This window comes from Maridesulfovibrio sp. (genome assembly GCF_963677005.1).
Taxonomy (GTDB): Bacteria; Desulfobacterota; Desulfovibrionia; order Desulfovibrionales; family Desulfovibrionaceae; genus Maridesulfovibrio.
The window spans coordinates 3,460,755-3,518,425 of sequence record NZ_OY781616.1 but is presented as its reverse complement, the minus strand read 5'-3'; the positions used below and the strand labels follow the sequence as shown (position 1 = coordinate 3,518,425).

Sequence of the window (57,671 nt, the reverse complement as noted above, 5' to 3'; positions counted from 1 at the left end):
TACCCGGAGTCGGGTATTGATCCGCAACATCGCAAAGCGGATCAGCATGCTGCAGGCCGGCTTTCCCCACAACAAACGATATAAAGCCAAAACCACGCTCAGCCCGACTTCAGGTTACTTCCCCAGCATCCCGAAGAACTGATTCCTTTGTGCAGAAGCAGCACATTAAAAATTCCGTCCCTGCAACTGAGACAAATTCCGAACCCCAAAACCTGCGCAACCGGTCTGCTTTTAATGCAACTCTGCAACAGATTACGCAGGTAAGACCGGTCTTGGAAAGACCGCATAAAAAACGGACACGTTGGAAACGGAGTCGGACCAAGCCTAGGCGACTGCCGTTTCCGCACTGCCTGCTAACCGAAACGTCCGGTTATGTAATCTTCAGTCTGCTTGTTTTTGGGTTTGGTGAACATTGTTTCCGTGCTGCCCACCTCTATCAGTCTGCCCATATAGAAAAAAGCAGTCTGATCGGATACTCGCGCTGCCTGCTGCATACTGTGAGTAACTATGATGATGGTAAATTTAACTTTCAGCTCGTGAATGAGATCCTCGATCTTCTGGGTTGCGATCGGGTCCAGAGCCGAAGCAGGTTCATCCATGAGCAGCACTTCCGGTTCAACAGCCAGAGCGCGGGCAATGCACAGACGCTGCTGCTGCCCGCCGGACAGCCCGAGGGCCGATGAATGGAGGCGATCCTTGACTTCGTCCCAAAGAGCGCCGCCCTTGAGGCTTTCCTCAACCTTACGGGCAATGAACTCCTTGTCACTGATGCCGTTTACGCGCAAACCGTATGCGACATTTTCAAAAATGGACTTCGGGAAAGGGTTCGGCTTCTGAAAAACCATCCCCACGCGCCGACGGAGTGTGACAACATCAAGTCCCTGTGCGTAAATATCTTCATCGTCAAGGGTAAGTGCGCCGTCCACCCTGGTTCCGGGGATAAGATCGTTCATTCTGTTAAGACAGCGCAGAAAGGTACTTTTTCCGCACCCGGAAGGCCCGATCAACGCTGTGACCCTGTTTTCTTCAAAAGCCATGTCTATGCCTTCAAGCGCCTTGAAGTCCCCATAGTAAAAATCGAGGTTTTTGGAAGCGATTTTAACAGCTTGCCCCATTGCAAAACTCTCCATAAAATTGTTTCATTCAATATAGATTAAAAGGCCGGAGCCTTCCGGCCCAGGATTCTGCTGACATATGCTAACGCCGCCCGGCAACTGCGGGATGTTCATGTGATATCCGGCACGGGTTACAAGGCAATGACCCAAATGTTACATTTATGTTACGCAGAATAGGAAGAATAAAAACAAAGGTGAGCCCGGCTGGAAGCGTAGACGGAAGCGAAGAAAAGCACACGTAAAATCCAGTTTAAAACCACGTTGCCACACCGTAATACCCTACATTCCCTCATCCCGTGTAATACGGTTCAAAGCAAAATGTCGGGTGAAGAGTAGAAAGCTGTTCCGTCCTGAATCAGAACTTAAGTCCCAGACTAAGCCTGCCCGAACTCTTTTTGACCGAGGGTGCAATCCTGGCAGGAATCTCTGTTCCTTTAAGATAAAAAACAAGACGAAGCTTATCGGGATGTTCCCCGACTACAATTTTTTCCACCATGCAGCTTTTTAGTCTGTAGACCGAGTGGTCTTTGAAATCCCATTTTCCAAGGATATCCACTACCAACCTGCGTGGTTTGTTCAGGTTGAACCACTTCACTCTTCCGCTTTTCGTTGTCAGCGCAATATCTGCAGACATGCTGCCTGCTGAACATGAAACCTTCAGCGGACCGGCTTTTCCTCTATCTGACGCAGCTGCCTGCGGAAGCTTGCCGGATTCCTTCTTCTCCTCTGCAGGAGCCGACTTTTCGGCGGTGCTATTTTCCGCCACGGCTGTCGGCTGGATTTCGGGTGTTGTTTCGGTACGGTTTTCAGTTGTCCCGGCAGACGGTTCATCTGCAGGTTTATCGGAATTTCCCGCGTGAAGATCGGATTCGCGCAGTTCCGCGGCGGAACTATCCGTCTCATTCTGCTGCGATGATTTCAAAGGCAGAACCAGCCTGCTGACTTCCTTGCGCACCACCGGTCCTTCTCCGGCAGGCTGTTCCTTGCGGTCCTGCATTCCGGACAGGATGGAATCGTACACGCCGAAATGATAAAGCCCGGCAGCACCCCCGGCAAGAACCAGAGCGATCAGCAAGAAGATAGTAAGTGGACGTATTTTCATTATGTTTTCCGTGGCTTGAAAAATTCTGATGAGGGCAGCATAGATAATTTCAGCCCGAATGCAAAGGGTGGTGTGGCACATTCGCCTCGGCGCGGCACAATCTTTCGGATAAATGGAACGTTACATGCTTAAAAAAATACGGCTGTTTACTTAGCCTGGCAGAACATTTGGTCAAAGCAGCTGCTTTCAGTGCATTTACCATAAACCAGTAAGGGGTCCAAAGGAGATTCTCATCTTTGGCCGCCGGCGGCTAAAATAAATAACCAAAAGCACGAAGCATATCAAATTCAGACTGTTAAAGGTGCAGCAAATAAGACGGGACGGAGGAAAACATTCTATCCTGTTTCCCCCGCCCCGGAAAGGACGATGACAATAATCCGGAATCAGCTATGCATGGGCCGCACTCCCCAGATGCTTCCAGCATAGTCCATTATGGCCCGGTCGCTGGAAAAACGCCCTGAACCGGCGGTGTTCAGGATGGAACTTTTAAGCCAGTTCTCGCGATCGAGCCAGAGTGCTTCAACCTTGTCCTGCGCTTCAACATAGGACCGGTAATCGGCCAGCACCATGTAGGGATCACCCCCGTCAAAAAGAGAATCGAGAACAGGACGAAATAGCTCCCGGTCTCCATCCGAAAAGGTGCCGTCACCGATATAATGCAGAGCCTCGGACAGTTCGGCATCTTCCGCGGCAACCCGGCGGGGATCATATCCATTGCGTCTGCGGGCCTCGACCTCTTCTGCGTCCATGCCGAAAATGAACATGTTCTCGCTTCCGACTTCTTCCATTATTTCGATATTGGCCCCATCCAGTGTTCCTATGGTCAAGGCTCCGTTAAGAGCGAATTTCATGTTCCCGGTGCCGGAAGCCTCTGTCCCCGCCAGCGAAATCTGTTCGGACAGATCCGTTGCCGGAATGATCCGCTCGGCCTGGGAAACCCTGTAGTTCGGCATAAAGGCAATGCGCAGCCTATGGTTGACTGTCGGATCGGAGTTGACCACAGCACCTACGGAGTTGATCAGTCTGATGATCCGTTTGGCCAGAAAATATCCGGGAGCGGCCTTGCCAGCGAAAATCTTCAACCTCGGCACGGCTACGCTGTTCGGGTCTTTTTTCAGCCTGCAATAAAGAGTGACTGCGTGGATGATGTTCAGCACCTGCCGCTTGTACTCATGAATGCGTTTGACGTGCACATCATAAAGCCAATCTGTTGGCAGATACAGCCCGTAATCATCACGGGCATACTTTACGAGACGCTCTTTCTGTCTCAGGCGGCACTCGTACCAGCGGTTCTGGAATTCGTGATCATCGGCCAGCGGCTTGAGTTCCTGCAACCGGTCGAGATCAGTAATCCAGCTGTCGCCGATCTTCTCCGTAATCAGGTCCGAGAGAGAACCGTTACACTGCTTAAGCCACCTGCGCGGGGTTATCCCGTTGGTCACCGAAGTGAATCGTCCGGGATAGATCTCCGCAAAATCCTGAAAAATGGTCTTGCGTATAAGCTCGCTGTGCAGGGCGGAAACTCCGTTGACGGTAAAACTCCCCACCACGGCCAGCCAGGCCATGCGCACCTGCGGAGCTTCACCTTCTTCAATTATGGACATACGCTTCAACCTTGCTTCATCACCGGGAAAACGGTCTTTGACATCCTCCATGAACCGGCGGTTTATCTCGAAAATTATGGAAACGTGTCTGGGTAGAACACGGCGCATCATTTCCAGAGGCCATTTTTCCAGAGCCTCGGGCATTACCGTATGGTTGGTGTAGGCAAACGTCCTGCGGCAGATTCTCCACGCCTGATCCCAGTTCAGCATATATTCATCAATAAGCAGACGCATGAGTTCCGGGATGGCGATGGCCGGATGGGTTTCATTCAGGTGAACAACCGCGCGGTTGGGCAGCTCGGAGAAATCAAGTTTCAGCTTTTTGAAACGCCTCATCATGTCCTGAATTGTGGCGGAAACAAAAAAATACTGCTGTACAAGGCGCAGTTCACGTCCCTTGCTTAAGCTGTCGTTGGGGTACAGCACCTTGGATATGGTTTCCGTTCGGACAGCATCCTCCATGGAACGGATATAGTCTCCGCTGTTGAATAATCCCAGATTGAAACGGCTGGAAGTCTGAGCTTCCCACAGCCGCATATTGATAACATTGCCGTTCCGGTATCCCGGAATAAGCATATCCACAGGCAGAGCCATGACCTTGGCTGTATCCGCCCAGCGGTGACGCACGGAACCGTCATCGTGCGTGTACTGCTCCTCGCGACCGTAAAGACGAACGGTAAACATGAATCCGCGTCTACGGAATTCCCATGGATTTCCGGAGTGAAGCCAGTCATCGGGCTGTTCAACCTGCTCTCCGTTCTCAATGGCCTGTTTGAAAATCCCGTATTCATATCTTATGCCGTATCCGTATCCGGGAATCCCCAGAGACGCCATTGAATCCAGAAAACAAGAGGCCAGCCTGCCCAGCCCGCCGTTTCCGAGTCCGGCATCGGCTTCCGCGCTTTCCACTTCCTCAAGACTGCATCCGAATTTTTCAAGCGCCTCGGAGCATTCCTTCGCTATCCCCAGACTGAGAGCGTTGCTGGTAAGCGACTTGCCCTGCAGGAATTCAAGGGAAAGATAATATACGCTCTTGGCCCTCTGGTTGTAGTAGGACCGCTGAGTCTTGATCCAGTTACCCACAAGTCTGTCTCGCAACGAATAAGCCAGAGACTGGTAGAGCGAAAACCTGTCGGACCGGCCGTAATCACGCCCAAGGTTGGAAAGGTGATGGCGGCAGATGCTTTCGGCAATGGACTCGACGTCCATGCCTCCCATCTCTTCAAGCAGAGTGCTGGAATCCATTTTGTTCATGATTCATCCTCGCAAGATTTCACATTGTTTTCTGTTCGGCAGCAGTTGTTCCCGAGCATTGACCGTAAACATTGCCATTGCATCCGGGACCGCATTAGTTCCCGTATACCGCACTACAGAAAAAAATGTAATAGAGAGTTTTGATAATATTTCTCTTCCTGATTCCAAAACAGGCACAGGTTATCCTAAAAAAGATGTGACTTCCGATATACAGACAAAAAATCATACCTCAGACATATAATCTCCAATACATCCGGGCACAAAAATAAATAAAAATAATTCAGCAGAGCCAGAAGTTCATGCATAATTTCAACTTGTTTCTATTCAAGAACAAGCATGGCATAATATTTTCATTATACTTATAAACACGACTTCATACAGTAACTACAAACTTTTTTAAACATTCCTCTTCACCTTTATCCCAGGATAATGTTAATGGTAATCTACCATGCCGTGGAGATTTTATTCAAAGAACAACAAACAACAGCAAAACAGAGACAGCACACAGTAATCGTCCCTCTTTAATGTGCATTCGATTCGACACAGCATATACACATACTTAAGAAACGACTTAAGCACAGAAGGAACAATTACAGACAAGAAAAGGGAGTTAAAAATGGACGATCATTTGAAAGAAGCTCTTGAAATCGTAAAAGCGCAGGCCAGCGTACGCACCATGACGGAAGAAGAAATCATCTCAATGGTCCAGACGCTTGCCGATGGAATTCTGAAAATAAATGAAGGAAGTCAGGAACCGAGCTCAAGCGACCCCATACCTGCAGTGGACCCCAAAAAAGCTATTAGGGAAAAATCGATCATCTGCCTGGAATCAGGTAAATCATTCAAGGTTCTGACCAAACGGCACCTCGCCAAATTCGGTCTCACCCCGGACGAATACCGCGAAAAATGGGGATACGCCAAAAAGACCCCTCTGGTATGCAAATCCCTCCAAAGGGAGCGGCGTAAAAAAATGAAAGATATGAAACTCTGGGAAAAACGCAAAAAAAATGCCTGATCGCAATAAAGGATAAGGCCTCAACACGGAGCACATCACCACAGCCTGTTTCTTCGGAAATTAAAACGGGAGTTTTGATGTGCTTCTTTTTTTACCACTTTCCCGAGTCTGAAGGCGGCTGATAATAGAATTCCACCCGGCGGTTGATGGCCCTGTTCCGGTCAGAAGAATTGGGGACAAGAGGCTTTGTGCCCGCGTATCCCACGGCTTTCAGCCTGTTGGGGGAAATACCTGTTTTCTTGAGTATGTAACGCAGGCAGGAGGCTGCCCTTGCAGCGGACAACTCCCAGTTGGAGCTGTAGATGTTGTTTCTGGTAGCCCGGTCATCGGTATGCCCGCGGACAACCAGATTGAAATCCCTATTTTTCATCACGGAGGCCACCTTGTCCAGCACCTTGAGCGCATGGGGATTCACCTCCGCAGTCCCGGGCTTGAAGATGGCCCTGGTGGGTACGCGCACCAGCACGCCGTGCTGATCCGTATTCACAGCCATCAAGCCCTGCATTTTCCCGGCAGCTATAAAATCCCGGATCTCCACTTCAAGGGCCGCCATCTTTTTCTTGGCCGCAGCACTTGTGGACGAGGCTTCATACGGACTTTCGGAAAAAGCCATGTGCTTAGCCCTTTTGTCCTGAAACTGAACCCCGAACGCATCCCGCATGGAGCCCTTCATGGCTTCAAAGTTGGCGATGTCCTGGTTGGAAAACGAAAGAAGAAGAACGAAGAAGCAGAGCAGCAGTGTAACCATGTCGGCAAAGGTTGCCATCCACGGCGGCAACCCCTCCTCCGGTGGAGGCTCGGTCGAGGCTTTCCCGACAACATATATTATTTCTTCATTTTTCTTGGCCACGTAAAATCTCCGGCGGACTCACCCAGTTACGAACAGTCAACTGTTTAACCGCCAACAGATAAAATGACAAGCTCCGTTGGCGGGTATACACATATCAGTCCGAATGCCGCTTTAACCGATAACATCATCCGGCGATACGGTTTTTATACCGAAAGCCTCCCCTACAGCAGCACAGGTCAGTTGTCCCTTTCTCGTATTCAGGCCGAGCATTAGAGAACGGTTCGCCGCAAGTGCGTCCATCCCCTTGTCAGCCAATTGCATGGCGTAAGGCAGTGTCTGGTTTACGAGCGCGAAAGTTGATGTTCTGGGCACGGCTGCGGGCATGTTGGCGACCCCGTAATGCACAACCCCGTCCACCACATATGTGGGATCGGAATGGGTTGTTGGCCGGATGGTTTCAACACACCCGCCCTGGTCAACTGCAACGTCCACTATGACCGCCCCCTCTTTCATTGTGGAAAGCATGCCCTTTGTGATCAGATTCGGTGCCTTGGCTCCGGGGATAAGAACGGCTCCGACCACAAGGTCGGCCTGGGTGACCGCGGCCCGGATATTCGGCTCGGTTGCAGTAATGGTTGAAATTCGTGCCCCGAACATATCGTCAAGATACTGCAGCCGGGCATGATTCACATCGAAAATAGTCACTCTCGCCCCCATGCCGGCGGCAATCTTGGCGGCATTTGTGCCGACTACCCCGCCACCGAGAACCATGACATTGGCCGGAGCCACACCGGGCACCCCGCCCAGCAGGACACCCCGTCCTCCCTTGGTCTTTTCCAGATGCAGGGCCCCTTCCTGCGCTGCCATGCGCCCGGCAACCTCGCTCATGGGGGTAAGCAGAGGCAGTGAGCCGTCCGCAAGCTGGACTGTTTCGTAAGCAATGCCGGTTGTGCCGGAATCCAGCAATGCCCCGGTCAAAGGTTCATCCGCGGCAAGATGCAGGTAGGTAAAAAGAATCAGATCCTTACGCAGGAATCGGTATTCGGAAGCAACCGGCTCCTTGACCTTGACCACCATCTCAGCAGCCCAGGCATCCTCGGCGGAAACCATTCTGGCCCCGGCAGAAACATATTCCTCATCAGCCAGCCCGGAACCGACTCCCGCCCCCTGCTCCACAACAACCGCGTGGCCTCTGCGGACAAGCGTTTCAACGGCTCCAGGAGTCATGGAGACCCTGTTTTCCATGGTTTTGACCTCTTTGGGAATACCGATAAGCATGTTTCTACTCCTGCGGATAAAATTTCGTTGATTTCAGGATGAGCCAGAATAATGAACCTGTTTCCTGCAAACTCCGGCATGAATTCCAGACAGCCGCCAACCGGCACGTAAAAGACCGCGACAGAAAACAAAACATAATTTATGCTGATGAATAGCTCCAAAGAGTCATGATCCGCGCAAAAAAACAAGTGCAACTTACGGAACCGGATCACACTCAAAAATTCCTGCTTTGTTCCCGTCAGCTTGTAATATGTTTACCTTGGTCGGCAGTTTGTTGGCAATCCGTAATAACGAATATTGTACAATTTCGGAAAGATTTTATAATACTTTTCTCCGAAGCACTTATAATTCCGAAGCCGGAACACCCTCACCAGCAAGATTAAAAGGGATACCATCCATGCCTGTTAAACCTGATTTCGTCCCCAGAATTCTCATTATTGATGATGAACCCTTCAACCTGGAACTGCTGGAAGTAATCCTGAGCCAGTACGGATACCGGATAATTTCCGCTATCAACGGCCGCGCCGGACGCAGTCTCGCAGAATCGGAAAAACCGGACCTCATACTGCTGGACATCATGATGGACGGAGAAAACGGATTTGAATGCGCAGCGGCCCTGCGCCTTTCCCCTGCTACCTGCGACATACCCATAATTTTTCTTACCGCCCTGGACGATCCCAAGAACACCGCCAAAGGGTTTGATGCCGGTGCAGTGGATTTCATAGTCAAACCTTTTGAATACAGAGATGTTCTGCAACGCATCAAAATACACCTTCTTCTGTCCATGGGGGAAAAGGAAATGCTCTCTCCCGGAGAAGAAAAAACACCGCAGACCTGCACCGCTGTGCCAAGGCCGGGAACAAGTTCGATATCCACGCCTTCCGGGGCAGAAGGAACATCCTTTATCCACGAGAGTGTGATCCTGCGTGACAGCTCGGAAGCACACCTGCTGATAAATCTTCCCGACCCGGTATCCTCCCCGGAGCTGCAGAAAAAAGTCGGCGACCTCCTGTCCGCAAACACCGGACCGATATATTCGCCATCAGCCACAATGCGAAACATAGGGATAAGGCTGAAACAGACCGTTGGCTGCTGGTCGGGCCTGTCCGGAACTTATGCGGAAATAGACCGGGAAAACAGATCCCTGACAGTAGTCAACTCCGGTGCGCTTCCGGTTATTTTTCTGCACAGAGACAGTGAACCGCTCCTCATAGAACGTCAAAGCGGTGAACTTGGAAGCCTCGGACTTGGATTGCCGCCTTGCTCAACTTATCCGATGTCGATCGGAGACCGCATATTCATGTTCAGCTACGGAATGCTCGCGGCGTTCGATTCTCCGGGGGAAGCCATCAATGAACTGAAGGCAGCTTGCGCTCTCTCCACCGGGGTAGATATAGAAACGGCATGTCAGGCTGTAGGGGAAATGCTTCAAAGGGGTGAAAAAAAACTCCAGGGCGTTCTTCTGGCGGTCGAAGCATAAAAAAATAATTATTGCTTTAGCTCCATAAACCTTAAGCTTGGAGCTACGGTTTTCAAAGCACACCATTAAACTAACAGGGATTCCAAAGGGGATTATCCCCTTTGGCTGCCAGAGGCGAATTAAATTATCATAAGCGCGAAGCGCATCAAACTCAGCCTCTTAAATGGCTTTTGGCGGAGTAAAAAAAAGGCCGAGGCAGCAGCCCCGGCCATAAAAAGACGAATTCGGGTAAAAATCTATTTTACAGATTCCACCTGATTTTTGGCTCCCTTCCAGGCAAAAATTCCGCCGGGGTAGCGCTTTACGTTGGTATAGCCGAGCTTTTTGGCCCATGCGGCACCGTTGTGGCTGCGGGTACATTTTACAAAACCGCAGTAGATAACGATCAGCTTGTCCTTGTCGGGTCCGAGCATTTCAATGAACTGTTCCTTGGTCTTTCCGTCTGTTCCCTTTACATCCCACTCAACCATATCGGGGATGGGGAAAAGAAACTGTTTCGCACCGGGAACATGTTCTTTCTTGTAGCTGGCTTCGTACGGCATGGTGTCGATAATGACCATGTCTTCGTGCTTGTCGAGCAGTCCCTTGAGTTCAGCGGTTGTGATAATATCATATCCACCGCGCTGTACTTCGCGCACCAGTTTTACAGCTCCGGTTTCCTTTTCCACTTCCTGAGCGAATTTATCGGAACCGAGGCATCCTGCCAGGGCGAACATGAGCACACAAACGGCAAGAACCGCACTTACAACTTTCACCATTTTCATCACAACAACCTCCGGAAAAATGTTTGTTTATCGGCCCACAAAAGAAAGCAGAGGCCGGGAACGGAACCCTCTGGTCCTGCGCAGCAGAAAGAGATAGCCGCATCCGCAAAGCAGAAAAGCATCCCGCACCAGAGCTTCGCGCAGGGAATGATATGCTTCCCCCTCAGGGTCTCCCGGCGCAAAACATCCGCAATCCACATCAAGCCCCATGCTTATTCCCCGAACCAGAACCCCCATGAACACAAGCAGCAGTAAGGAATAGGCGGACAAAGCCCCCCGGACATCCCAGATAAGACCGGCGGCAATGATAATTTCCGACACCGGAAGCAGATATGCAGCAACCAGATTAAGCTGATCAGGCAGCACTCCGTACCCACCGATAACCCGTGCAAATCCATGTGCATCAAGCAGCTTCGCCGCTCCTGCATATAGAAAAACAAAGGCCAGGGCGCACCTTATAAGGAAATAGACCCGGCCGGACATTAACTTATCGATCATTATTAAACACCTGCCACTTGTTAATGCTATTCCGGTTACACCGCATCATGAATTAAAATCAAATAGTTATAGGCAATGCATCACCCAGAACAGCATAGATATTATGGATAAATATTATTTGACGCCAAAATATCCTTTGCAAGACACGGTTGTTATGGCGTACAGTTATCTGCTGAATTACAAGAACCAATAGGAAAAAATATGACCATAGAAGACCAATCGACCGAGAAGGCCCAAAGCAGTGTCCACGATGAACCGGACCAGATTGTTGAACCCGAAGAAGCCCTTCCGGAAATCGCCAAAGAAGACCTACCTCCCTCAATTTTAAGTGCCCTGAACAACGCAGGATGGGACCGACTTACCCCGGTCCAGGCAAAATCACTTCCATATCAGCTCCGCAACCGGGACCTCATGGTCCAGGCAAAGACAGGCAGCGGAAAAACAGGCGCTTTCGTTCTGCCAATGCTGGAAAAAATCGATCCCGCAATCAACTACACTCAGGCCCTTGTTCTGGTTCCCACCAGAGAACTGGCCAGACAGGTTGAACGTGAAGCCATGACTATTTTCAAGGACTCCGGGGTCAGAGTTCTTTCCGTATACGGCGGAGTCGGATACGGACGTCAGCGTGAAGAACTGCAAAAGGGAGCGCATATGGTCGTGGGCACACCGGGCAGGATACTGGATCACCTGCTGCACCGCACCTTCGACCTTGAGGATCTTCAAACCCTGATTTTCGATGAAGCCGACCGCATGCTCTCTATCGGGTTCTACCCGGACATGCGTGAAGTAAGACGCTACCTTCCGCGCCGCCCCATATCCACATACATGTTCTCCGCCACCTTCCCGGAACATGTACTCAGGCTTGCAGGGGAGTTCATGTATGAACCCCAGATGCTGAGCCTTAGCAGCAGCCAGGTCCATGTAACAGAAATAGAACACGTCTATTACGAAGTTCCGGCCATGGGAAGAGAGCGGCAGCTCATGCGCATACTGGAAATGGAGAATCCCGCTTCAGCCATAATTTTCTGCAACACAAAGGCCAATGTCGAATTCGTAAGTGCTGTGCTGGGCAACTTCGGGTTCAACGCCGCCCAGCTGACTTCCGATCTTTCCCAATCCAAAAGAGAGAACGTGCTGTCTCAGCTAAGGTCCGGAGAAATACGTTTTCTGGTGGCAACAGACATCGCCGCACGCGGAATAGACGTTCCCGACCTTTCCCACGTAATCATGTACGAACCTCCTGAAGACAAGGAATCTTACATTCACCGTGCAGGTCGCACAGGACGTGCCGGGGCATCCGGCATCGCCATATCCCTTGTGGATGTCATCCAGAAGCTGGAACTGCAACGCATCGGAAACGCCTACAATATAAATTTCGAATCCCGCACCCTGCCGAACGATGAGCAGGTGCTGGAAACCATAAACGAACGGCTGACCACCATTCTGGAAAGCAAATTCCGCACAAAAACAATCCTCGAAAGGGAGCGCATCGGCCGCTACAAAGATCTGGTCCGCCATCTGGCCGAAGACGAAGAACAGTGCATCCTTGTAGGAATGCTTCTGGACGAACTGTACCAGAAATCCCTGCACGCAGGCCCTGAACAGCCTCCGGCTCCCCTCCCTGCGCCTACACAGAGAAGAAGGAAACCCGCCCCGCGCAACAGCGGCGGAGGACAGAAAAATTCCAAGCAGCGGCGGAGCAGCTTCAAAAGAAAACGCAGATAATAAAAAGCCCCATTGTCAGTCCCTTCCATCTGAAGCCATGCTCACAGAAATCAACCGCTGGCTTCCGAAGGCGACTGAAGGCGCGAAATGAAAATACTGGAGAAAAGAAATGAAGCTTCTGTCAGATCAAATTGAAGGATACCTTGAAGGGTCGTCCTGGATTCGTAAAATGTTCGAAACAGGCATGGTGCTTAAAAAGAAATACGGAGAGGACGCAGTGTGCGACTTTTCGCTCGGTAATCCGGACGTGCCGGCTCCCGCAGTGGTGGGACAGGGACTCCGCGAACTGGCCGACAGCGCCGACAAGCCTTTCGCATTCGGCTACATGCCCAACTTCGGATATCCCACCCTCAGGGAAAAGCTCGCTGAAAGTGTTTCCGCCGAGCAGGGTGTAAAAGTATCCGGAAGCGACCTGATCATTACCTGTGGAGCTGCCGGAGCCATCAACGCTCTTTACAGGGCCATTCTGCAACCGGGCGATCAGGTTCTGTGCCCCGCTCCCTATTTTGTGGAATACGGTTTCTATGCCAAGAACTCCGGTGGAGAACTGGTTACCGTACCGTCCAAACCGCTTACCTTTGAACTCGATCTCGATGCCATTGAAAAGGCCATCAATGAAAAAACCCGTGTGGTGCTCATCAACTCCCCCAACAACCCGACCGGAGTCATCTACACCACCGAGGAATTGAAAAAGCTTGCCGCGATTCTCGACAAGGCCAATGAAGGCCGGGAACGCCCGATTTTTCTGGTTGCCGATGAACCGTACAGGTTTCTCGCTTTCGACGGAGCGGAAGTTCCTTCCATCCTGCCACTCTATCAATACAGTATTGTGGTCAGCTCCTTTTCCAAGAACCTTTCACTGGCCGGGGAACGCATAGGCTACACCCTGCTCAACCCGGGAATGGAAGGCAGGGAACATCTCATGGCCGGGCTGGTGCTCACCAACCGCATTCTCGGCTTTGTAAACGCTCCCGCAGTAGGCCAGAAGCTGCTGGAAAAAGCTCTGGGTGCGCAGGTGGACAAAGGCATATACCTTGAAAGACGCAACGCCATGGCCTCTGTTCTGGATGAAGGCGGCTACGCCTACACCATGCCCAGAGGAGCATTCTACTTTTTCCCCGAAGCACCCGGCGGAGATGACGTAAAATTCTGCGCAGCCCTGCAGGAAGAGAAAATTCTTGCTGTGCCGGGAACAGGATTCGGATTCCCCGGATATTTCAGACTCGCCTTCTGTGTAGGTGTGGACGTGATAGAACGTTCCCGCGAAGGATTCAAAAACGCCATGAAACCATTCAAATAATTAATGTCCCCGGCCCTTACGGGCCGGGGACATTAATTCAGGAAGATACGGTTATGCAAAGACTGAACAAGCTGATCGCTCACATCACTTCAAGGGTCAACGCAAACCTGCGTCCTATGGGGCTGGACGTCAGCCAGGTTGTAGAAACAACCCTTGAAAACATTAACCTGATCCGATACTACGCCTATTACGCTCTTTCCATCGATCATCCCATTTACTTTAACTTCCAGGAAAGCAACCTCGGAGGCTCATACTTTCTGGGCAAATGCGTGGTGGACCGCTCCATAATCCACCAGAGCGATGTCCGGGGAGATGAACTGAAAGGCAAGGGAACCAAAATCATGATCGGTGATGTGGAAACGGAACTTTACCGGGACGAGATCATACGCATCGTCAACTGTTTCATGATCAAAACCCTGGTTCACAACCATTCCAGAAACCCGGAAACACCGGAACAATTCCGTATTCTCAATGCCGTGGCCATGCATTATTCGAACATCCACGGGACCACTCTTGAAGGCGCCTATATCGGGCCGTTCGCCACCGCGGACCTTTCGGTAATGCATAACTGCATCCTTGGGAATTTCTGTTACGTACAGGCTGGCGACCTTTCGCGGGTATACATTGATCCGGGCCGCATCTGGATCAGAAAAGAACACACATACGAATTCAATTACCGCTATCCGCAGGCAATCCTCGAAAAATATGTTTCGTGGGACCAGAATGGAGAGTTGAGCGGACTGTTTGTGGATTTCCTGAAAGGGCGCAGAAGTGAATTCCTGCCGGTATACGACTCTCTGGCATTCGACTCGCCTGTTCCGGTTCCGGAAAACGCATTTCTCAGCCGATATTCACTGGTCAAGGGAGAATGCTCGCTCGGGGACAATACGCTGGTCGCACAGAGGGCCTGCATCGAAAATTCAGTACTCGGCAAGGGGTGCAATGCACAGGAAAACAGCTACATCGTAGACAGCATGCTTTCCGATCTGGTTATTGTGGCCCACGGCGGCAAGGTGGGACATACCAACATCGGGGAAAAGGTTTTCATCGGTTTCAACTCGTTCCTGCAAGGTACGGAAGAAAACAAAATCACTATCGGAACCGGCTCGATCATAATGCCCCACACCATCATACATGCCAAAGAGCCGATCACAATTCCGGATGAAACAATAGTATGGGGCTATGTAGCCACTGAAGACGATCTGAAAAGACATTCCATGGCTCTGCAGGATTTTGCAATGCAGAAAAACATGAACATGGACAGGATGACCTTCATTGGCGACGGAGCGGCTTTCGTAAAGGATTTTCAAAAAAGAATCGAACACATTCTGGTCGACAACGGAGCCCGATTCAACGGAGAGAAGGAAACACGCGGGCATGCCCAGAGAACCCGCAGCGTGTCCTACAACCTTGTTCAGCCTTACCTTGGCGGGGAGAAGGAAGGCATGTTCCCCACCATCATAGTAGACGACAGCTAATACGTATTCAGTAAAACAAGGCCTCCGGCAATAATGCCGGGGGCCGATCTTTCAACTAATCCATTTCCACGTATTCCACTTCCAGATTTTCCAGAAAAGTCCGCACACTCGCAGCAGATTCAGGGACATCCTCCATCTCTTTCTCCACGGCCCTTTCTTCAATCAACGCACCCAGCCGGGATAATTCGTCCAGCCCGTAAGCGGAACCGGTCCCTTTAAGCTTATGACCGAGCATTCGTATCTGATCAAAATCGCGGTCTCCAACGGCCCCTTCCAGTTCCAGCAGTTCTTTCCACCTTATTTCAAGGTACCGGGGCATAATCGCTTCAAGGTCTGCGTCCACCTGAATAACCATCTTCTTACTCATATCCAATCCTCCGGAGCAAAAGGCGCTTTATCCACAATGCATAACAATATTAACTGCTCCCCGGATTCTTTTCCACTTTTTTCAATTCATTTTTCTTATCTTTCTGCAGATCTGCACCAAGAAAATCCGATGTTTCGGGGAGTTGGAGTAAAAAATTGGTGTACGCTCCGACCTTGGCAGGCAGATTGGCAAAGGAACAATCCAGAACATGACCGCCGGATTTACGATCCTCGGTTATGAAATGCCAATGGAATCCATCTACGCCGATTCCGGCAACATATGCCGGACACCTGACACCGATCAGAGAACCTTTTATCTTGCTGAATTTGAAAACACCCTGCTCCTTAACAACATCCACCAAAGGAGGATAAGGTTTTTTCTGCGGAGGAACACTCCGCGCCCGCACGCTCCCGAATTCACCATCAATGCGCACGACATAAAAAATATTTTCCGATCCCAGAGCGCTGTCTATCTTTCGGTTGAGATCTTCAAGAGATGTAACATTGTCAATTTTAAGGATGGAATCGGTCTTGAACCGGGCAGCCACGGCAAACGGAGTGCGTGAAGCAGATGTCACGGTCTCTGCCTCTCCACGTTTATTTATCCGGTATACAATGCCGTCTACCAGCACCATTTCCCCGTCAAGACCGTTGAAAGTGCCAAGTCCGACATCGCCATGCTCCAAAAGCCCGGCAACAGTAAGTTCGCCGTCGTAGTTACCAAGAAGCAGTGAATCTATTGTGGAATACTGGTAAAGAGTGCCGTCCGCAAAGCACATACTGCAGGACAGCAACAGGAACAGCGCTACGAAAAAAACATTCCGCAGCCGCATCATCGATCTGTTCATTATATAAACCTACCGGGAAAATTGAAATTGCCGGTTTGAGCCTGTAAAGCTATCCCGAGAACCTTTTTCTGGTCCCGGAGCTCTTGGGATGCACATTTTTTTCCAGCCTTTTCAGCCAGATATCTCCACTATGGGTGGCAAAAAGAATCTTTCTCCCGACATTCCCGCCAACATCCATACGGCATGGAGAAAGCCCTCTTGCCTCAAGGCACTCAAGTGCAGCAGCCACATTGCGGTTTCCGATGCCGAGGGCTGACGGTGGCCGGACCTGCGCAGTGGTAAGCCCGGTGGCGCCTCCGAACAACTTTACTTCAAGCTCGTTTTGTCTGACCCCTAGACGCAGCATACACTTTAGCAAATGGTCAACCGCTGTGTCCACATATCTGCAAATCTGAATCATGGACTCGTTCCCGGTTTTAATTTCAGCGCGATAGGGCAGAAACGCGTGGCAGATAACGCCCTGCTTCGTTCGACGGGAATACATGGAGATAGCGACACAGGACCCCAACACGGTGGAAACAATGGTAGGCTTTACCCCTATGTATGCATCTCCGGTATGCAAGAAAACATGAGGTATATCAGAATCATTGAGAGGCATTATGTCTCGCTTTCGCTTTGGGGGCTTTTGTATGAAAAAAGGTGTGAGGAATTAACGTGCTGTAACACTTGTAACACGTAATTTCAGGATACGTAAATGGCGGAATGGGATATTATAATACACAATCAAGGCAGAGAATGCCCATAAAAAAGAATCTCGGAAAAGCCCTACTTACCGGACCGGATCATATCAATAACTTCCTCGAACTCTTCCAGCGGAGCGGCTCCGGTAACAGTTACTCCGTTCACCAGAAATACAGGAGAAGCAGTAAAACCGAGCTTTCTTGCCTCCCTGATATCTCCGTCCACTGTCTCGGCGACCTTTTTGCCTGCCAACTCCTTACGCAACCGGGCCATGTCCACACCGCAGGAAGCGGCCAGCCGGTCCAGTTCCGAGGTTCCGTTTTTCTTGATTTTCAATCTCTCGGTCAGAGCCATGTGGTTGAAACGCTTGGCCTTATCATGATTCTGCAATGCAATGGCCTCATAATAAAGGGCCACCTGTCTGGACATCTTGTGCAGTCCGAGGGGATTATGCCGAAACCGGTAGCTGATCTCCGGATGGGCACCAAGCAGCTTGATTACGGTTCCGTCCGCCCGGCTGCAGGTTGCGCTCTGGAAATCGGAAAAAACAATTATGGAGATGTCTCCGTCAGGATTACCCCACACAGGTCTTTCAGGATGGAGGGCGGCCACTTTGGGATTCTTGAGTTGCCGCAGTCTTCCGGCCCGGATTTTCGCCTTGTTTTTTTTCTCAAGCCCGACCTGAAGCAGATCGTAAAGTCTTTCCTCGTGCCCCTGCAGGGCTTCGAAAAGAAGGTCGGGATTGTCTTTCAGCACCTGACGGATCACTGCTTTCAATTCCGCGCTGTCCTCAGGATTCATATCTGCATGAGCAGGTATTACCCAAAGCACCGCAAGCAGTATAACCGACAGGACAGCCTTGACCATGCTCAGCCCCTGGTTGAAACAGCTTCGGCCGCCGCAAGGGCGGAATCGTATAATTCAAACATGGTCCCGAACCCGGATATTTCAAAAACTTCGCTGATCATTCCGGTTATACAGGAAAATGCAACAGCCCCGTCAATTTCCTTTATGCGCTTGGCCGCGAAAAGTATGGCCCTAAGCCCCGCGCTGGATATATATTCCAGAGAACTGAAGTCAAAGACAATCCTTGTCTCACCACCGTCTATGAACTTACAGACCTTTTCTTCAAAATCAGGTGAAGTTATGGCGTCCAGACGCCCGCTGACGCCAAGGACCAATGCCTTGTCGACTTTTTTTGAATTTATTTCCATCAGATATCTCCGCTAAAGACCTTCGTTCCATGAACTCAGTTTATGAGCATTCTAATTTTGTCCATTTACCGATGTTTGTAAAGGACATAAGCCGCCAGATTTATCCTCGAAAGGATGCCTGCCGCCCATCTACACGCTAAGCCCTGCTTTTCAACCGGAGTTCGCGGTCAATAAACTGGCTGAAAAGAAACGATACAGCGGAAAGGATTGCCGCTCCGATAAAAACGATCCTGTAATCCTGCATCCAGGCCAGCCCCCCGAGAGCGGGAACAAAGACTGCGGCAATGTGGTTGATGGTGAAGCTGACCGCCATGCTCGGGGCGATATCCTTGGGGTCCGCAATCTTCTGGAAAAAGGTTTTGATGGCCATGGTAAAGTTGTAGAAAATATTGTCCAGAACATAGAGAATACCGCCTACAACCGGGCTGTCGGTATATGCATACGCAGTAAAAATGAACACCAGTGCGGCGTACTCCAGACTAAGGACCTTGCGCTCACCGAAGCGGTTCACTGATTTTGCGATGATCGGATTGATGAAATAGTTAATGACGTTATTGAGCACAAACAAGCCCGCCACAGCCTGGATGGAATAATCAAACTTCTTGACCAACAGGAAAACGGCAAAAGCCACGAAAATCTGGCGTCTTGCCCCGGCCATGAAACTGAGGGCATAAAAGAGCCAGTAACGGGCCCGGAAGATCATCTTCTTATGCTGGACAGGAATATCGGTTGAAGACGGATCCTGAAAAAAGCAGTAGATACCGGCAATCACGGTTATAAGCCCGGCTCCGAAAAAGAGCTGGCTGTAGCTGAAATGGTCGGAGATGGACAGGATCACAATGCCCACGCCGATATTCGTAGCCGCTGCCAGACTGCGCAACCGGCCCATGACCAGCGGAGCCTCGGAATAGCCGAAATACTGCAGAGTCAGGGACTGGTTAAGGGTTTCATAGTAGTGGAACCCGAAAGACATGAGCAGAGTTGTGAACGCGATCCCGGCAAAGGACGGCATAAAACCGGTAATTGAAATCCCGAGTCCCATAACGATTACAGCTAAGGCGGCCAGCCGGTGCTCCTTGATAAAAACAAGCACGTAGATAACAAGCAGGGACAGAAAACCGGGAATCTCCCTGATCGAACCGACAAACCCGAACTCACCGCCATCGAGTTTAGCGACCTCGACCGCAAAGTTGTTCAGCAGTGTGCGCCAGCCCTGAAAACCGATAGCAGTGGCTATGGTCAGGACAAGCAGAAAAATATACATTTTACGGGAACTGATGTTCTTGATGGTCACGATTATATCCTTGGAATGGTGATATTGCTAATGGAAGCGGTGCAAAGCAGGAGGAAAAAGCTAAACCCGTGTCCGGTATAAGACAAGTAAAAAAACAGTATGAATCAAACGTCCCCTGATAGCTGGACACAGCCGCCAGGCGGGGACTATGCATGAACCGGAAAGCATACCGGAACTACTCTTTCCATCCCTCTGATACTGCGTTCATGAATAATTCCGGCAACGCCGATACCTGCAAAGGATAATTCCAATGCCCGATTTTCCTCCACCATACTGTGTAAGAATCAGCCCCCGCGCCAAAAACGTAATCATCAAACTCATCCCGGATAAAGGGATAGAAGTGGTGCTGCCCAGAGGAGTAAATCCAAAAGAAGTTCCCGGTTTTCTGGAAAAAAGGCGCGAGTGGATCGAAACAAACATACGCAGGCTCGAAAACAAAGGACTTTTTCTCGAAAAACCGCAACTGGTCCTGCCTGACAGAATCACTCTTACTGCTGCCGAAAAAATTTTCGAAGTAAGCAGAGTCAGAAACAACAAACAGGGCCTGACCCTGCGGGTCAACGTCAACAGGCTTCAACTGAGCGGCAGCGAATGGACCGATGAGGAAGAGCTTTACCTGCTAAAAAAATTTGTCCGCGACAGGGCCAGACTGTTTCTCGGACCTGAATTGCGCAACCTTTCCGCAGAACTGAACCTTCCTTTCGGCAGGATGACCATCCGCTCGCAGCGGAAACGCTGGGGCAGTTGCTCGGCCAGGGGCAACATCAATCTCAACATGAAACTCATGTTCCTGCCCTACAGACTGGTGCGCTACGTGCTCATCCATGAACTCTGCCACACAGTCCATCTGAATCATTCACCCAAATACTGGCGACTGGTCAGAATGATAGAACCGGACGTTGACGCTCTTGAGAAGGAACTGGGCGAGGCAGGTCCGCTGGTCCCCTCCTGGATGAATCATGAACAATAACAACACCGACTTTTCAACATGGTGTACAAAACACAGATAACTGCCTGTATTATCGCCATGTTTTAAACACACATGCTGTTCAAAACACGTTCAGCCGCCCTGCCGGCAGGCCGGAATTAAAATCAGACAATAAATCTGCCGGTCACGGAATCTGGGTTGGCAATGATCTCTTCCGGAGTGCCTTCGGCCACTATCCGGCCGCCGGACTCTCCGCCTCCCGGCCCCAGATCGAAAACATAATCCGAGGCCCGGATGACATCGGTATTGTGCTCGATGACAATGACCGTTGCTCCCTTGTCCACCAACTGTTGCAGAACCTTGATCAGTTTCCCGACCTCGTGCATATGCAGTCCGGTAGTCGGCTCGTCCAGTATATAGAGAGTACCGGGCAGGCTGCGTTTACCAAGCTCGCGGGAAATTTTGATCCTCTGGGCCTCACCGCCGGACAGGGTCGTGGCCGGCTGGCCCAGCTGCAGATATTCCAGCCCGACCTGTTCCAGCACTTCCAGCCTTCGCTTGAGCGTGGGGTGATTTTCAAAAAAAGCCTTGGCCTGCCGCACGGTCATATCCAGAACTTCGGCAATATTACGCCCCTTGTAGTCCACTTCAAGGGTCTGGCTGTTGTAGCGCCTTCCTTTGCAGACATCACAGGTGACATACACATCCGGCAGAAAATGCATTTCAACACGTATCTGGCCGTCACCCTTACAGGCCTCGCACCGACCTCCGCGCACGTTGAAACTGAATCTTCCGGGCTTGTAGCCGCGTTTGCGGGCCTCTTTGGAGGCAGTAAAAACCTTGCGGATTTCATCAAATATCTTGGTGTAGGTGGCCGGGTTTGAACGCGGAGTCCTGCCTATGGGAGACTGGTCTATGGAAATAACCTTCTCGATCTTCTCGATTCCACCGATGCCGTCAATAAGCCCCGGCTGATCCACCTTGACCCCGCGGGCAAGTGCCAGATGCTTGTACAGGGAATCCACCACCAGCGAACTCTTGCCGGAACCGGAAACCCCGGTAAAACAGCAGAGCACGCCAAGCGGAATGTCCACATCCAGATTCTTGAGGTTGTTGGTCCTCACCCCTTTGAGGCTGATCCAATCCTTGGGTTCGCGCCTCTTCTCAGGCTTATCCAGCGACAATTCCCCGCGCAGATATTTGGCCGTCAGGGACTGCGACTTTCCGAGCAGATCATCCACACTGCCCTGAAAAACAATCTCCCCGCCCAGCATTCCCGATCCGGGGCCGAGTTCAATGACGTGGTCGGCATGGCGAATAGTGGATTCATCATGCTCCACCACCAGAACGGTATTCCCGCGGGACTGCAGTGAACGCAGGGTTTCAAGCAGCCGTTCATTGTCACGGGGGTGCAAGCCGATGGAAGGCTCGTCCAGAACATACGTAACCCCGACCAGACCGGAACCGAGCTGACCTGCAAGCCGGATGCGCTGAGCCTCCCCGCCGGAAAGAGTCGCCATGTTACGTCCGAGATTCAGGTAATCAAGCCCCACGTTGACCATGAAGCCGAGCCTATGGGTCAGTTCCTTGAGCAGCGGTTCGGCAATGAGGTTCTCATGCCCGGCAAACTCCAGACCGTTCAGCCACTCAAGGGCCTTCTGGATGGACATGGAACAGAAATCGAAAATGGAAACTCCAGCGACCTTGACTGCCAGAGATTCGGGCCGCAATCTTGCCCCGCCGCAGGCCGGACAGGGCCGCGACTGCCGGAACCTTGCCAGCTCATCCCGCCAGATACTGCCAAGATTGTGACCGATCTCCAGCAGATCAACCACGCCTTCCCATCCCAGCGCTTTGTCACCGTAAAAAAGGGCCTTGCGTGCTTTTTCCGAAAATTCACTCAGCGGCGTATCAACTTTGAATCCGTGCTTTTTCCCCAGTGCCCGGAAATCCTCCTCGTAACGTTCGAACATGCGTGGGGATTTCCACGGAATCACAGCTCCGCCCTTGAGGGACAGTCCCTTGTTAGGCGCCAGCAGTTCCGGCTCGTAGTATTCCACGCTGCCGATACCGGAGCAGAGAGTACAGGCCCCCTGAGGACTGTTGAAGGAAAACAGCTGCGGCGAAAGCTTGGGCATGCTGATCTTGCATGAAGGACATGTCGACATAGTCGAGAGATAGATGTCCTCGCCGCCCACCAGCGAAACGACAATGGACTCATCCCCGTAACGCAGGGCAAGCTCCAGAGAATCGCCAAGACGTTTTTTCACGTCCCCTTTGATGACGAGCCTGTCCACCACAAGGTCCACGGAATGTTTCTTGTTCTTTTCAAGCTCGGGGACTTCATCAATGGAATAAATCTGCCCGTTCACCCGGACACGAACAAACCCTTCCTTTTTGAGCTTTTTGAACAGATCCTTATGTGTGCCCTTCTGGTGATCCACCAGCGGGGCGAGCAGCATGAACCTGGTCCCCTCTCCAAGGGCCATGATTCTTTCCAGTATCTGGTCCGAGGTCTGCGCCTCGATAGGCGTGCCGCATTCGGGACAGTGAAATTTTCCCAGTCTGGCGAAAAACACGCGCAGAAAATCGTATATCTCGGTCACGGTTCCGACTGTGGACCGGGGGTTGCGCGAAGTGGTCTGCTGCTCCAGAGAGATGGCCGGGGACAGCCCTTCGATCTTGTCAACCTGCGGCTTGTCCAGCTGCGGCAGGAACTGCCGGGCATAAGCGGACAGGGATTCCACATACCTGCGCTGCCCTTCTGCATAAACGATGTCGAACGAAAGGGTCGATTTTCCCGACCCGGAAGGTCCGCAGACCACAACCAGCTGATCTCTGGGAATATCCAGATCAAGGTCTTTGAGGTTGTGCTGTCTTGCCCCTTCAATATGTATGGATTTATTACTCATTATGATTGCCTTTGCCGCTGTGTTCGCAAATGCGGCGGCAGTGGAGGTGGAAAAGCTGCTCATGAAAATTATGAGGCTGAAGAAAAGACCATATCCCGAAATTACACTCTATTTTTTGCCACGCCTCAAGCATATGTCTATCTACAATTAACATAAAGTCAATCAAAATAAAACGAACGTTTTTCAGTGCGCAGTCAGATATAAAACCGGCAGCTGTAAAATTAACTCTTCGAGACCGGAAAGCTGAAGCCGATACGTTTTCCAGACCGGAAACCTTTCAGCCCACAAAATTTCTTCATGAAAAATTAAGACGAATGCAGATTATAAACACTGTTCGGTGGCAGGCAAGGCTATCAGGAACAATTATTGATAATTTATTTGTCGCTTTCATCCGGCCCACTGCCGTGGACAGCACAGGTGGTGAAGTTGTTTTCAACATCTTCAAGCCCGTTTTCCCTGATCTCTGAAATGAAAACTTCCACGAAATCAGGATCAAGCGAGGGGCCTGCAAGCCTGCGCAGAATGGCGAAGGCTTTATCAAGGTCCATTGCTTCCTGATAGGAACGAGTTGATGTTACGGCATCAAAGACATCGGCAATGCTGAGAATGCGCGCTCCGGGCAGAATATCATCCCCGCTGAGGCCGTTCGGGTAGCCGGTGCCGTCAAGCCGTTCATGATGGGAGCGCACGTAATCCAGCGCGGAGCCGAGAAAATCAAGCCCGCGCAGCATGTAAAATCCCCATTCCGGGTGCTGGCGGATTTCGGAAAGCATCTCGTCATCGACTTTTGTATCGATATTCTGAATCAGCCGGTCACTGAAGCCGATCTTGCCCATATCGTGCAATGTTCCGGCCACATGTACGGTCCAGACATCGTCCCTGCCCCAGCCAAGTCTCCGGGCCAGACGTTTACAATATATTCCGACCCGCTCACCATGTCCGCGGGTGTAGGGATCGCGCAGGCTGAGCCCCCTCGCAACGGCCCGAATTGTGGCCAGAATATTATTTTGCAGGTCCCGGTTGGCCTGTTCAAGTTCGAATTCACGAGCCTCGATGCGCACCATCATCAGCCCCACTGATTCCGCCAGTTCCTGAATCAGAGGATCATATGCATCCGTGGTCAACTGCATGATGTCGTTTGAATAATTGCCGCCGGAAATCTCCTGTATACAGGTCAATAATTCGGTTATGCCTTTCATCGGTTCTGTCCGGGGTTGCGAGTTGTGGTGCTTTTTTCCGTTTTTCAACCATTACTCTATTCTCACTAACCGCATGTTGTTGTAAAGTCCGTGTACGTATATACAGGTTTGTATCAAAAGCAGGGAATCCTGCTGTCAAACAAGTGAACAGGAGCATATTATGAATTCAACATTCAATTTTTTTATCCCCACGAACATTGTTTTCGGTCCCGGCCGGATCAAAGAACTCGCTACACTTCCCCTTCCCGGTAAAAAAGCCCTGATCGTAACCACTGCCGGCAAATCAGTAATCAAGTTCGGATACCTCGATATGGTGCAGGCCGGTCTCAAGGCACACGGAATAGAATCGGTGGTTTTCAACAAAATCCTGCCCAACCCCATAGTTGATCACGTCATGGAAGGAGCACAGGGTGCCCGTGACAACGGATGCGACTTCATCATAGGACTGGGCGGCGGAAGCCCGATCGACTCCGCTAAATCTATCGCCATAATGGTCAACAACCCCGGCCATTACTGGGATTACATCCACGGCGGAACTGGTAAGGGCCAGCCCGTAACCGAACCGGTGCTGCCGCTTGTAACCATTCCCACCACTGCCGGCACAGGCACAGAGGCCGATCCGTGGACGGTTATCACCAACATGGAAACGCAGGAAAAAATCGGTTTCGGCCTGATTCCCGAAACATTTCCGGTAATCTCCATTGTCGACCCCGAACTGATGGTCAGCGTACCGCCGCGCCTGACTGCATATCAGGGCATGGATGCATTCTTCCACGCTGCCGAAGGCTATCTGGCCACCTGCAGCCAGCCTGCCAGCGACCATTTTGCGCTCGGTTCCATCCAGTTGATCAATGAATACCTGCCCCGCGCAGTGAAAGACGGCAGCGACATGGAAGCCCGTACCGCTCTGGCCTGGGCCAGCACCCAGTCCGGGCTTGTGGAATCCACATCAAGCTGCATCTCCCAGCATTCCATGGAGCACGCCTTTTCCGCGTTCGATCCTTCCGTAACCCACGGTGCGGGGCTGATCATGCTTTCCATCCCCTACTTCAGCTTCATGGCCGGAAAGGTGCCAGAAAGGTTCCCGGCAATGGCAAAAGCAATGGGTGTTGACGTGGACGCGCTGCCCGAAAACGAACGGCCCATGGCTTTTATCAGCGCACTCAAGAATCTGATAAAAAACATCGGCTGTGATGACCTGAACATTAACGACTTCAAGCTCGACAAGTCCCAGTGCGAAGCCCTGGCCGAAAACGCCATGACCGCCATGGGATTCCTGTTCACCCTTGATCCCTACACGATGAGCAAGGAAGAGGTTGTGGGAATATTTAAAAAGGTATTTGAAGGGTAACGGCTGGATTAATTGAGTTGGAATTGTTTCCAATTATATAGGAAGAGTAAAAAAACTCCCTGCCTCGCACGAGACAGGGAGTTTCAATTTCCGAACATAAAATCCTAAAGACCTAAGCTCCGACATGCTCCCGATAAGCCTGTACGGTATTTATAAGAAGCTGGGCTATGGTCATGGGGCCGACACCGCCGGGAACCGGGGTCATGGCGCTGGCAACATCTTCAAGGGCGGCGTAATCGCAGTCGCCGACCAGACCGTCATCCGTGCGGTTGATGCCTACGTCCACAACTACCGCGCCGTCCTTGACCATCTCTTTCTTGATAAACTTGGGGATGCCGATGGCAGCAAAAACGAAATCCGCGGATTTGACTTCCTCGGCAAGGTCGGCCGTGCGGGAATGGCAGACTGTGACCGTGGCGTTGGCGAAATCACCGTACTGCATGAGCATCATGGCGAGCGGCTTGCCTACAATGTTGGAACGGCCTACCACAACGGCCTTTTTGCCGCTGGTGGGCAGGTTGTAGCGTTCCAGCAGAGTCATAATGCCCGCAGGGGTGCAGGAACGGAATCCGGGCAGACCGAGCATGAGCTTGCCTACGTTCATGGGATGGAAGCCGTCCACATCCTTGCCGGGATCGATCAGTTCAAGGCAGCGCTGGCTGTCCAGCCCCTTGGGAAGGGGAAGCTGCAGCAGAATGCCGTCAATGCTGTCATCCCTGTTGAGCTTCTGAATAAGATCCTCAAGATCCTGCTGTGAAACACCCGCATCGATTCTGTGGGCCGAGGAAACAATACCGGCCTTCTCGCAGGCAATTTCCTTGTTGCGCACATAAACCTGCGAGGCGGGATCTTCACCCACCAGAATGACTGCCAGACCGGGTGCCCTGCCGTATTTTTCCTTGAGTCCGTCTATTTCCACTTTCAGCTCTTCACGAATGGTCAGAGCCGTCTCTTTACCGTTAAGAACCTGCATAAAATTTCTCCACTTTTGAAGCCTCCGGCGGCCCTTCGGGGCCAAGAGACTATTTGATGCGCTTCGCGCTTTTGATAATTTGATTTCGCCGCCGGCGGCCAAAAGAGATAATCCCCTTTGGAATCCTTAATAGTTTAAGCTTGTTAACTTATTAAACTATTACACGGATAAAAATTTGTGTTTACCCCCTTCTCGGTGGGTTCAGGGCCCTAATACGTGCCTATTTAAATAAAAACAAGGCGGCAGATTCGGTCAAAAATAACCGAAACCACCGCCTTTGAAAATTGCTTTTCCCCGCCAGACTATCTGAATGGCAATAATCCTGAAAACCGACTCCTGCCCGAATCCCGGAGCGTAAGCCCGATAAAAGGTTCTGAAGGGGATGGGGTCCGGGAAAGGGGAAACTCTTGCAAGAGTTTCCCCTTTCCCGGCCGCCGGAAGCAAATTATTACTCTTCGCCGAAGAAGGCTTCCTTGAGAGCGGGACCGTAGTAGATACCGTCGTCTTCAAGGTCTTCCTCGATGCGCAGAAGCTGGTTGTATTTGGCAAGACGGTCGCTGCGGCACAGGGAACCGGTCTTGATCTGACCGGCATTGAGACCTACAGCGAGGTCGGCGATGAAGTCATCGCTGGTTTCGCCGGAACGGTGGGAAACCACGTTGGTGTAACCGGCGGTCTTGGCCAGTTCCATGGTATCCAGAGTTTCGGTAACGGTTCCGATCTGGTTGAGCTTGATCAGAATGGAGTTGCAGGCTCCGCGTTCGATACCTTCAGCGAGGATTTCGGGGTTGGTTACGAACAGGTCGTCACCTACAAGCTGAATTTTTTCGCCGAGAATGTCGGTCATCTTTTTCCAGCCGTCCCAGTCGCCTTCGGCAAGGCCGTCTTCGATGGAGATCAGCGGGAAACGTTCTACGAAGTCGGAGTAGAAGTCGATCATTTCTTCGGCGGTGAATTCCTTGCCTTCACCGGCCAGAACGTACTTGCCGTCCTTGTAGAATTCGGAAGCGGCGGCATCAATTGCCATGGCGATATCTTCGCCGGGGCGGTATCCGGCCTTTTCAATGGCCTTGATGATGTATTCAAATGCCTGGGCGTGGGATTCGAGGTTGGGAGCGAATCCGCCTTCGTCACCCACTGCGGTGTTGTGACCGTCAGCGGCAAGGATGCCTTTGAGGGCATGGAAGGTTTCTGCACCCATGCGCAGGGCTTCCGCAAAAGTTTCCGCGCCGATAGGCATGATCATGAATTCCTGAATATCGAGGTTGTTGGGGGCATGTTCGCCACCGTTGATGATGTTCATCAGGGGAACGGGCAGAAGTTTGCCGTTAACACCGCCGAGGTACTGGTAAAGGGGAATACCGAGCAGGTTTGCTGCGGCTCTGGCAACTGCCATGGAAACGCCGAGCATTGCGTTTGCGCCGAGTCTGTCCTTGTTTTCGGTTCCGTCAAGCTCGATGAGCAGGTTGTCGATGGAAACCTGCCGCAGGGCGTCCTGGCCTACAAGGGCTTCGGCGATTTCTTCGCGAACGTTGGCAACTGCCACCTGCACGCCTTTTCCGTTGTAACGGTCCTTGTCGCCGTCACGCAGTTCAAGGGCTTCACGGGTACCGGTGGATGCGCCGGAGGGCACTGCGGCACGCCCGGTTGCTCCGGACTCGAGAACTACTTCAACTTCAACGGTGGGATTGCCTCTGGAATCAAGAATCTCTCTGGCCCAAACAGCTACGATAGTGCTCATGACATTTCTCCTTGAAAATAAATCAACATTTTCCGGTTAGTTGGACACACCGGGCTCACTCCCGGCAAAAAACCTACACTAAAACTTTTTTCTCATGTCGAACCAGCCCATGCGCAAACCGTCCAGCAGCAGGGTCGGTTCAACACGGTCAATGGCCCGGCATACATCGGCAATAATTGTTGCGAAGCCTCCGGTGGCAATAAGTTCCACCTCACCGCCGAGGGTTTCGGCCAGACGATCACGCAGCCCTTCGACCATGGCGGCGAATCCGAAAATAAGTCCCTGATTCAGGCTGTCCGCGGTACTTCTGCCCGGTCTTATTACCGGGGACTCGATCTCCAGGGAAATATGCGGCAGCTTCGCGGTTCCGGAGGCCAAAGCCTTTGTGGAGGACAGCACTCCGGGACAGATAAGCCCGCCGAGGTAGTCATCCCCGACGACACAGTCGAAAGTGGTGGCCGTACCGAAATCGACCACGATCAGCTTTTCGCTGCGGCTGATCCTGCGTGCGGCAAAGGCGGTAACCAGACGGTCCGCCCCGACCTCCCAGGGCCTTTCATACCTGTTGTTGAGCTCAAGCGGAATGGATTCGGGCGCAAAACGCAGTTCACAGGGAAAAAAGCGCTCCACAGCGCTCTTCAGAATCGGATTCATGGGCGGCACAACCGAGGAGACCGCCCCACCGGCGATATCCGCGTGGGAATATCCGGCCACCCGGCATATTTCCAGCAGCTTGAGCCCCCAGGAATCGGCAGTTCCGCCCGGGTCTGTAGGCAGTACGAATGAGGGGCCGATGTCGTCCCGACCGGAAAATCCGATCTTGGTATTGGTATTGCCTACATCAAAAAGAAGGATGGTTTCAGAACTCAAAACAAATCTCCATAAAATCCGCAACAGAGCTTGCTCCAAAACTCCCTTTACCACATTAAGGTAAAACTAAAAACAAATTTGCTGTATCATTCAGGAGCCGAACCCGTTAAATTCACAGACCTGAATGACCGCCTACTCTATTATTTAAAAGGAATCAATGGGGCAAATGATCTTTTTCGAACACTAAAATGTTCACTTTCCAACATTTTGTGTAAGAATCTGATACTTTATTGACACAAATAGAAATTAAACATAGTTTAATGACAATCCAGAAATATTATCAAACAACCATTCAAGCCGTACGGGGAGAGCAAAGTGCCGGATAAAAAACTTCTGTCCATAGCAGAAATTTCCCGTCTCCTGGAAGTTCCCGAATCAACTCTGCACTACTGGAAAAACCGCTTTGCCCAGTACCTGCCGAGTTCCGGGCACAACCGGCAGAAACGCTTCCGGCCCGAAGCCCTGGAAGCATTCAGACTCATATCCGCAATGCTGAAGCAGGGACATACCGCAGAAGATGTAATGGCCGAACTTTCACGCAGGTATCCGGTAAATGTGAGCGTTGATCAAGGCGGGACACCGCCGGAACTTCCCGGGCCGACTTCCGGACAGCCTACTATGGAAGCTGCCGTACAGATGGCCGCAGCCATGGGTTCTGAAATAGCAAAATCCATCAATGACGGCCTCAAAGGCCTTATGGCCTGCATTCCCGCCCAGACCATGCTCCCGGATGAGCTGCAGGACAGCATGGATCAGACTGCCAGAAACATTAGTGAGCAGGGAGAAGCCTTGAAAAGTCTGAAGTCCGAAAACACGGAACTCAGAGAAAAGCTCGCCGTAATGGAAGCGGAACTCATCAGGCTGCGCAAAGACCGCCGTGAAATGGAAAAGTATCTCCTTGACAAGCTCAAAGGCGTAACTAATTAAGTCTGGCCTGCATTGCAAGGCATTCCCCTTATAAAATTCCAATTACCTTCCGCCCTTAATGTTCAGGCCGGAAGGGATTTTGTATTACCGGAGGAAAACTATGACAGCACAGACCGAAAAATTCGAATTCAAGGCAGAAGTAAACCAGCTTCTGGACATCCTGGTCCACTCCCTCTACACCAACCGCGAAATCTTCCTGCGCGAACTGGTTTCCAACGCATCCGACGCTCTTGATAAAATGCGTTTCGCCATCAACAGCGACCCGGACCTGAACGACGACGTCGACCCGGAAATCACCATTTCCTACAACGAAGACAACAAATCCGTGATCGTATCCGATACCGGTATCGGCATGACCAAAGAAGAAGTGATGGCCAACATAGGTACCATCGCCCATTCCGGTTCGGCCGAATTCGTGAAAAGGGCTGCGGATTCCAAGGAAAATCTGGACACGCTCATCGGCCGTTTCGGCGTGGGTTTCTATTCCATATTCATGGTTTCGGACAAGGTCGTGGTCCGCACCAAGTCATACAAGCAGGACGAACCCGGTGTTCAGTGGGTCTCCGACGGCAAAAGCGCCTACGAACTGACCACTCTCGACGAAGAAATGGGTCATGGAACGACCGTTGAAATATTCCTCAACGAAGAAAACAAAGACCGTTTCGGCTCCGAGGACACCCTCAAGGGCATTGTAAAAAGACATTCCAACTTCGTTTCCTTCCCGATCATGATCGGCGGAGAAAGAGTGAATACTGTCCCCGCCCTGTGGCGTGAACCGAAATTTCAGATCAAACCCGAGCAGTACGAAGAATTCTACAAATTCCTTACCTATGACTCGCAGCCGCCCATCGACACTCTGCACTTTTCCGTTGATGCGCCGGTACAGTTCAACTCCCTGCTCTTCATTCCGGAAAACGATCTCGACATATTCGGAATGGACCGCGACAACTGGGGCCTCGACCTCTATGTTCGCCGCGTGCTCATCGAAAAGCAGAACAAGAACCTGCTTCCCGAATACTTAAGCTTCATCAAGGGAGTCGTGGATACCGAAGACCTTCCGCTCAACATCTCCCGTGAAACCCTGCAGGACAACCTGCTCATAGGCAAAATCAGCGCCACCCTGACCAAGCAGGTCCTCGGACAGCTGGAAAAACTGGCTGCGGACGATCCGGAAAAATACGCAAAATTCTGGAAAGCCCATTCCAAGATATTCAAAGCCGGACATATGGACTTCATCAACAGGGAAAAATATTCGAAACTTCTGCGCTTCGACTCATCCAATGCAGACGGAGAAACCCTCGTTTCCTTTGACGACTACATCGAACGCGCCAAGGAAGAGCAGAAAGAAATCTACTACGCTTTCGTAGCCAGCCGCGAAGCCGCGAACCTCAACCCGCACCTTGAGATCTTCCGCCGCAAGAACCTTGAAGTTCTCTATCTGTATGAACCCATTGACGAGTTCGTAATGGAAGGGATGCGCGAGTACAACGACTTCACCCTTGTCGCAGCCGAATACGCGGACCTTGAAAAACTGGACAAATTCGAATCTTCCAAAAAAGAGGACGAACCGGCCCCGCTTTCCGAGGATCAGGAAAAGGACATGCAGGCTCTGGCAGACAGGATGAAGGAAATTCTCGGAGACCAGGTTGCCGAAGTCAAGATTTCGGAACGCCTTTCCGATTCCCCCTGCCGTCTGGTAAACCCCGATGGACACATGACCTCTTCCATGGAAAAGCTCATGAAAGCCATGAACAAGGACAGCTCCATCCCGGCCAAGACCATGGAAATAAACGCAGACCACCCGCTTTTGCGCTCCATGCTGGCTATTTTCAAGACAAATGCCGATGACGAATTCATCGCTCTGTCCGCAAGGCAACTGCTTGAATCCGCCCTCCTGCTCGAAGGCTACCTTAGCGACCCCCACGCACTGGTCGGACGTATCCAGAACCTCCTGACCAAGGCCGGTGGCTGGTACGCCGAACTCGAAAAGAAAGACTGATCCTGACAGCCTGCAATTAACCGCACTATTTGCCCACCAAAAGGCCCCGGATAATTCTCCGGGGCCTTTTCTCCGCAGAACTCCACCCCGACTATCCTAATCGGAATACCCCTTGAACCCCTGAAGCCAAAACTCTGTTTCTGCAGGGCCAGCACATTTTTATAACACATTTATACAAACCTTTGTTGAACCGAAAAAGACAAAGGAGTATTATTGCTGGAAGCCTGTACAAAAATTATCCGTCTTCATGAAAAAGCACACCCGCACCTGAACAGGAGATTTACATATGACCGCAAAAGACATGCCCGATCCCTTTGACCTGCCGAAAGCCCTTGCCAGATTTTGCGGCGATACAGAACTTCTTGAAGAAGCCATAGCAATATTCAAGAGTGAAGCTCCGAACCTTCTTGATCTCATGAAAAAACATCTATCCAAAGGCGAAATAGAGAAGGTGGTAGGCTACGCCCATACACTTAAGGCGGAATGCGGTGCTGTTGGTGCGGTTCTGGCATATTCAGTCTGCGCGGCCCTTGAAAAAGCAGCCGGAAACAACGATATTGCAGAGTCCGAAGCGCTTAGTAAAAAGGCTGAGGCAGTGGTACGCGCCGCTGTTGCCGAGTTGCCGGACACAATTGTTTGATTTGACTGAACGGAGAAAAAAGACAACACTTTATACAACAAGTAACATATTTGCATCTTCCAATTGTTACACAGTTGTATTAACTGAGGCAAAACAATCACTTTTAACCGGACATGAAACAAAAATGAAAACAATTCTGATTGTTGATGATGATCCCAAAATGCTGGATCTGCTCAGGCATTATCTGCGTGATGAACAGTTCAATATATTATCCGCTCTTGACGGCGAAGAGGGTATGGAACTGTTTGAGTCAAACACAGTAGACCTGGTCATCATAGATATTTTCATGCCCAACATGGACGGAATACAGGCCATAATGGAAGTTAAGCAGAAAAACGCTTCCAGCAGAATACTGGTTATTTCGGGCGGAGGAGAATACACTGGTCTCGAATACCTGAAACAGGCCAAGGTACTCGGAGCAGGCGAAGCTCTGGTAAAACCTTTCAGCCGACAGGACCTGCTCAAAACCGTCCACACCATGCTGGCCTAGCCCGGGCCGGTATCACCTCCGCGAACAGGCCAGTCCAACCCCCAGGCCGACAAAAGCGGTTCCCAGCATTTTATTCACAGACCGTACCAGAAAAGATTCCTTGAAAACGTCTCTCAGACGCTGTCCCCCGCAGGCGTAAATCATCATGCAGGCAAAGGCTATGATGCAAAGCAGAATGAGCATTGCCGCGAAATGTCCCACCGAAGCCTGTCCGGAACCTATGAACTGGGGAAAAAGAGCACTGAAAAAGATAATCGCCTTGGGATTGCCCGCAGCAACCCAGAATCCCTGCAGAAAAAGCCTGCCTGAGGAAACTTCCCTGTCACTGCTTATCCCGGCTGAGTCCACGTTGAAATCTCCGGCCCTGAACACATTTATACCTATCCAGACAAGATAGGCTGCTCCGGCGTATTTGACGGCCATGAAAGCCGGTTCGGAAGCGGCAAGCAGGGCTCCAAGTCCGGCCATGGAAACCAGAGCCTGCAGAAAAGATGCAGCACAGTTTCCAGAAGCTGTGGCCAGCGCACGTCTTGTGCCGAACCGAATTCCGTGAGTCAGAGCCAGAATCATGCTCGGGCCCGGAACTATGGAAGCCAGAAAAACCGTAAGCACGTATACGGACCAGAACTTAACATCCATCAGCGTACCCCGCGTAAAAAAGCCGCAGCCGAAATATTTCGACTGCGGCGGAATATCATTCATTTTCGGACATCCGACTGGTCGGCTGTCACCTATTTGCTTTCCAGTTCAGCGGCAGCCTGCTCTACGGATTCGATAAATCCCTGCCGGGCTTCGCGTATCTTACCGGCCAGGCTTTCATCATGCAGAGCAATAATCTGCGCAGCCATCCAGGCAGCGTTGCGGGCGCCGACCTTATCAAGGGCAACGGTGCCGACCGGGAATCCCGGAGGCATCTGAACAGTCGCCAGCAGTGCATCCATTCCCCCGAGAGGAGAACCGCAGATCGGGACGCCGATGACCGGCCTGATGGTTTTTGCGGCAACAGCTCCGGCAAGATGCGCTGCCAGTCCTGCCGCGCAGATGAACACCTCGCACCCGCCCTCTTCAAGTTCCTTGACCAGATTGGCCGTTCTTTCCGGGGTACGGTGTGCGGATGAAACAGTAAACCGATGGGGAACACCCAGCTTGGTCAGCAGGTCGGAACAGGGCTGCATTGTGTCCTTATCCGAAATGGACCCCATGATAATAGCTACTTTTGCACTCATTTTCTAAGACCCTTGTTACCTATATCGCGACGAAAATAGGCTTTGTCAAAAGAAATACGTTCGACAGCCTCATAAGCCTTTTTCTGGGCTTCACCCAGATCGGCTCCAAGAGCGGTTACTCCCAGAACCCTTCCGCCGCTGGTCAGGGTCTTGCCGTCTTCAAATCTGGTTCCGGCCTGAAAGACCTTCACACCGTCTATCTTTTCGGCTTCTTCAATCCCGCGAATTTCCATGCCCTTGTCGTACGAGCCGGGATATCCTCCGGCAGCCATGACTACACAAAGAGTTGTCTCGTCCTTGAGTCCGACTTCAACTTCAGGGAGACGGCCCTCGACACAGGCGAGCATGATTTCAACGAGATCGCAATCCAGACGCATCAGCAGGGGCTGACACTCCGGATCGCCGAAACGGACATTATATTCAAGAACCGAAGGTCCTGCATCTGTATACATGAGTCCGGCGTACAATATGCCGGTAAACGGTTCGCCGCGCTGGGCCAGATGACTGAGGATCGGTCTGATAACCAGCTCCGCAGTCTCTGCATATTTTTCACGCGGAAGAATCGGAGCGGGGCTGTATGCGCCCATACCGCCGGTATTTGGTCCGGTATCTCCCTCGCCGACAGCCTTGTGGTCCTGAGCGGAAGGAAGCAGGGCATAATCCTCTCCGGAACAGAAAGCCAGAAAGGAAGCTTCTTCTCCCTTGAGAGCCTCTTCGACCACAACCCTGTCGCCGGCAGAACCGAAGACTCTCTTGACCATCATATCGTCAAGGGCTTCAACGGCTTCCTCTACCGAGGAGGCAACAACCACTCCCTTGCCAGCGGCAAGGCCGTCCGCCTTGACAACAATGGGAGCGCCCTTTTCTTCCACGAACGCCTTGGCCTGCTCAAATTCATCAAAAACCTGAAAAGGAGCGGTCGGCACGCCGGAATCCCGCATGGTAATCTTTGAAAAAGCCTTGCTGCCTTCGAGGTTCGCAGCATACGCTCCGGGGCCGAAACAGGGGATGCCCTCTTTTTCCAAGGCTTCCTTTATACCCAGCACCAGCGGAAGCTCAGGCCCCGCGACCACCAGGTCTATTTTGTTTTCCTTGGCAAAATTCACCAGTCCGGGCAGGTCGTCATCCTTGATGGGAACGTTTGTTCCCTCCAGGCGTGTTCCGCCGTTGCCGGGGGCGATAAATATTTCGGAAACCCTGGGGCTCTGGCCTATCTTCCAGGCCAGGGCGTGTTCCCTTCCTCCTGATCCGACTATAAGTATTTTCATGAGACTATCCTCTCCACAGATTAAGCTAGGCTTCCCTTAGAAAAATATCGCCATTTTGGCAAGGGAATGCATATCCGCAGGAACGAGTGTACACCATTACCCGTTTATACGCACGTCCGCAGCAATTACTCCCAGCAGATTCCCTGTGGTGCCGAAATACGGCCCGGAAACAGTTATGCAATTAAAACCGGTCGCGCTGGATTTGTATACATCGGAGATATAAATCGTCTTATCCTCCGCAACCCCGCGAAACCATTCCCGGTTGGACCAGTCGGTACCTAAAGCGGCACTGTCTTCCGCATAACCGTCCCACTGTCCGCTGATGTTGCTGACCACCTGTTTTCCGGTATGATCGGTAATATAGAGCAGTTCAAGAAAGCTGCTGTTACGCACAGCTGTACGCATGGCCCTTTCCTGAAGCGATCTGTCCATGGAAAGCACATCCCTGGACTTTGCAAGGGAATCGATAACTTCCTGCACACTCCCGTTACCGACAAGCTTGAAAACCCCGATAAGTTCGTCCAGTTCCAAGACACGACCACTCATATCGGATACGGCTTCAGCGGCCCCACTCATGGCGGAACCGGTTTCATCGGAGATGGTGTGCACTTCCGTGACCGCCTCACGCACCGCATTGCTGGCTTCGGCCTGCTGCAGAGCCTCCTCGGCAATCAGCCGTACTCCGGAAGAACTCTTGGCGGCCAGATCGACAATCTCACCAAGAGCCTGACCTGAACGGGAAGCCAGTTCCGATGCGTCACCGGCAAGCCCGGTGATCATGTTGACGCCGTCAACGGTTTTCAGCACGTGCTCCTGAATGCGGCCTATTTCAGAACCTACATCGCGGGTTGCTTCCATGGTTTTTTCAGCAAGGTTACGGACTTCATCGGCAACCACGGCAAACCCGCGTCCGGCATCCCCAGCTCTGGCAGCCTCAATGGCGGCGTTGAGCGCCAGCAGGTTGGTCTGGTCGGCAATATCGGAAATAACGCTCATGATGCTGCTGATGCCGTCAGCCTGCCGCCCCAGAGTCTCCACCCGTTCATTCAATTCGTTGGTATTGGTCATGACCGAATTGATCGACTCGATGGTCTGGTCCAGAATCTCTTCCCCCGAACGGGCTCTTTCAGCGGCCTGCTCGGCATCCACGGAAGCCGATTCGGCTCGTTCAACGGAGTTCCTTATCGAAACATCAATCTGCTCCATGGAAGTCACAACTGAAGACAGAAAATCAAGTTGCCTGTCCGCACCGGAACTGGCCCTTGAGGAAGCGCCGTCAAGGGTTGCGCAACTGCTCCGAATCCCTTCCACAGCCAGTTCAAGAGTTCCGGCAGCGGAAAGCAAACCCTTGCAGCGGGCCTGTTCGCCGTTGAGCCGGGCTTCCTCGGCCATTTTGTAGGCCTCAAGCTGTTTTGCAATTTCAATATCACACTGCCTTCCGGCATCAGCAAGTTCGGAAGTGACGGTGTTCAGATGCTTTTCCAGATCAGCCGCAGCCGGAGCCAGATTCAGAACGGCCTCGGAATCTCCCTTGAACGATGTCCCGCCGGCCAGACATTCCATCCAATTGTTGAGGGTTCCGCAGGTGTCTTTGATCTTAGCTGCGGAAAGTAAAATGGAAATGGCCGAAACAAGTACAGCGCCCCCGAAAAGTCCGAGCAGAGGCAGCACATTCTTACCTGAAAACATATCAGGGAAAACAATGAGCAGGACACAGACAATGCAAAACAAAGCAACATCTATGACCAGATGGATCATAAGCCTTGAAAACATAAATTCTCCTTGTCAGGTAAAGCGGATTGAATTGCTGCTGAGGCAACATGCCTGCGGCATGCTGAAAGGCGGCTTTGTGCTAGTGGTTGGAAAGTGCATATTCAAGGGCACTGACCAGCTCTTTCACGTGTTCACAATCCTCGATTTTCCCCCCCTCGGGCCCCTCGACATGAAACACATCAAAAACACTCTGCCCGGTGGTTGAAACACGGGCCATACGCAAATCAACATTCATCCTGGAAAAAAGCGCTGCCATATCGTAAAGCAGACCGGAACGGTCCTGCGCAATAACCTCTATCAACGTGCATGATTCACTGGAATCATTATCCACTGTTATCCTGGTCGGCACGCGCACCCTGCCCGGTCTGGCATAGGGCGAGTTGCGCTTCTTATGCAGCCGATAATCCAGAGAGAGCCTTCCGGTAAGCGCGTACATAACGGCCCTCTCCACCCGTGCCCAGATATCGGCAGGTCCGTCTTCAGCCGGAGACTCCACCAGAAAGGTGTTAACGGCTGTTCCGTCCGCCCAGGAGAAAATTTCTGCGGACAGGATATTAACCGAATGCAGGGCAAGCACCCCGCTCTGGGTGGCAAACAGAAAATCCTGATCCCGTGCAGTGATGACAAGTTTGACCCGACTTTCATCATCTGTAGCAAAACTCCTTACAAGATTGATGCCTTTTCCGCCCTTGCCTGACGGCTTGCGAACAAGATCCTTCTCGTAAAGGGCATTGAATTCGCGCACCTGCTTCATATGCAGGACTATATCTTCAGGGTCCTCTGCCAGCAGATACCGTTCAGGCATTGCCGCCAGCATGGATTCCACAACCTGAGGCTCGAAATCCCCGGCGGAGGCCAGCCAGACCCTGCGGACAGCATCATCCAGAATGTCACCGCTTTCTAGGACTGAATAGTTCTCATCGGTAAGAACAAGTTCAAGTCCGGCATAAATCTCGCGCAGTAACGCCTCGCTCCACGAATTCCAGACCCTGGGCCCGGTAGCCATGGAATCGGCCATGGAAAGAATAAACAGCATGCGCAGCCGGCGCGCCGAACGGACTGTCCCGGCTATTGACCGCAGGGACTCCACGGAACTGAGATCAAGGGCGCGCGAAGAGCGTACGAGCAGAAGATGCTCACGGACCAGAAAGACAACATCCTCCTTGAACCGGGCAGGCAGTCCGGTACGGGAAAGGATATCCTCCACAATGGCTGCCCCGCGCTCACTATGGTTTGCCCCGCCCTTGCCGATATCGTGAAAAAGGGCGGCAAGCACAAGGGCATCAAAATCACCTGTGGAAATACACTTTCCACCTTCGGCAAACTCGTCACGGAAGATATCGCAGCACTTATGCACGGTAAGCAGCGAATGGCGTCCGGGAGGATACTGGTGATAACCGTCATAGGGGACAAGTTCGGACACATTGGCAAACTCGGGGAGAAACGACTTGAAGAGTCCGCTGTCCAGCATTTCCAGAGAAGCGCGCCAGCCGTGTTCTCCCTTGAGAATGCCTATTAAACGCAGCAGAGCCTTTTCCACACTGACCCCTGCAGCGCTTTCTACCCTTGATACGGCTCTGCGGGCCTCGCGGGTAAGCGGTTCCCCGGTGCGGGCTTTGATCTCGAAAATCTTCACCCCCCTGTCGAGGTCAACCGGACCGTCGCAATCAATGAAGGAAAAGGAATCCCGCGCAAACGATTCCCGATACAGAGCATCGCCCATTGACCGGATGCGGACCATTGCCCGATGAACCATGGTAAGCAGATCATTACCGCGCTTTGCAGGATTATACCCGGCAACTCCGCACAGCGATGCGACATCCGGGAGCATATCCAGAATCAGCCTGTCCTGCTTGCGCTTCCGCAGGAGATGCACTGCGCAGCGGGTCCGCGTGATCAGCGACTCATCTCTGCACAGATCACCGAGATCATCCTGATTCAGAGGCGAAAAACCGCCCCGGATATCCGCACACCACCGGATGAACTGCACGTCCCGCAATCCGCCCCAGCCGTTCTTGAGCTCCGGCTCCAGAACAACGGAATCCATCCCGATCCCCGTTTTACTGCGGTTTTCCCAGAGAGTGCGGCAGAAGTCTCGACCGCAGGCAGGCAGAATTTTTTCCCTGAGCCCGGCAAATAGCGCCCTGAACGGCTCCTCGTCACCGGCGATGAATCGCAGGTCCAGCAATGAAGCCAGCACCTTGAAATCCTCCCCGGCCAAATCCAGATTGTCCTGTACCGAACGCACGCCATGCCCCACCTCAAACTTCAGATCCCAAAGCGGATGGAAAAGAAAAGCGGAAAGCTCCTCCAGATCCGTACCGGACATGTAGTCGGAGAGCATCAGCACATCCAGGTCCGAGTGCGGAGCCAGTTGGCCGCGCCCGTACCCGCCTACAGCAACTATTGAAAGCCGTTCACCCGGCGAGAGTATTCCGGCTGCAACAGCCTCAGAGACTCTTTCCGTGAAATAGCAGTCCACCAGCCTCGACATCTGCTGCGGAAAATCCTGCGGCATGCTTCTGGAGCATGCCGCAAGAAGTATTTCCCGCGCTGCGAGCAGATTTTCTATCGCACCTCTTGAAACAAGGCCGGCGGTTGAATCCGGGATCATTTCTAGATAGCTTCGGGTCCGGTTTCGCCGGTGCGGATACGCACGACTTCTTCAACAGGGATGACGAAAATCTTTCCGTCACCGACTTTTCCGGTCCTTGCGGCCGCGCTTACCACCTCGATTACTTCGGGCACACGCTCCGCTTCGACCACGATTTCAATCTTGGTCTTGACCAGAAAATCAACCTGATACTCGGCGCCGCGGTAGACTTCCTTGTGTCCGCCCTGGCGGCCGAATCCCTTGACTTCGGTTACCGTCATCCCCTTCAGCCCGAGGGAAGCAACTGCTTCCTTCACATCATCGACCTTGAACGGCCTTACAATTATTTCAATCTTTCTCATAAGAAGAACCTCATTATATGTTTGCACCTGGACCATACGGTCCCAGCCGCGGCCTTACGAGCCACCATGTCATACTTTCCAAACTAAATCTGATATCCGGTTTCGCTGTGTTCGGAAAGGTCGAGACCGGCGACCTCACCTTCTTCTGAAGGCCTGAGTCCGTAAAGCTTATCGATAACTTTAAACAGTATCCAGCTTACAACAAAGCAGTATACCCAGGTGGCGACGCAGGACTTGGCCTGAATCCAGAGCTGCGCGGGATTTCCGTAAAAAAGCCCCTCTGCCCCGATGCTTGCGAACAGCCCCGTTGCAAGAGCCCCGAAGGTTCCGCCAACGCCGTGAATACCCACAACATCAAGGGAATCGTCGTAATTGAATTTGGACTTGAGCAGCACTCCGCCGTAGCAGATTGCGCCCCCGCCCAGTCCGATGACAATGGAAGCCATGGGGGTTACGAAACCGGCCGCAGGAGTAATGGCAACCAGCCCGGCAACAGCACCGGAGGCAGCACCGAGAGTAGTCGGCTTGCCGGCATGCATGGTCTCAACCAGCAGCCAGCCCAGAACGGCGGCGGCAGCGGCAAAATGGGTGGTTACAAAAGCATTGGCGGCAAGACCGTTGGCTGCAAGCGCGCTACCGGCATTGAAACCGAACCAGCCGACCCAGAGAATACCGGCTCCAAGCAGGGTCATGGGCAGGTTGTGGGGAATGAAAGGTTCGCGTCCGTGGCCCTTGCGTTTACCTACTACAAGGCAACCGGCCAGCGCCGCGGCTGCGGAACTCATGTGAACAACGGCTCCACCGGCGAAGTCGAGCGCACCGTCGCTGCCCATCCAACCTCCGCCCCAGACCCAGTGGCACATGGGAGAGTAGACGAGAATCACCCAGAAAGTTGTAAAAATAACCAGTGCGCCGAACTTCATGCGTTCCGCAAATGCTCCGGTAATAAGCGCCGGAGTAATTACTGCGAACATGCACTGGAAAATCATGAAAAGAAGGTGAGGAAGATTATCGGCAGGACTGTTGAGCGTATCCATGCCCACACCGTTAAGGGCGAAGAAATCCATCCCCCCGATGATGCCGCCGATATCAGGACCGAACGACAGGGTATAGCCTATGATCGCCCAGACAATGGAAGCAAGCCCGAGCATGATGAAACTCTGCATTATGGTGGCAAGAACGTTTTTGCTGCGCACCATACCGCCGTAAAACAGAGCCAGCCCCGGAGTCATAAACATGACAAGAGCCGCACATATGAGAATGAAAGAAGTATCAGCCGGATTCATTTTCTACAAACCCCCGTTGTGTTTTTTTACAATTCTGTTTCTAACCCCGGTTTAACCAAGATCGTTTTTTACAAACTTGCAAACAATTACCTTCAAAAATGAACTTTCCACTACACTAAAGCACACTTTATACCAAAATCGGCACCCTTCTAACTCAAAGAGCCACAAAAAGATACCCAAAATACATATTTGCAATTTTCAGATTTTTTATACCTTCAAAAAAGTAGTTTTTATACATTAAAACAAAAATACAACCGAGCAACCGAGAAACAGGACAGGCAAATCGGGGTGAAAAACGCAATTTTATAACACTGTGATTCCGAAAAACACCAACAGACAAAACTGCGTACTCTGCAGAAAAATTTTTTTATAAGGTCTGTACAGCCAGAAAATATGGACTTGATGAAAAAAGACTGCATAAAAAATTTGCAATGACGGTTAAAATGACTTGCTGCCCGAGGGAAGGAACGATGTTCCGGGGAAACTTCGGCTGCAAATCGCAATAAGGTGTAAATAAAGTTGTTTTTTACACGGACGTTGCACTCAACATTTTTTATGAAGTTTGTAAGGTATCTTCCGCTCCCCGGAAACAGTTGGAAACTGCATGTTTGAAAGGAAATTTATTACATAATTGTTGACTTCAACAGAAATGTATTTAAAAACGCTAATTGATATTCAATTTCAACAGAAGGATGATGGAATGAAAGTCATACGCATAATTCCGATTTTTCTGGTTCTCACTGTAATGCTCGCAGGCAGAGGATACGCCGATCCCTTGCAGATCACGGTATCCATTGTTCCCCAGAAATATTTCGTTGAAAAAATAGGGGCAGACCTTGTGCAGGTAAACGTGATGGTCCGGCCTGGAAGCAGTCCGGCGACCTATGAACCGCAACCCCGGCAGATGGCACAACTCAGCAGGGCGGAAATCTATTACGCCATCGGTGTTCCATTTGAACGGGCCTGGCTACCGCGATTCAAAGGGGCCAATGCGGACCTGAATATTGTGGACCTCAGCAGAGAGGTGGTCCGTGTGCCCATGCAGGACCATGTTCACCATTCGGGCGAACCGAAGCATGTACCCATGGACAAAGGGGAGCATCACGACAATTTCATAGCCGACCCCCACATCTGGCTGTCTCCTCCGCTGGTACGCGTTATGGCTATGAAGATACGCGATACGCTCATTGAAAAGGACCCGGTTCATGAATCATTATACCGCAACAACTACATTAAGTTTGCGGCGGAGATAGACTCGCTTGATACCGAACTGCTGAAACTTTTTTCCGATGCCCCCAGGGGAGCAGGATTCATGGTCTATCACCCCTCATGGGGATATTTTGCCAGAAGCTACGGCCTGCGCCAGATACCTATCGAAATTGAAGGCAAGGAGCCAAGCCCCAAAGAGATGGGAGAACTGATCGAAATTGCAAGGAAGAATTCTGTATCCGCAATCTTCATTCAACCTCAGTTTTCACGCAAAAGCGCAGAGGCCATAGCGTCGTCAATCGGGGCAGCGGTTCTGGTCGCAGACCCGCTGGCCGAAGATTGGGCTGAGAACTTAAGGAACGCCGCGGCGGCATTCCACAAGAATGCCGGATAACCGGTCTTGATTTTGCCGCAGAAAACCCTGGACTGAACCGCAGCCCTCATCTTTCCGCAAGGCTTAAGGAAAAACGACCACTCCCCGGCATGACGCAACCAGGCCGCCCCGCAATCTAATGATCGCGGGGCGGCTTTGCATTATCCGGGAAGCAATGTATCCTGTGCCGACAATACGCGGAAAGGAGAAAGCATGCGTTCTTTTTTTATTTCAATGGCATTCATGTTCGGGGCTCTTGCACCCACGCAGGCGGGGGTGAACATGCGCTTACGCGGCTTTGTAGGCGACCCCGTTCTTGCCGCGCTGATTTCATTTGCTGTGGGCACACTGGTCCTGCTTGGATATGCGATAGCTATGCGCATCCCGGTACCGGAAGCTTCCACCGTGTTCAAAGGCCCCTGGTGGATGTGGACCGGAGGATTCATGGGAGCCTTTTTCGTGGCCGCGGCAGTAATAGTGGCTCCTATTCTCGGAGCGGGCACCATGATGTGCTGGATGGTGGCCGGACAGATGGTGGCTTCCATTCTGCTGGACCACTACGGACTCATAGGTTATGCCGTGCGGGAGGCTACTCCGGGCCGCATAGCCGGGGCGGCACTGGTCGTGATCGGCGCAGTGCTTATCGAAAAATTCTAGCTGACAAACCTCTTTATAAGGAGCGGGTTGTGCCGACAATTTTGCGCAAGTATTTCAGGTTGCTTATCCATAATACGGAACTGGTCTGCCGCATGATCAAAATCGAACATTCAATCTTTGCGCTGCCGTTTGCCTACATGGGGCTCTTTCTGGCTGCCGGGGGTTGGCCCGGCTGGAAACCTTTCGCCCTGCTGACAGTGGGCATGGTCGCTGTGCGATCTTTTGCCATGGCAGTAAACCGGCTTTTCGACATCAATATAGACAGCGAAAACCCACGGACCAGAACCCGTCCGCTGGTGACCGGAGAACTCAGTCCTCTGTTCACTTTCTGCTTTATTGTAGTCTGCGGGATAATTTTTGTTCTGGCGTGCAAGGGCATGAATGAACTCTGCTACAAGCTTTCCTTCTTCGCCCTGTTCTGGTCGGCATTCTACTCGCTGGCAAAACGGTTCACCATGATCTGTCACTTTATTCTCGGCTCTGTACTCGGACTTGCACCGGTTGCAGGCTGGCTGTGCGTGGCCCCGGAATTTTCCATGACCGCACTGCTTTTCTTCTGCGGGGTGCTTTTCTGGGTTGCCGGGTTTGACATTCTCTATGCAACTCAGGACCGCAAATTCGACCGGGAACATGAACTGAATTCAATCCCTGCCAATCTGGGGCTGCAGAAATCTCTAAGCATTTCCACCTTCAGCCACGTAAACACCGTGATATTCTTCCTGCTTGCAGGCCTTTCCGCCGGGCTGGGCTGGATATATTTCAGCACCATCGCAATCATCGGAGCAATCCTGATTCTGGAGCATCAGGTCATTTCAGCCGAGGACATGAGCAAGGTAAACATGGCATTTTTTACCTTGAACGGAGTTATTTCCGTTCTTGTCTTCGTAGGGACACTGGCAGACATCCTGCTCTAAACGCCTGCTGGCAGCACCCTGCTTAGGGACACAGCAACTCTTCACCGAACAAAAAACGGAATCGGCACAATTACAGTGCCGGTTCTTTTTTTTAACAAAGACTCTCCGGATAAACCCTTACACAATTTACGCAATTTCTAACCGAGTCAGCCTTCAATGCTTCAGAAAGGTTCCATTTGTTACAGATGTGTAAAAAACGTATCGACAATTTAATTTCCAGACATTAACCTGTGCGCGCGAGGTGTTTGTATTAGTATCGGGATTGAAGGCTTGAATCAGGAGTCTTGCCTGGTCTGAGGGTTTTGAATGGACACCGCCGATATTTTATTACCGGCGGGTCCATGAACAGAACCGAGGACTTGGGCACGGCAACCACAAGGAGAGCTTTCATGACTGGGAACGATGCGCAAATTTTAAGGCCGGTTGCCGGAGTTTATTTCGGCATGCTGGCGATCGCGGGGGCAGCCTGCGTCCTTTTTCTGTATACTTCCGGAGGAGCAGAAGTTTCTGGCTGGAAGCTTACCGCTATTCTTTTTTCCTTTTTTGCAATTCTCGGCGCGGCGTTGCTGTACATGCTGCAAAAAATTATCGCGTGCCCGGTCAAATGCGTTGCCGATCTGTCAGACCGACTCCTTAACGGCACTTACTCCGAAATGGACCGCTGCTCCTCCTACGCCCTTGGCGGATTGATCGAGTCCGTCAACCGACTCGGCGATGAGTTCAAAAAAAATCTCGGTTTCAACAGAAGCATACTCGAAGGGTTGCCCATAGGCTGCTGTATTGTCGACATCAGTGAAAAGATCACCTTTCTAAATCAGGAATGCATGGATATGATCGGATCCCCGAAATCTCCTGAAGCATACTATGGGCGCACGCTTTCTCAACTTTTTTACAATGATGACCGAAAGGCCCTCATTGGATACTGCATGGAGGAAAACCGCAGGGAAACCAACCGTGAGGCAATATTCAAACATACCGACGGCAGCGACATAAACGTACTTGCGAACCTCTTCCCTCTTCATGACATTGAAGGAAACGTTATCGGCGGTTGCTGTCTCTATATTATCACCACCGAACTCAAAAAACGGGAAGCCCAGATTACCAATCAGAATGAAAGGATTTCCGCAGCAGCCGAAAAAGCCGATGAAGTGGTCAACGAGCTCAGCGAGGCTGCAGCCCGACTGCACGAAATGGTCGGTGAAGCCCGCAGCGGCGCGGTTGTTCAGAACGAACAGACAGTCCAGACCGCAGCAGCCATAGAACAAATGAACGCGACCGTCCTTGAAGTCGCCCGCAATGCACAGGAAGCAGCCGGAGACGCTGATAAATCCAAGAAAAAGGCTGAAGACGGGGCCAGAATTGTCGGAGAGGCCATTGAAGCCATCAACGTTGTGGCCGGACAGGCAAAGACACTGAAAGAATCCATGGAAGATCTGGACAGCAGATCCAAGGAAATAGGTAACGTACTCGGCGTAATCGAAGATATTGCCGACCAGACCAACCTGCTGGCACTCAATGCCGCAATCGAGGCTGCCCGAGCCGGAGAAGCAGGACGCGGATTTGCCGTTGTCGCGGACGAGGTGCGCAAACTGGCCGAAAAGACGGTACAGGCGACAGCGGAGGTTCACAAAGCAGTTTCAGGAATTCAGGACGGGGCGAAGGCAAACGTAAGAGCAACAGAAGAAGCTGTCCGGGCCGTAACAAGAAGTACGGAGTTGGCAGGCAATTCCGGCAACGCGCTCAGTGAAATCGTCACTATGTCCGAGTCAACGGCAGACCGTATCCGCCATATTGCCACTGCCGCAGAACAGCAGGCTTCCGCTAGTGAACAGATCAACCAGTCGGCCGTAGAGGTCAGCCGGATTTCCGGAAAAACGGAAAAAGCCATGCTTCGCTCAACGGAAGTCATCGGAAATCTTTCAAACCTGGCCGGAGAGCTCTCCGGCATAATATCCGACATGCAGTAGACCGCAGCAGAAAAGGATCTGCCCGGCACACGGTTCTCAGTCCCGAACTCTTTCCGGTAGTTTTACCACGGTATGACAAGCCCCCGTCGATCATGGCGGGGGCTGCTTAGTTTCCTCACAACCTGAGGAGTTTTTTCTTCTTCAGTCAGAACCCGTAACGCAGGTAGTCCTTGTCCTTGCGGTTGATCATCTGCATGTAGCGGTAACGGCTCTTGACCTGCGCCTCCTCAAGGAGAGAATAACCTGTATTCCGGCATTTTTCGCAGGCATCGTGCGGGATTTCCACACCGAACCCCATGGGCCCGTTTTCCCGCTGCGTTTCCACCTTCAACAGTCCCCGGCAGTTGTCGCACAGAAGCAGAGACTGGGTCTGGGATTCAGTTATTCCTTCGGTATCATAAAAAATATTCCGATGCCGTACCGACCAGTTCCCACTGACAACGCCCTCGCAACTCTCGGCAGGAGGATGAAAATAAACATCCCTGATACCGTCGCAGAGTCTGGCTATGTAATTCATTATTTCATCGGACTCACGCAGAGCATCGGGATTGAAGCCGGGCTCGCGCACATGCGAATAATCTATGCCGGCCATTGCCAAACTTATGCCCAGGTTCACGTACGGCAGTGCCCCCTGAATGGCATAGCCGCCCTCAAGCACTGCAATATCGGGCTTGAGCAGGGAGTTCAGCGCCGCGTAACCCTGAGCCGAAAAATTCATGTTCGTGATCGGATCGGTGAAATGGTTGTCCTGCCCGGCGGAGTTGATGATGATATCCGGCTTGAAATCCTCCAGTATGGGCATGACTATGTTTTCCATGACCAGCATGAAACCGGCGTCGGAAGTTCCCGGCGGCAGAGGTATGTTTATCGTGCGCCCCAGAGCTTTCGGACCTCCGGCTTCCCTCGGGAATCCGGTTCCGGGATAAAGGGTCCGCCCGTCCTGATGCATGGAGATGAACAGGGTATCGGGATCATGCCAGTAGACGTCCTGAGTGCCGTCCCCATGGTGACAGTCGGTATCGACAATGGCAATCCGCTTGTGACCGTACTTTTCGCGGATGTACTCGCACATGATCGCTTCAATATTGATCGCGCAGAACCCCCGTGATCCCTGCACGGTTTTCATGGCGTGATGCCCCGGCGGACGCACCAGCGCAAAGGCCCGGTCACACTCGCCGCTCATGACCAGTTCTCCGGCCTTGATGGCTCCGCCTGCGGAGATAAAATGGGAACGGGTGGCCACGGCCTCGGCCTCCGGAAAACAGAAATGCACCCGTTCAATATCCTCGGTGGAAGCCACTTCCGGTTTATATTCGCGAATGCCCTCAATATCGAACAAACCTTCTTCGCGCAGTTGGTCCTGAGTATAGAGCAGCCGCTCTTCCCTTTCGGGATGGGTAGGTGAAATTGCCCAGTCGAAGGCGGGGAAGAAAATGATTCCCAGTCTGTTATCAGCCTTGAGCATCTTAACTCCGTATTATGAATATGTCCGGACAACGCCGGGTTTGATCTGGCACTTGACCCTGATATTACGCCCTACAGTGCTTACCCCGTTGACCATATTGAATGAGGATGAAGAGGTGACCTGCGCATTCGAACCGTCCGCCGCCACATGCATTTCTCCCAGATGGGCCAGCAGATGGTTCATGGCGTCCCTGCGGGCATCTTCCAGATTGTAGTTGCGGGGGATATTCTCCCTGTGTCCGAGAGAGGGGATGAACATGAGTCCGCGCTCGGTATCGGCGAAGAGCTCAAGCTCTGTTGTTGTTCTGGTCAGTGCCGCACCGATGGCGTTGGCCACATCGTAATTTTCAGGGACTTCGGTGGAAAGGCGGAATTTACGGAAGATATCCATCTTCAAGGACTTGGCGGGACCGCCCATGATGTAGACCTTGCGTGGAACTATCCGCCTGTTTTCAAGAAGCTCGTGAATTGTGTACACGGGCTGACGGTTTATCTCTTCGACCAGTGTTCTGGTGGAGGAATGAATCCTGTCCACGGCATAGGCTATTGCCCGTTCGGCCAGATCATCAGGTTCCAGACCCTTGGCTGCCGCAAATCCGGCAAAACCGCTCTTTGAGCCGTTGATGTTTCCGCAATCGCATGAACCTTTCCAGATAAGCGCATCGGTAAGGGTGGGAATCTCTCCCCCGAAGGCAATGGAGGGCCCCAGTCTGTTGGGACCGGTGCGGACAACTCCGTCAACCACGGAGATAGCCGAATCCCCTCCTATTCCTATGGAATGGACCTTGAGAGCACGGACCAGTGTCGGGTGAGAACCGATGTCTATGCCCTCCTGTTCTATCAGGGGGCTGCCGCCTGCAAAGACGGCTATATCCGTTGTTGTACCGCCGATATCGAAAATTATGGAATCATGGGTAATGTTGCAAAGCGCGATAATCCCCATGACGCTGGCCGCAGGACCGGAAAATATCGACTGAACCGGAACCTGCCGGGAAAGGGGCAGCGGCATGGTTCCGCCATCGGCCTTCAGAATATTCACCTTGATATGCCCCAGCCCCATTTCATCCAGAGTTGCGGTTATGGCATCGGCAAAGGAGTTGAAAACTCTCCAGACCGCGCAGTTGTAAAAGGCGGTGGAAATGCGCCGCGGAAAATTAAGGCGTCCGGTCAGTTGGTGTCCCAGAGTGATGAAATCCGCATTATCACCGACAGCCAGTTCAATGGCCTTTTCGTGGGAAGGGTTGCGGGGCGAGAACTTGGTCACCGCCGCATAGACTTTGATCCCGGATTTGCGGCAGGAGGCAATCGCCTCTTCCAGAGCCAGATTGTCGAGCCGTTTTGTTTCCGATCCCCGGTGATCCAGTGAACCTGGAATTACATGAAAATCCTTGCAGACCATAAACGAATGGGGATCCAGTCCGGGACCGGCGGAAACAATGACACCCACATCCTCAAAATTGCCCTCGACAATCGAGTTTGTGGACAGAGTGGTACTCAGATTAAGTTGTTTTATACGCGCCGGGTCGGCGTTGCGCACAATCTCGCCAAGAGCGGTTCTGATGGAAGAAAGCAGGTTGTCATGGTCGGTGGGGACCTTGACCTGAGCCTCAATCCCGCCGGGACCCAAGGCCACAGCATCAGTGTGGGTGCCGCCCACGTCGATTCCGAGAAGGAGCATCTGATAAATCCTTGAAATTTTTCCCGCATGAACAATCGGGAATTTGAAAGACCGGGTTCAAACCTTGAAATCCGGCAGGAGCAGTTCCGGCCACTGTGCGTATTATCCGGATTTTAAAACAAGCTTTTGAATATCACCCGGCCGTCACCGTAGTAAAGTAGTTTTCCCGTAAGCGGCATAAACTTGTCCGTGAACGGTTCATAAGGCGGATTTGCTGATTCCCAGTTTTTTCATGCGCGAATCGAAAGTGGACCGGTTGAGACCCGCTGCGCGTGCAGCACGGCTTACGTTCCAGCGGAACTTGTCGAGCAGAGCCATAACATAGACACGCTCCATTTCCTGCCAGGAAAGATCGGTCAGCCCATCCGGACTGAAAAGAGCCGGCGGCTCTGATTGAACTGCTGGATGCCTCTTTCTTTTTTCAGGCTCTGCCGGCACAGCATCCGAGCCCGGCTGCACTATGTGGGAAGGAAGATCGGTGATGCGGACAGTATCTCCCGGAACCATGGCCTGAAACTGCTTGATGGTATTTTCCAGTTCCCGGATATTACCGGGCCAGGTATAGCGGCGCATTGCCTCCATGGAAGCGCTGTCCATTTTTTTGGGCAGCATGTGGCTGTGCAACGCCTCCCGGTTGAGAAAATAATCCGTAAGCAGAGCCACATCATCGCCTCTTTCACGCAGGGCCGGGAGCTTGAGAGGAAGGACATTCAGCCGGTAATACAGGTCCTCCCTGAACCTCCCGGACCGCACATCCTCCTCCAGATTACGGTTGGTAGCGGAAATAATGCGTACGTCTATCTTTTTTGCCCATGTTCCGCCCAGCGGCTTAATCTCGTTTTCCTGCAGCACACGCAAGAGCTTGGCCTGCAGATTTATATCCATGTCACCTATTTCATCCAGAAATACGGTTCCCCCGTCTGCCGCTTCAAACAACCCTGATTTATTGGCCCCGGCTCCGGTAAATGCGCCTTTTACATATCCGAAAAGCTCACTTTCAAGCAGATTTTCCGGAATGGCACTGCAGTTCTGGGTCAGAAAAGGCTTATCCGCTCTGGAACTCTGGGCATGAATCTCCTCGGCAAACAGTTCCTTACCGGTCCCGGACTCGCCGTAGAGAATAACGGGGTAGCTGGTTGCCCCGTAGTTGTTAACCAGCTTGAGAGCCTTGTTTATCGAAGGACTCCTGCCGACAATATTTCTCTTGCCCCGCATGGAACTGAGGGCCCGGCTGAGCTGGGCATACCTGTGCTGCTGCCGCTGAAACTCCAGAGAGTTGCTGAGGGTAATCGCACCAAGATCTACGAGGTCCTGAAGCATGGTCAGATAATCGGGGTCAAGGTTCAGCCGATCTCCGGCCGCGCTTGTATCAATAACCTGCACAGCCCCGTACACATCCTTGCCCTTCAGCAGCAGGGGAAAACAAAGAATCAAGCGGCTCTTAACCTTGAAATTTTCCTCTATTACACTGTGATGCCGGGCATCACCGGACTCAGCGATGGTCATCCTGCCGTTCTTGATCACCCAGCCGACAATGCTGTTCTCATCCGGGGAAAGTTTCAGTCCCTTGACGCTTTCACTCTTATTTCCAAGCGATTCGACACATTCGTACATGCCGTCCTTCGCAAGCCATAGGGACCCCCTTTCCACATTCTGCAACTGCAGCAGCAAGGTCAGCATTTTTTTCTGCAGCTTTTCTGGATCGAGTTCCTGCGAGAGGGCTTTATATTCATTGATTGACAAGGTCATGATCTGGATGCTCCAAACTATCTATTCTGACATTTTGTAATATTGACTAAATATCGTAATTTTTTTGAATGATCAACGCGCGATTATTCCCCACACACATAAGCCCTAAAGCCCGACACCAGATAACAGACTGTAAATAAACAATATTTTTTAAAAATAAATATGTGGCACGCAAACTGCTTATGAAGAAGCAGCTTGTTAGTCAAGTATGGACCGGGAAGCCCACTCCACCTCCCCGACCCCTCCGGGCTTTCCGGTCCATAACCATACTCACGAAACTCTTCGATCGCAGTTTTTCCTACTATACATGGAGACGAACCAATGACCGGTGTAGAATCGTTAATATCTATGCATCGTAAGGACATGAGCCTGTTGCGGGATGAGACCCGCAAATCCAATAAAGAAAGAAAAGCCCGCCTGCGCGATATGGATCAGGCGTTTTCCGACCTGCGCGGCAGGCTCAGCGCAGAAATGCCTACCAATTCCTCACCCCTGAAATTTCGCGGCGCTGTGGCATTCATGATCACCCTGCTTGGAGTGCTGAGTTACTGATATTTCCTTATCCGGAACAACCGGCATACCGACGTCAGCCAAATAAGCCCTGCTACTCTAAAAAGTTGCAGGGCTTTTTATCTTCAAGCCACCTCGGGCAAACTCCGTGTAACACTGCCAAGGCTAAAATATCTCCAGCAGATCATTGCTGCACAAGGCCGGAATATCCGCTTTCATTTGCCGCCACGGGATTTAACGAACTGGGCTATTTTATAATCCTCCCGCAGGATGTGCTCTATCAGCCAGTTGGAGATGAATTCCTGCATCTCGCCCCAGGAGACATGTTCCTTGCGGAATCGCGCAGCCTGATAAAACTTAACCCTGTCCTTGAACTGCTTGTGAATCTGCCTGTGCCTGTTGAGATCGGGATAATCGATCTCGGTCATAAACTGTTCCTCGGAATTGAAATGGTGGACGGAATACTCCCGCAGTTGCCCAAGAAGCCGGTCCACTGCAGCATCGCTTTTGCCCTGCCTGACGCTTTCAAGAACACTGTTGACCGCACTGATCAACGCCTTGTGCTGATCGTCTATTTCCGAGACTCCGAGATTAAGCCCGTTGTGCCATTCAAGTTTGCCCATATCGTTCCCCATATAAACAAATTCTGTCATTATTATGCATAAAACCTCACGTCCATTCAACGTGAAAAATCAATTACACCGAAAAGCTGTCAGACCTAAGGAGGCACAGAAACCAACCGGTCAAACGCAACCGCCCCGACAACTCAAAGCTGCCGGGGCGGATGCGTTTTCTGCAATACAAAGACAGGCACGGCCCATTGGCCGGACACAGAAATCTCAAATCTTATGGATTAGAAGGAGTACATAAAAAAAGCCGCTTCAACTGAAACGGTAGTGGGGCTATCACCTGGCCCCCGGACAGAAAGCCGGGGCAGAGGAACGGTTTCGGGCCAGTGGAGCATCCTTGGCTCCGATTGCGGCAAATGTGGGCGCGCAACGGCTGGAGCTTTTTTTCATGGCGATACAAAAAAGATCGCGAGACTGCTCCTCTTCTTTCATGCGCTCCACACTTAGAATATTGAACCCGCTGGACAGACTGCGAATCTTTTCTTCACTGAAAAAATGTACTGCCAATCGATCTGCTTCGAAAAGCTCCTCGCCCAGATGCTCGCCGACCCGATAATTTCCGTCGAAAATACTGCACACGGAATAGAGGGCCAGACCTCCGGGTTTCAAAATCCTGTGCATCTCACTCAGCAGACAGGAAATCTCGCAGGTAGTAAGCTCCATGCACAGCAGCATATGCGCATAACAGGCATCGAAACTTTCATTTTCAAAGGGCATGCACATGCGCAGATCAAAACAGCGCGAATCAATACAGGAAGAAAGACCGGATTCACCGCAGCGCTCATTCAGCGCTCCGATAGCAACAAAGGAATAATCAAGCGCGGTAACCCGGATACCGTTTTCGGCAAAAAGAAATGTGTCCCGCCCCTGACCGCAACCGGCATCAAGAACCGTTTGCACGCCGTTTTCCCTGAAAAGCGCAAGCGACTTTTCAGCAAACAGACTCGGGCTCTCTCCGAAATAGGCCTCTGATTCGGAAAAAACCTCGTTCCAGAGCGCGCGCTGCTCGGTAGTGGCGTTCATGACAGACTTCATTCCCTCTCCTTTTAGCAACCGGTTAGGTAGGTAATATTACACTACACCGGACTTTTCAACCGGATATGCCTGTGAAGAATACGTCACATTTTTTCAAAACGGGCAGAGCGGACTGTGCGTAATGATAAAAACAAACTGTGGTCCCTTCAGTTCCCCTGCCTGTCCATGCTGCGATAACTGATAGCCTCGGCCAGATGTGGAACGGAGATGGAATCCTCTCCGGCAAGGTCGGCAATGGTCCGGGCGATGCGGAGTATACGGGTATAGGCCCGCGCGGAAAGCCCCAGGCTGCGAACAGCCTGTTCCAGAAATCTGTGCTCCGACTCGGTAAGCGCACAGAACTTTTCAAGGGATGATCCAGACAGTTCACTGTTGGTGAGTATGGGCATGTCCCTGTAGCGTTCGGCCTGTATCTCGCGCACTCTTTCTATCTCACATCTCATGGTCGCGGAATCCAGACCGGAAGAATCCCGCAGATCCTTGTAATCCACAGCCGGGACCTCTATCTGGAGATCAATGCGATCCAGCAGCGGACCGGAAAGGCGGGAATTATAGCGGGCCACGGCCTGCGGCGTGCAGGTACAGGTGTGATGCTGATCAGTCAGATAGCCGCACGGACAGGGGTTCATGGCCGCGACAAGCATGAAATCGGCTGGATAGGAAAGCGACATGGCCGCACGGGAAATAGTTACTTCCCCTCCCTCCAGAGGCTGGCGAAGCACTTCGAGAACATTTTTCTTGAATTCGGGCAGTTCATCCAGAAAAAGAACACCCCGGTGAGCTAGTGAGACCTCTCCGGGTTTGGGATACGCTCCGCCACCGATGAGTCCGGCATCGGAAATGGTATGATGGGGAGCCCGGAAAGGCCGGGTGACCATCAGGGCCTCATCCCTGCCCAACATCCCTGAGACACTGTATATTTTGGTGACCTCAAGAGCTTCTTCAAAAACCAGCGGAGGCAGTACGGTAGGAATGCGGCGGGCAAGCATGGTCTTGCCGCTGCCGGGAGGGCCGATGAAAAGTATGTTGTGATTACCGGCCGCGCCAATCTCAATGGCCCGCTTGGCATGCTCCTGCCCCTTTACTTCCGAAAAATCCAACGCATACTTCTGTCTTCCCGCCCAGAGATGAGCCGTATCCACGCACGAAGGAGCAATTTCCCTGCTTCCGTTCAGAAACTCGACAAGTTCGGAAAGGCTGCTTACAGAATAGACCTTAAGGCCCTCCACAACAGCGGCTTCATTGACGTTTTCAGGTCCCACGACAAGACCGGCCGCACCTTTTCGCCGGGCTTCAATCGCCAGCGGCAAGATACCGTGCACGGGCTTCAACTCCCCGGAAAGAGAAAGTTCCCCGGCCAGATACCAGTTTTCAAGATTGGTCTGATCAATAACTCCGGCGGCTCCGAGAAGAGCTGCGGCCAGAGGCAGATCATACGCCGACCCCGCCTTGCGCATATCCGCAGGAGCGAGGTTGACGGTGATTCTTGATGGAGGCAGCCGGAACCCGCTGTTCCTTAACGCGGAAAAAACCCTCTCCTTGCTCTCCCGGACGGCACCCTCAGCCAATCCGACCATAGTAAATGAAGGCATGCCCTGCCGGGTAAGATCAACTTCCAGATCAACCTTGAATGCGTCTATGCCCATGAGCGCGGCGCAGGAAACTTTGGCTATCATAAAACCAACCATTCTCCGATGCTGTTAACGCATCCTTTTAAACCAGCAAGCACATGAATTTTACACGGGATTATTCGGAAACAGAAAAGCCGAATCCAACGAGCTTTACGCCGGAAAATAGCTGTCCGTCTCCGGCAGCATAATAAAATCATACGCCCCGGATACCCGGAAGCCCGAATTCAGGACACGGCATATTTCTTATAATTACAGAAGCTCCCGCATATTCGGGACAATCGCCGGAACATTTTTCTTGTACTCGAAATATTCCTTGCCGAAAACTTCCTCAAGCCGGGCTTCTTCTTCAGGGATGTATTGCAGGAATTTATAGTAGGCCACAACACTCATCCCGAAAAGCAACCATGACTGGGTGGCTATGGCGCTTCCGGGAAAAATGAACACTATCCAGGCGAAATAAAGGGGATTGCGCACAATGGCAAAAGTTCCGGACTTTTCCAGACGATTTTCCTGCACAGCCTTTTTCACAGCCACCCAGGAAATAAAAAGAAAGGCAAGACCAAGGCCTAACAGCATTCCGCCCAGAATATTGAATGCGGCACTGGGCAGAAAAGTCATCAAAAAAATTCTTGGGAAAAACAGTGTGATCGCTAAGACAACTATACCGTAGATTGCGGTAGGCCGGAATATCCTCGGCCCGACTCCGTAGATATCAATTCTCCCGTCTTCCATGATCCCTCCAGCATTCTCCGGTTCAACTGCAGTATCCGCCAGCATGTTACACGCTTAAATACTGAGATATCATTGAAGCTTTTTGCCACGGCTGTCAACGCCATCAAAAAAATGGCCGGGACAGATAAATCCTGGACAATGCGCTACCCCGGCTGCGAGCTTTCACCGCCGGACACGGTCCTGCGTTCAAGCTCACGCCACAGCGCACCGAAGGAAACGGCAGCATCGGACTTGGGGTCGTAGGCGAACAAAGGCAACCGCTCAACGCCCATGCGCTCCACATTGGCCCTGGCCGGGATGCTGTTATCACAGAACACGCCGGGAAACTGCTTCTTACTCTGAAGAATCATCATACGATGTCCGCTCTTCCGCCGGTCGACCATGTTGAAAAAGGGTATGATCTGCGCCGTGGTGTCCGGGATACCCGCAAGATACTCGCTGACCTTTAAAAAAGTCTGTTGCGAAAGCACGGCAGGCACAAGCGGCATGAGGATATAATCGGAAACAGAAAAAACAGCATCCGATAAGTTCGAAATACTCGGCGGGCAGTCAAAAACAAACACGTCGTATTCGTCAGTGAAGGATGAAAGAATCTTGCCCATTTTCTTCTTTGATTTTTTGCTGTCGTCCAGCACCAGATCCATATTGCGGTATTCAAACCCAGCAGGAATTATGGATAGATTGGGGTAGGGAGTCGGCTCCACAAGACTTTTGATCATCTTCTTGTCTTTGACGATCTTCTTGAGCTTTGTATCCTGCAATGTTTCAACTCCCAGGTG

Annotated in this window: 50 protein-coding genes (1 of these 50 only partly in view); 16 read left to right on the top strand and 34 right to left on the bottom strand. The window is 51.8% G+C overall.

Going from position 1 to position 57,671, the window contains the following annotated elements; all coding sequences use genetic code 11:
- Positions 1-353 precede the first annotated feature (353 nt).
- From pstB to ACKU4E_RS15500, 3 genes are all read right to left on the bottom strand, one after another.
- On the bottom strand, positions 354-1,115 hold the full coding sequence (pstB, locus tag ACKU4E_RS15510) for a phosphate ABC transporter ATP-binding protein PstB (RefSeq protein ID WP_320171991.1): 762 nt from the start codon (positions 1,113-1,115) through the stop codon (positions 354-356).
- Between the two features lie 355 nt (positions 1,116-1,470).
- A complete protein-coding gene (locus ACKU4E_RS15505; protein WP_320171990.1) occupies positions 1,471-2,217 on the bottom strand; it encodes an AMIN domain-containing protein in 747 nt (248 codons plus the stop codon).
- Between the two features lie 383 nt (positions 2,218-2,600).
- On the bottom strand, positions 2,601-5,075 hold the full coding sequence (locus tag ACKU4E_RS15500) for a glycogen/starch/alpha-glucan phosphorylase (RefSeq protein WP_320171989.1): 2,475 nt from the start codon (positions 5,073-5,075) through the stop codon (positions 2,601-2,603).
- A gap of 616 nt (positions 5,076-5,691) precedes the next feature.
- Here ACKU4E_RS15500 and ACKU4E_RS15495 point away from each other — a divergent pair.
- A complete protein-coding gene (locus ACKU4E_RS15495) occupies positions 5,692-6,090 on the top strand; it encodes a MucR family transcriptional regulator (RefSeq protein WP_320171988.1) in 399 nt (132 codons plus the stop codon).
- A 91-nt stretch (positions 6,091-6,181) separates the two neighbouring features.
- Here ACKU4E_RS15495 and ACKU4E_RS15490 read toward each other — a convergent pair whose 3' ends face one another.
- Both ACKU4E_RS15490 and ald read right to left on the bottom strand, forming a co-directional pair.
- Positions 6,182-6,940 carry an OmpA family protein gene (locus ACKU4E_RS15490; RefSeq protein WP_320171987.1) on the bottom strand — a complete coding sequence of 253 codons (759 nt, stop codon included), beginning with the start codon at positions 6,938-6,940 and terminating at the stop codon, positions 6,182-6,184.
- A gap of 111 nt (positions 6,941-7,051) precedes the next feature.
- The gene (gene ald / locus ACKU4E_RS15485; protein WP_320171986.1) at positions 7,052-8,158 is read right to left on the bottom strand and encodes an alanine dehydrogenase; all 1,107 of its coding nucleotides are present in this window, start codon (positions 8,156-8,158) and stop codon (positions 7,052-7,054) included.
- 397 nt (positions 8,159-8,555) lie between these two features.
- On the opposite strand from ald, the gene ACKU4E_RS15480 reads away from it, so the two are divergent.
- A complete protein-coding gene (locus ACKU4E_RS15480; RefSeq protein WP_320171985.1) occupies positions 8,556-9,638 on the top strand; it encodes a response regulator in 1,083 nt (360 codons plus the stop codon).
- Between the two features lie 236 nt (positions 9,639-9,874).
- Here ACKU4E_RS15480 and ACKU4E_RS15475 read toward each other — a convergent pair whose 3' ends face one another.
- Positions 9,875-10,396, bottom strand: coding sequence for a rhodanese-like domain-containing protein (locus tag ACKU4E_RS15475; protein WP_407944130.1), 522 nt, complete (start codon positions 10,394-10,396; stop codon positions 9,875-9,877).
- A 33-nt stretch (positions 10,397-10,429) separates the two neighbouring features.
- Positions 10,430-10,900 carry a MauE/DoxX family redox-associated membrane protein gene (locus ACKU4E_RS15470; protein WP_320171983.1) on the bottom strand — a complete coding sequence of 157 codons (471 nt, stop codon included), beginning with the start codon at positions 10,898-10,900 and terminating at the stop codon, positions 10,430-10,432.
- A 201-nt stretch (positions 10,901-11,101) separates the two neighbouring features.
- Here ACKU4E_RS15470 and ACKU4E_RS15465 point away from each other — a divergent pair, with 201 nt between their 5' ends.
- From ACKU4E_RS15465 to ACKU4E_RS15455, 3 genes are all read left to right on the top strand, one after another.
- Positions 11,102-12,625 (top strand): DEAD/DEAH box helicase, encoded by a 1,524-nt coding sequence (locus tag ACKU4E_RS15465; RefSeq protein ID WP_320171982.1) that lies wholly within the window; start codon positions 11,102-11,104, stop codon positions 12,623-12,625.
- Positions 12,626-12,734: 109 nt separating this feature from the next.
- Positions 12,735-13,925: a pyridoxal phosphate-dependent aminotransferase gene (locus tag ACKU4E_RS15460; RefSeq protein WP_320171981.1), complete on the top strand. Its 1,191-nt coding sequence runs from the start codon at positions 12,735-12,737 to the stop codon at positions 13,923-13,925.
- A gap of 53 nt (positions 13,926-13,978) precedes the next feature.
- Positions 13,979-15,403 (top strand): transferase, encoded by a 1,425-nt coding sequence (locus ACKU4E_RS15455; protein WP_320171980.1) that lies wholly within the window; start codon positions 13,979-13,981, stop codon positions 15,401-15,403.
- A gap of 55 nt (positions 15,404-15,458) precedes the next feature.
- On the opposite strand, the gene ACKU4E_RS15450 is transcribed toward ACKU4E_RS15455, so the two are convergent.
- The 6 genes from ACKU4E_RS15450 to ACKU4E_RS15425 form a co-directional block, all read right to left on the bottom strand.
- Positions 15,459-15,770, bottom strand: coding sequence for an Hpt domain-containing protein (locus ACKU4E_RS15450; RefSeq protein ID WP_320171979.1), 312 nt, complete (start codon positions 15,768-15,770; stop codon positions 15,459-15,461).
- 49 nt (positions 15,771-15,819) lie between these two features.
- Positions 15,820-16,617: an acetolactate decarboxylase gene (gene budA / locus ACKU4E_RS15445; protein WP_320171978.1), complete on the bottom strand. Its 798-nt coding sequence runs from the start codon at positions 16,615-16,617 to the stop codon at positions 15,820-15,822.
- 49 nt (positions 16,618-16,666) lie between these two features.
- Positions 16,667-17,215 carry a chemotaxis protein CheD gene (locus ACKU4E_RS15440; protein WP_320171977.1) on the bottom strand — a complete coding sequence of 183 codons (549 nt, stop codon included), beginning with the start codon at positions 17,213-17,215 and terminating at the stop codon, positions 16,667-16,669.
- A gap of 167 nt (positions 17,216-17,382) precedes the next feature.
- A complete protein-coding gene (locus ACKU4E_RS15435; RefSeq protein ID WP_320171976.1) occupies positions 17,383-18,165 on the bottom strand; it encodes a DsbA family protein in 783 nt (260 codons plus the stop codon).
- 2 nt (positions 18,166-18,167) lie between these two features.
- Positions 18,168-18,512 (bottom strand): STAS domain-containing protein, encoded by a 345-nt coding sequence (locus ACKU4E_RS15430; protein ID WP_320171975.1) that lies wholly within the window; start codon positions 18,510-18,512, stop codon positions 18,168-18,170.
- Positions 18,513-18,648: 136 nt separating this feature from the next.
- Positions 18,649-19,806, bottom strand: a complete 1,158-nt coding sequence (locus ACKU4E_RS15425; RefSeq protein WP_320171974.1) for an MFS transporter — start codon at positions 19,804-19,806, stop codon at positions 18,649-18,651.
- Positions 19,807-20,056: 250 nt separating this feature from the next.
- Here ACKU4E_RS15425 and ACKU4E_RS15420 point away from each other — a divergent pair, with 250 nt between their 5' ends.
- Positions 20,057-20,776, top strand: a complete 720-nt coding sequence (locus ACKU4E_RS15420; RefSeq protein WP_320171973.1) for a SprT family zinc-dependent metalloprotease — start codon at positions 20,057-20,059, stop codon at positions 20,774-20,776.
- Between the two features lie 122 nt (positions 20,777-20,898).
- On the opposite strand, the gene uvrA is transcribed toward ACKU4E_RS15420, so the two are convergent.
- The gene (uvrA, locus tag ACKU4E_RS15415; protein WP_320171972.1) at positions 20,899-23,646 is read right to left on the bottom strand and encodes an excinuclease ABC subunit UvrA; all 2,748 of its coding nucleotides are present in this window, start codon (positions 23,644-23,646) and stop codon (positions 20,899-20,901) included.
- A 374-nt stretch (positions 23,647-24,020) separates the two neighbouring features.
- Entirely contained in the window at positions 24,021-24,845 is an 825-nt protein-coding gene (locus ACKU4E_RS15410) for an HD domain-containing phosphohydrolase (protein WP_320171971.1), read from the bottom strand.
- A 160-nt stretch (positions 24,846-25,005) separates the two neighbouring features.
- On the opposite strand from ACKU4E_RS15410, the gene ACKU4E_RS15405 reads away from it, so the two are divergent.
- Complete coding sequence (locus tag ACKU4E_RS15405; protein ID WP_320171970.1) at positions 25,006-26,196, top strand: iron-containing alcohol dehydrogenase; 1,191 nt, start codon at positions 25,006-25,008, stop codon at positions 26,194-26,196.
- Positions 26,197-26,308: 112 nt separating this feature from the next.
- Here the strand turns inward: ACKU4E_RS15405 and folD are convergent, their stop codons facing one another.
- From folD to ACKU4E_RS15385, 4 genes are all read right to left on the bottom strand, one after another.
- Positions 26,309-27,169, bottom strand: a complete 861-nt coding sequence (gene folD, locus ACKU4E_RS15400; RefSeq protein ID WP_320171969.1) for a bifunctional methylenetetrahydrofolate dehydrogenase/methenyltetrahydrofolate cyclohydrolase FolD — start codon at positions 27,167-27,169, stop codon at positions 26,309-26,311.
- A 252-nt stretch (positions 27,170-27,421) separates the two neighbouring features.
- A complete protein-coding gene (locus ACKU4E_RS15395; RefSeq protein ID WP_320171968.1) occupies positions 27,422-27,613 on the bottom strand; it encodes a hypothetical protein in 192 nt (63 codons plus the stop codon).
- Positions 27,614-27,617: 4 nt separating this feature from the next.
- Complete coding sequence (eno, locus tag ACKU4E_RS15390) at positions 27,618-28,910, bottom strand: phosphopyruvate hydratase (protein ID WP_320171967.1); 1,293 nt, start codon at positions 28,908-28,910, stop codon at positions 27,618-27,620.
- A 78-nt stretch (positions 28,911-28,988) separates the two neighbouring features.
- A complete protein-coding gene (locus tag ACKU4E_RS15385) occupies positions 28,989-29,780 on the bottom strand; it encodes a type III pantothenate kinase (RefSeq protein WP_320171966.1) in 792 nt (263 codons plus the stop codon).
- 315 nt (positions 29,781-30,095) lie between these two features.
- On the opposite strand from ACKU4E_RS15385, the gene ACKU4E_RS15380 reads away from it, so the two are divergent.
- The 4 genes from ACKU4E_RS15380 (at position 30,096) to ACKU4E_RS15365 (ending at position 33,836) form a co-directional block, all read left to right on the top strand.
- Entirely contained in the window at positions 30,096-30,707 is a 612-nt protein-coding gene (locus tag ACKU4E_RS15380; RefSeq protein ID WP_320171965.1) for a MerR family transcriptional regulator, read from the top strand.
- A 100-nt stretch (positions 30,708-30,807) separates the two neighbouring features.
- Positions 30,808-32,706, top strand: coding sequence for a molecular chaperone HtpG (gene htpG, locus ACKU4E_RS15375; protein ID WP_320171964.1), 1,899 nt, complete (start codon positions 30,808-30,810; stop codon positions 32,704-32,706).
- Between the two features lie 286 nt (positions 32,707-32,992).
- Entirely contained in the window at positions 32,993-33,346 is a 354-nt protein-coding gene (locus tag ACKU4E_RS15370; protein WP_320171963.1) for an Hpt domain-containing protein, read from the top strand.
- A gap of 124 nt (positions 33,347-33,470) precedes the next feature.
- Positions 33,471-33,836, top strand: coding sequence for a response regulator (locus ACKU4E_RS15365; protein ID WP_320171962.1), 366 nt, complete (start codon positions 33,471-33,473; stop codon positions 33,834-33,836).
- A gap of 12 nt (positions 33,837-33,848) precedes the next feature.
- Here the strand turns inward: ACKU4E_RS15365 and ACKU4E_RS15360 are convergent, their stop codons facing one another.
- The 7 genes from ACKU4E_RS15360 to ACKU4E_RS15330 all read right to left on the bottom strand — a co-directional run bounded on the left by ACKU4E_RS15360 (position 33,849) and on the right by ACKU4E_RS15330 (position 42,344).
- Positions 33,849-34,538, bottom strand: a complete 690-nt coding sequence (locus tag ACKU4E_RS15360; RefSeq protein WP_320171961.1) for a LysE family translocator — start codon at positions 34,536-34,538, stop codon at positions 33,849-33,851.
- A 29-nt stretch (positions 34,539-34,567) separates the two neighbouring features.
- Positions 34,568-35,062, bottom strand: coding sequence for a 5-(carboxyamino)imidazole ribonucleotide mutase (purE, locus tag ACKU4E_RS15355; RefSeq protein WP_320171960.1), 495 nt, complete (start codon positions 35,060-35,062; stop codon positions 34,568-34,570).
- On the bottom strand, positions 35,059-36,330 hold the full coding sequence (gene purD, locus ACKU4E_RS15350; protein WP_320171959.1) for a phosphoribosylamine--glycine ligase: 1,272 nt from the start codon (positions 36,328-36,330) through the stop codon (positions 35,059-35,061). The genes purE and purD overlap by 4 nt, the downstream gene beginning before the upstream one ends.
- A gap of 96 nt (positions 36,331-36,426) precedes the next feature.
- A complete protein-coding gene (locus tag ACKU4E_RS15345; protein ID WP_320171958.1) occupies positions 36,427-38,103 on the bottom strand; it encodes a methyl-accepting chemotaxis protein in 1,677 nt (558 codons plus the stop codon).
- 79 nt (positions 38,104-38,182) lie between these two features.
- Positions 38,183-40,717, bottom strand: a complete 2,535-nt coding sequence (locus ACKU4E_RS15340) for an ACT domain-containing protein (RefSeq protein ID WP_320171957.1) — start codon at positions 40,715-40,717, stop codon at positions 38,183-38,185.
- Positions 40,718-40,719: 2 nt separating this feature from the next.
- Positions 40,720-41,058 (bottom strand): P-II family nitrogen regulator, encoded by a 339-nt coding sequence (locus tag ACKU4E_RS15335; RefSeq protein ID WP_320171956.1) that lies wholly within the window; start codon positions 41,056-41,058, stop codon positions 40,720-40,722.
- Between the two features lie 83 nt (positions 41,059-41,141).
- Positions 41,142-42,344: an ammonium transporter gene (locus ACKU4E_RS15330; RefSeq protein WP_320171955.1), complete on the bottom strand. Its 1,203-nt coding sequence runs from the start codon at positions 42,342-42,344 to the stop codon at positions 41,142-41,144.
- A gap of 700 nt (positions 42,345-43,044) precedes the next feature.
- Here ACKU4E_RS15330 and ACKU4E_RS15325 point away from each other — a divergent pair.
- The 4 genes from ACKU4E_RS15325 to ACKU4E_RS15310 all read left to right on the top strand — a co-directional run bounded on the left by ACKU4E_RS15325 (position 43,045) and on the right by ACKU4E_RS15310 (position 47,464).
- On the top strand, positions 43,045-43,947 hold the full coding sequence (locus ACKU4E_RS15325; RefSeq protein ID WP_320171954.1) for a metal ABC transporter solute-binding protein, Zn/Mn family: 903 nt from the start codon (positions 43,045-43,047) through the stop codon (positions 43,945-43,947).
- A 192-nt stretch (positions 43,948-44,139) separates the two neighbouring features.
- Positions 44,140-44,583 carry a DMT family transporter gene (locus ACKU4E_RS15320; protein WP_320171953.1) on the top strand — a complete coding sequence of 148 codons (444 nt, stop codon included), beginning with the start codon at positions 44,140-44,142 and terminating at the stop codon, positions 44,581-44,583.
- 29 nt (positions 44,584-44,612) lie between these two features.
- Complete coding sequence (locus ACKU4E_RS15315) at positions 44,613-45,497, top strand: 4-hydroxybenzoate octaprenyltransferase (protein WP_320171952.1); 885 nt, start codon at positions 44,613-44,615, stop codon at positions 45,495-45,497.
- A gap of 389 nt (positions 45,498-45,886) precedes the next feature.
- On the top strand, positions 45,887-47,464 hold the full coding sequence (locus ACKU4E_RS15310; protein WP_320171951.1) for a methyl-accepting chemotaxis protein: 1,578 nt from the start codon (positions 45,887-45,889) through the stop codon (positions 47,462-47,464).
- Positions 47,465-47,609: 145 nt separating this feature from the next.
- On the opposite strand, the gene ACKU4E_RS15305 is transcribed toward ACKU4E_RS15310, so the two are convergent.
- From ACKU4E_RS15305 to ACKU4E_RS15295, 3 genes are all read right to left on the bottom strand, one after another.
- Positions 47,610-48,929, bottom strand: coding sequence for a histone deacetylase (locus ACKU4E_RS15305; protein WP_320171950.1), 1,320 nt, complete (start codon positions 48,927-48,929; stop codon positions 47,610-47,612).
- Between the two features lie 12 nt (positions 48,930-48,941).
- Entirely contained in the window at positions 48,942-50,606 is a 1,665-nt protein-coding gene (locus tag ACKU4E_RS15300; protein WP_320171949.1) for a hydantoinase/oxoprolinase family protein, read from the bottom strand.
- Positions 50,607-50,804: 198 nt separating this feature from the next.
- Entirely contained in the window at positions 50,805-52,355 is a 1,551-nt protein-coding gene (locus ACKU4E_RS15295) for a sigma-54-dependent Fis family transcriptional regulator (protein ID WP_320171948.1), read from the bottom strand.
- A 321-nt stretch (positions 52,356-52,676) separates the two neighbouring features.
- Between ACKU4E_RS15295 and ACKU4E_RS15290 the strand changes: the two genes are divergently transcribed.
- Positions 52,677-52,907: a hypothetical protein gene (locus ACKU4E_RS15290; protein WP_320171947.1), complete on the top strand. Its 231-nt coding sequence runs from the start codon at positions 52,677-52,679 to the stop codon at positions 52,905-52,907.
- Positions 52,908-53,080: 173 nt separating this feature from the next.
- Here ACKU4E_RS15290 and ACKU4E_RS15285 read toward each other — a convergent pair whose 3' ends face one another.
- The 5 genes from ACKU4E_RS15285 to ACKU4E_RS15265 all read right to left on the bottom strand — a co-directional run.
- Entirely contained in the window at positions 53,081-53,488 is a 408-nt protein-coding gene (locus ACKU4E_RS15285) for a bacteriohemerythrin (RefSeq protein WP_320171946.1), read from the bottom strand.
- 282 nt (positions 53,489-53,770) lie between these two features.
- On the bottom strand, positions 53,771-54,529 hold the full coding sequence (locus ACKU4E_RS15280) for a class I SAM-dependent methyltransferase (protein WP_320171945.1): 759 nt from the start codon (positions 54,527-54,529) through the stop codon (positions 53,771-53,773).
- A gap of 146 nt (positions 54,530-54,675) precedes the next feature.
- Entirely contained in the window at positions 54,676-56,205 is a 1,530-nt protein-coding gene (locus tag ACKU4E_RS15275) for a YifB family Mg chelatase-like AAA ATPase (RefSeq protein ID WP_320171944.1), read from the bottom strand.
- Between the two features lie 204 nt (positions 56,206-56,409).
- Positions 56,410-56,892 (bottom strand): isoprenylcysteine carboxylmethyltransferase family protein, encoded by a 483-nt coding sequence (locus ACKU4E_RS15270; RefSeq protein ID WP_320171943.1) that lies wholly within the window; start codon positions 56,890-56,892, stop codon positions 56,410-56,412.
- Positions 56,893-57,035: 143 nt separating this feature from the next.
- A protein-coding gene (locus ACKU4E_RS15265) for an AAA family ATPase (RefSeq protein WP_320171942.1) crosses the window boundary here: on the bottom strand, positions 57,036-57,671 show its 3' portion. The gene runs 138 nt beyond the window's last position; 636 of the gene's 774 nt are visible here — the last part of the coding sequence; its start codon lies off the right edge, out of view; its stop codon occupies positions 57,036-57,038.

Coding starts and splice junctions, on each gene's coding strand:
- pstB (WP_320171991.1), bottom strand. CDS start 1,115: ATGGGGCAAGCTGTTAAAATCGCTTCCAAAAACCTCGATTTTTACTAT.
- ACKU4E_RS15505 (WP_320171990.1), bottom strand. CDS start 2,217: ATGAAAATACGTCCACTTACTATCTTCTTGCTGATCGCTCTGGTTCTT.
- ACKU4E_RS15500 (WP_320171989.1), bottom strand. CDS start 5,075: ATGAACAAAATGGATTCCAGCACTCTGCTTGAAGAGATGGGAGGCATG.
- ACKU4E_RS15495 (WP_320171988.1), top strand. CDS start 5,692: ATGGACGATCATTTGAAAGAAGCTCTTGAAATCGTAAAAGCGCAGGCC.
- ald (WP_320171986.1), bottom strand. CDS start 8,158: ATGCTTATCGGTATTCCCAAAGAGGTCAAAACCATGGAAAACAGGGTC.
- ACKU4E_RS15480 (WP_320171985.1), top strand. CDS start 8,556: ATGCCTGTTAAACCTGATTTCGTCCCCAGAATTCTCATTATTGATGAT.
- ACKU4E_RS15475 (WP_407944130.1), bottom strand. CDS start 10,396: ATGGTGAAAGTTGTAAGTGCGGTTCTTGCCGTTTGTGTGCTCATGTTC.
- ACKU4E_RS15470 (WP_320171983.1), bottom strand. CDS start 10,900: ATGATCGATAAGTTAATGTCCGGCCGGGTCTATTTCCTTATAAGGTGC.
- ACKU4E_RS15465 (WP_320171982.1), top strand. CDS start 11,102: ATGACCATAGAAGACCAATCGACCGAGAAGGCCCAAAGCAGTGTCCAC.
- ACKU4E_RS15460 (WP_320171981.1), top strand. CDS start 12,735: ATGAAGCTTCTGTCAGATCAAATTGAAGGATACCTTGAAGGGTCGTCC.
- ACKU4E_RS15455 (WP_320171980.1), top strand. CDS start 13,979: ATGCAAAGACTGAACAAGCTGATCGCTCACATCACTTCAAGGGTCAAC.
- ACKU4E_RS15450 (WP_320171979.1), bottom strand. CDS start 15,770: ATGAGTAAGAAGATGGTTATTCAGGTGGACGCAGACCTTGAAGCGATT.
- budA (WP_320171978.1), bottom strand. CDS start 16,617: ATGAACAGATCGATGATGCGGCTGCGGAATGTTTTTTTCGTAGCGCTG.
- ACKU4E_RS15440 (WP_320171977.1), bottom strand. CDS start 17,215: ATGCCTCTCAATGATTCTGATATACCTCATGTTTTCTTGCATACCGGA.
- ACKU4E_RS15435 (WP_320171976.1), bottom strand. CDS start 18,165: ATGGTCAAGGCTGTCCTGTCGGTTATACTGCTTGCGGTGCTTTGGGTA.
- ACKU4E_RS15430 (WP_320171975.1), bottom strand. CDS start 18,512: ATGGAAATAAATTCAAAAAAAGTCGACAAGGCATTGGTCCTTGGCGTC.
- ACKU4E_RS15420 (WP_320171973.1), top strand. CDS start 20,057: ATGCCCGATTTTCCTCCACCATACTGTGTAAGAATCAGCCCCCGCGCC.
- uvrA (WP_320171972.1), bottom strand. CDS start 23,646: ATGAGTAATAAATCCATACATATTGAAGGGGCAAGACAGCACAACCTC.
- ACKU4E_RS15410 (WP_320171971.1), bottom strand. CDS start 24,845: ATGAAAGGCATAACCGAATTATTGACCTGTATACAGGAGATTTCCGGC.
- ACKU4E_RS15405 (WP_320171970.1), top strand. CDS start 25,006: ATGAATTCAACATTCAATTTTTTTATCCCCACGAACATTGTTTTCGGT.
- folD (WP_320171969.1), bottom strand. CDS start 27,169: ATGCAGGTTCTTAACGGTAAAGAGACGGCTCTGACCATTCGTGAAGAG.
- eno (WP_320171967.1), bottom strand. CDS start 28,910: ATGAGCACTATCGTAGCTGTTTGGGCCAGAGAGATTCTTGATTCCAGA.
- htpG (WP_320171964.1), top strand. CDS start 30,808: ATGACAGCACAGACCGAAAAATTCGAATTCAAGGCAGAAGTAAACCAG.
- ACKU4E_RS15370 (WP_320171963.1), top strand. CDS start 32,993: ATGACCGCAAAAGACATGCCCGATCCCTTTGACCTGCCGAAAGCCCTT.
- ACKU4E_RS15365 (WP_320171962.1), top strand. CDS start 33,471: ATGAAAACAATTCTGATTGTTGATGATGATCCCAAAATGCTGGATCTG.
- ACKU4E_RS15360 (WP_320171961.1), bottom strand. CDS start 34,538: ATGAATGATATTCCGCCGCAGTCGAAATATTTCGGCTGCGGCTTTTTT.
- purE (WP_320171960.1), bottom strand. CDS start 35,062: ATGAGTGCAAAAGTAGCTATTATCATGGGGTCCATTTCGGATAAGGAC.
- purD (WP_320171959.1), bottom strand. CDS start 36,330: ATGAAAATACTTATAGTCGGATCAGGAGGAAGGGAACACGCCCTGGCC.
- ACKU4E_RS15345 (WP_320171958.1), bottom strand. CDS start 38,103: ATGTTTTCAAGGCTTATGATCCATCTGGTCATAGATGTTGCTTTGTTT.
- ACKU4E_RS15340 (WP_320171957.1), bottom strand. CDS start 40,717: ATGATCCCGGATTCAACCGCCGGCCTTGTTTCAAGAGGTGCGATAGAA.
- ACKU4E_RS15335 (WP_320171956.1), bottom strand. CDS start 41,058: ATGAGAAAGATTGAAATAATTGTAAGGCCGTTCAAGGTCGATGATGTG.
- ACKU4E_RS15330 (WP_320171955.1), bottom strand. CDS start 42,344: ATGAATCCGGCTGATACTTCTTTCATTCTCATATGTGCGGCTCTTGTC.
- ACKU4E_RS15325 (WP_320171954.1), top strand. CDS start 43,045: ATGAAAGTCATACGCATAATTCCGATTTTTCTGGTTCTCACTGTAATG.
- ACKU4E_RS15320 (WP_320171953.1), top strand. CDS start 44,140: ATGCGTTCTTTTTTTATTTCAATGGCATTCATGTTCGGGGCTCTTGCA.
- ACKU4E_RS15310 (WP_320171951.1), top strand. CDS start 45,887: ATGACTGGGAACGATGCGCAAATTTTAAGGCCGGTTGCCGGAGTTTAT.
- ACKU4E_RS15305 (WP_320171950.1), bottom strand. CDS start 48,929: ATGCTCAAGGCTGATAACAGACTGGGAATCATTTTCTTCCCCGCCTTC.
- ACKU4E_RS15300 (WP_320171949.1), bottom strand. CDS start 50,606: ATGCTCCTTCTCGGAATCGACGTGGGCGGCACCCACACTGATGCTGTG.
- ACKU4E_RS15295 (WP_320171948.1), bottom strand. CDS start 52,355: ATGACCTTGTCAATCAATGAATATAAAGCCCTCTCGCAGGAACTCGAT.
- ACKU4E_RS15290 (WP_320171947.1), top strand. CDS start 52,677: ATGACCGGTGTAGAATCGTTAATATCTATGCATCGTAAGGACATGAGC.
- ACKU4E_RS15285 (WP_320171946.1), bottom strand. CDS start 53,488: ATGGGCAAACTTGAATGGCACAACGGGCTTAATCTCGGAGTCTCGGAA.
- ACKU4E_RS15280 (WP_320171945.1), bottom strand. CDS start 54,529: ATGAAGTCTGTCATGAACGCCACTACCGAGCAGCGCGCGCTCTGGAAC.
- ACKU4E_RS15275 (WP_320171944.1), bottom strand. CDS start 56,205: ATGATAGCCAAAGTTTCCTGCGCCGCGCTCATGGGCATAGACGCATTC.
- ACKU4E_RS15270 (WP_320171943.1), bottom strand. CDS start 56,892: ATGGAAGACGGGAGAATTGATATCTACGGAGTCGGGCCGAGGATATTC.